A 57,671-nucleotide genomic window follows, 5' to 3' on the forward strand; every position below is an offset into this window, starting at 1 on the left:
GCGCCAGGTTGCTGGGCCGCCGTCAGGTAGTTTGGGGAGACTCACCTCCGGTCGCGAACCACGCGACCTTCGTCCCAGACCGGTGTTGTCGACTCATAGACTTCGCCGTCGGCCCCGAAGACGAGGAACCTGTCGAAGTCACGAGCGAACCAGCGGTCGTGAGTGACTGCCAATACCGTCCCATCGAACGATTGCAGCGCAGTCTGCAATGCCTCGGCGGAGACGAGGTCGAGGTTGTCGGTGGGTTCGTCGAGCAGCAGAAGGGTTGCGCCCGCGAGCTCGAGCAGCAGGATCTGAAAGCGCGCCTGCTGTCCGCCCGAGAGCGAATCGAAGGACTGTTCTGCAGCACCGGCCAGCTCGTAGCGGGCAAGTGCCCGCGAAGCCGGTTCTCGCGGCAGGCCTGCTCGATGTTCGTCCCCGCGGTGGAGGATGTCGAGCAGGGTCCGCCCGCGCAGATCCGGGCGGCCGTGCGTCTGCGCGAACCAGCCGGGGCGCACGCGGGCTCCGAGTCGCACTGTTCCGTCGTGGGCGACGGGTGCGATGTCGATGTCAGAGACCGGGCGGTGCTCGGGTTCGGGGTCGCTGCCGCCGGCTGCGAGCAGTCTCAGAAAGTGGGACTTTCCCGAACCGTTCGATCCGAGTACGGCGATCCGATCCCCGTAGTGGACTTCAAGGTCGAACGGCAGCATGAGGTCGGTGAGTTCGAGCTCATCGGCGACGATCGCGATCTTGCCCGTGCGTCCGCCGCGCAGACGCATTCCGAGGTTCTGCTCACGCGGAATGGCCTCGGGCGGGCCGGCGGTCTCGAAGCGCTCGAGACGAGTCTGCGCGGCTCGGTACCGCGAGGTCATGTCCGAGTTGTAGGCGGCCTTCTGCTTGTACATCTGCACCAGCGACCGCAGCTTCGCGTGCTCCTCGTCCCATCGCCTGCGCAGCTCCTCGAGCCGTTCGAACCGGTCCGACCGGGCTGCGTGGTAAGTGCCGAATCCGCCCGGATGCACCCATGCGGTGTTCCCCGCCGCAGAGAGCTCGACGGTGATGATCTGCGTGGCCGCCTGCGCGAGCAGCTCACGATCGTGGGACACGAAGAGGACGCTCTTGTCCGTGTCCTTGAGCTCGGCTTCGAGCCATCGCTTTCCCGGGACATCGAGGTAGTTGTCGGGCTCGTCGAGGATGAGGATGTCGTCGGGGCCGCGCAGGAGCGCTTCGAGCACGAGCTTCTTCTGCTCCCCTCCCGACAGGGTGGTGATCTTACGGTCCCGGCAGCGGTCGTACGACATTCCCAGCGCTGAGGTGGTGCAGGTGTCCCACAGCACCTCGGCATCGTATCCGCCCACGTCCGACCAATCGTTGATCGCCGTGGCGTAGTCCATCTGCACGGCCGTCGACTCGCTCTCGGGTCCGAGCAGCTTCTCTTCGGCCCGACGCAGATTCGCCGCCGCACGACGGATCGGCTTCGGAGCCAGTTCCTCGAGCGCCTCGGCGATGGTATCGGCGGAGATGAACTGACGCATCAATCCGATGCTGCCGGTATGCGAAACGGCCCCCTCATCAGGGACGAGCTCACCGGTGAGGATCCTCAGCACAGTGGTCTTGCCGGCACCGTTGGCACCGATGAGCGCGGATTTGGCCCCGCCCCCGACGCGAAACGACACCGATCCGAGCAGAGGCCTGCCGTCGGCGAGGGTGTAGGAGACATCGTTGATCTCGATATGGCCCATGTGGTCAACCTATCAACATCTCTTGCGATCGCAGATGTCTTCGAGCTACCTGACGGCGGGCCAGCAACCTGGCGCCAGGTTGCTGGGCCGCCGTCAGGTAGTAATTACGTGGTGATGAGGGAGGGTTCGGACTTGGCGACGACCTCGCGGCGGGCGACGCGGCGGGCCAGGCGGGACTCGCCCCACTTGATGAAGCCGACGCCGCCGAGGATGAAGACTCCGCCGAAGAGCTGGATCGGGGCGGGCATCTCGAAGAGGACCAACCAGGCGACGATGACGGAGAACGGGACCTCGACGAGGTTGACGAACGATCCGACCGTCGCCCCGACATAGCGCAGACCGAGGATCCCGGTGATGTAGGCGCCGACCGTGAAGACGACGATCATCGCCATCGGCACGACCCACGACATCGACACCCCGCCGAAGTCGACGTCCGCCGTCACCGCGTTCCACGGCATGATGCCGGCGAGCACGATGGCCGACATCGCCAGCGCCCCGATGCCCATGCCCAGACCGGTCAGCGCGACCGGTGGGATCGTGATCGTGTCCTTAGCGGAGACGAGGAAGTAGCTGGCCAGGCAGACCGCGGCGGCCATCGCCATGACCACGCCGAAGATGCTGATCGACGATCCGCGCAGGTTGAGCACGAGCAGGAGCCCGATCATGGAGACGACGACCCCGATGAATGTCACGGTCGCCGGCCGAGTCCGCGTCCGCGCCCAGATCCAGAAGACGATGAGCATCGGCGCGGTCATCTCCAGCAGCAGCGCCACGGCCACGGTGAGGTGTTCGACGGCGACGAAGTAGAACCCCTGGACGCCGGCCATCGAGACCAGGCCGTAGGTGACGACGGTGCGCCAGTGCGTGATCACTTCGCCCCAGCGTCCGCGCAGGGCGATGAGGGTGGGGATGAGCAGCAGGACCGCGGAGCCGGCCAAGCGGATGAGCACCACCGCGCCCGGCGTCCACCCGACCGCGTACATCGTCTTCGCGATCGGCCCCGACACTGCGAAGAAGAACGCGGAGGCAAGAGTGAGCAGGAACCCTGCGATGACGGTGCGATTCATTCCTGACCTCCTGATGTGGTGAAACGTTGAGTGGCGTACGAGGACAGACGTCCCCGAGGTGGTGGTGCGGTGTTGAGTTGGTGATGCGGTGCCGGATCATCCCCTCGCCGAGGCGGTCCGACGGCTGCCGGTTTCAGTATCGGCCCTGAAATTGAAATGGGTCAAGTGCATTTTGGTCCTTACATCCTGTGGCAGAATGTCATTCACCATGGCTTTCATCTACGACATTCGCGCGAACCTCACGATGCTCGTCGACCTCCTCAACACCTCCGGCGACATCACGGACGGCGGTGACGAACTGACGACAACCGCGAAACTCCGCGAATTCGCGGCCCGGCACGACTTCTCCGGACCTTTGACCGCCACCAGAAGCGACGTCGACGAGACCCTGGAACTGCGCCGCAGATTCGCCGCAGCACTGGATGCGAGCATCGACGCCGAGACCGACGACGAGGTCGAAGCGGGGACGATCGCGGTCGTCGATGAGATCAATCTCACACTGAGCGACTCGGGGTCAGTGCCGCAATTGGTCAAACACGACCACTGGGACTGGCACCTGCACGCGACCGGCGCTCAAGCCAGCCTGGCCGACCGAGTGGCCGCCGATGTCGCTCTGGTCCTCATCGACCTCATCCGCTCCGGCGATCTCGACCGGCTCGGCCGCTGCGCCGCCGAGGACTGCCGCGCCTATCTCGCCGACTTCAGCCGCAATCGCTCGAAGCGCTTCTGCGATACCGGCAGCTGCGCCACCCGCACTCATGTCGCAGCCTTCCGCGCCCGCCAGTCCGACGCCGACTCCCACATCTGACCCGAGGAGCCGCCCATGTCACTTCAGCCCTTGCGCATCACCGCCGGACGCAAGGTCGCCGCCGGCATTGCAGGCATCATCACCATGTCGGCCACGCTGACGTCGGGCTTCGCCATTGCGGTGCTGTCATTCCTTCCCGCGGATCCCGGAGGGCTGCTGAGCGAAAAAGTCGTCTTCAGCGCCCTCGCCGTCATCGTGGCCCTCGTCTCCGCCGCCATCAGCTTCCTGCTCGTACTCGCGGCCCTCGGCCGCTTCCGCACCGGCAGCAGCCTGTCCAGATTCTTCCGATACCAGCTGGCGGCACTCGGGGCCGGCGGCGGGCTCGGCCTCGGCTTCGTTCCCGCCATGACAGACGCGGCTCCGATCTGGTGGGTGGTTGCAATCGCCGCCGGCCTCGGACTCATCGCCGTCTGCCTGCTCACATTCCGTAAGGCCCGTTATCCGATTCTCGACCGCCCTCCCTACCCCAATGCAGCATTGGCCGAAGGCAGCGTTATCGACTACTGGTCCGGTTCCTCGGCAAGAGCACCGAGCCTGACCGTGGTTCACTTCGTCGATAACAAGGGCCGGGACCGCTGGGCCCGTCACCTCGTCCAGCAGGACCCGTCACTACGAGGCACTGTCGGCCAGGTGATCTATGACCGCCACCGCCCCGAGCGGGTTCGGCGCTTCGCCGTCACCCGGCAGCTCTTCGACCTCCGCCCGCCGCGCCCACGCTGAGCCGAACACCCATACTCAGCTGAACGCGCCCTCGCACATCCACCTCGGCGGGCAAATCTGAAAACAAACTGGTCACGACCACATTTTTCACTGAAATCAGGCCTTCATTCCTGAGAGCGAATACCCGATCCAGGACCCAAAAGGACTTTCCTGAGAGTTTTCCAGTGACGCATGTCACATTCGCATTCAGCTGACCTCCAGCCCACTCCCAGAAATGGGTCTCAGACTGGAGCCATGACTACAGCACAGAACGACACCGACATCGAAGCCACCCTGCTCGTTGTCGATGATGAGCCCAATATCCGCGAACTCCTGTCCACCAGTCTCCGCTTCGCCGGCTTCGACGTCGTCTCCGCCGCCAACGGCGCCGAGGCGCTGCGCCTCGCCGAGCAGACCGACGTCGATCTCCTCGTCCTCGACGTCATGCTCCCGGACATGGACGGCTTCACCGTCACCCGCCGTCTGCGCCAGATCGGGATGAACGCCCCCGTCGTGTTCCTCACCGCCCGTGACGACACCTCGGACAAGATCACCGGTCTGACCGTCGGCGGTGACGACTATGTGACGAAGCCCTTCAGCCTCGAAGAGGTCGTCGCCCGCATCCGCGCCGTCCTCCGCCGCACCCGCAATCTCGAGGACGAGGAGAACGCCGTCATCGTGGCGGGCGACCTCGAACTCGACGACGATACCCATGAGGTCCGCCGCTCCGGCATCCTCATCGACCTCTCCCCCACCGAGTTCAAGCTGCTGCGCTACCTCATGCTCAACACGAACCGCGTCCTGTCGAAGTCGCAGATCCTCGACCATGTGTGGGAATACGACTTCGGCGGAGACACCGGAATCGTCGAGTCCTATATCTCCTACCTGCGCCGCAAGATCGACGTCACCCCGGAGACGGATGCCGCCGGCCACCCCGTCGAGATGGAGTGGACACCGATGATCCAGACCAAGCGCGGGGTCGGCTACATGCTGCGCACACCGGAATCCAAGTAGTCGTCCATGCAAGGACGATAGATTACATACGTGGCAATAGAATCCCGTCCCTCCCGTCCCGGCTTCTGGGAAGAATGGTCTCTGACCACCAAGCTGCTGGCCATCATGATGCTGCTCATGCTGCTCGTCCTCACGGGGACGAGCGCTTGGGTGTTGGAGAACCTGCGCGACAGCCTCGTCCAGCGCACCGATGAACGACTCATCAGCGCCTCCGAGACCCTGGCGAAGCAGGCCTACCAAGATGTGTTCCAGAAGGCCGAACTCCAGTCCGGGGACGACGACGCCGAGGATGCGCCGTCGTCGACGACGATCGATTCGAATTCCTGGGATCAGCTCAAGAGCCTCCTGCCGGGCGGATTCTATGTGCAGTTCTACAACACGGACGGGGATCCGATCCGCGACCCCGTCGCCCCGGAGCCGCAGAACCATCCGATCCTGCCGAAGATCAACGAGAAGGAAGTCTATTCGCGCGGCGGCGAGCCATTCACCGTCGCCGGAACGAGTTCGCAGTGGCGGGCCCGGGCGATGAAGGTGAAGAACACCGACGTGCTCGTGTCCATCGCGGTGCCTTTCGACCGCGAAGTCGACAACATCAACGAGCGGGCCCGGAACACGATGATCGGCATCGGCCTGTTGGCCCTGGCGATGGTCGCCGGAGTCGGCTATTGGGCGATCAACAACACGTTCCGGCCGCTGCGCGATATCGAGAAGACCGCCTCCCGCATCGCCGCCGGAGACCTGTCCCAACGTGTGCCCAGCTATCCGCGCAACACCGAGCTCGGGCGGTTGTCGGCGGCACTGAATACGATGCTCGGACGCATCGAGGACTCTTTCGACGGGCAGACCCGCTCGGAGAAGCGCATCCGCCAGTTCGTCTCCGACGCCTCGCACGAGCTGCGCACGCCCCTGGTCACGATCCGCGGTTATGCGGAGCTGTACCGGCAGGGTGCGATCACGAAGTCCGAGGACGTCGCCAATGCGATGGAGCGGATGGAGTCCGAGGCCAAGCGCATGGGCGTCCTCGTCGACGATCTCGTCGTCCTGGCCAGGCTCGACGAGCAGCGTGCCGCCGAGATCGGTCCAGTCGATCTGCACAAGGTCGTCCGCGATGCCGCCGCCGATGCCGCGGCACAGGCCCCGGACCGCGATATCAGCTTCATCGGACTCGACGGTGAGGATGCCCAACCCGTGCCGATGATCCGCGGCTCCGAATCGAAGATCCGCCAAGTCATCGTCAACCTTGCCGGTAACGCCGTGCGCCACACTCCCGAGCATGCGGCGATCGAATTCGCCGTCGGCGTCGTCGGTCTCCCCGAGTCCGTCGACCCCGATTCCGCGGACACCGGCGAGATCCGCGAGGGCGGCGCCCGCGGCCAGAACGGTCGCAATGGTGCGAAGAACGGGGCGAAGGACAAACCCCGTGAACGCGGGTTCGTCACCGGAGGGGTCCGCATCTTCCGCCGAGGCGACTCCGCCGGACACGACCAAACCGACACCCAACCGACCCCCCGGACCGCCGCACAGTCCCCGACCAAGCCCGACCGTCAGGTGGGTCCCGAGAGTCCCGCCGCGAATGCGGAGCGGGGAGAGGGGCAGCACAACGGGCAGCTCAGGACACCGTCCGGATCGCAGTCGGCGCAACCCACCGGTCCTCAGAATTCCGGATCGCAGAGTGGGGCAGCGGACGATTCCCAGACTGCATCGCAGTCCGCATCGTCAGCCGGACCCCAGTCGGGACCTCAGTCCAAGGCTCCCGAGCCGGCGAACATCGTCCCCGATGTCACGGCGGCCGGATCGATCACGGTCGATGAGTCACTGCGAGGATTCCCCAACGGCAGGGTCCGCTTCGAGGTCAGGGACCACGGCGACGGTATCGACCCCGAGGTGGTTCCGCGCATCTTCGAGCGCTTCTACCGCCTCGACGTGTCCCGGACCAGGGACACCGGCGGATCCGGGCTCGGGCTGTCGATCGTCAAGGCGATCGTGGAGAACCACCATGGTGCGATCTCCGTGCACGAAACTCCGGGCGGCGGTGCGACGTTCCGCATCGACCTGCCCATCTCCGACAACGGCGAAACCACTGCGGACACGCGAAAGGATGAGCGATGAACGAGAACACCGACCCTCAGAATCCGGATGAGGTGTCCCGCAGCTCCCGATCGGATGATCAGACACCGCGTCCGTCTGAGAATCAGAGCAGCGGTCCCGCCGGCGGGGGACGTCGCAGCCCATCGGCCGGTGGCTACCGAGGGTCCGGAGCCGAGGTTCCGCGCACCTTCCCGTCCCAGCCCAACGGTCCTGCACGCGTCAGTCCACCGGTCGCACCGCCCGAGAGACGCCCCGACGTTCCGTCGACTCAGGCACAGAACCCTGTGGACGGTTCCCCTCACCGAGGCGGCTCTCCCTCCCAGCAGTCGTCCCCCTACCGGCCCGGCGGGCAGCAGGGTGGATTTGCCGGCGGAGGACAGGACGGACAGCCGGGTCAGCCAACCAGCCAACAGGGACGACCCCAGCAGCCGTCGCCGTATCAGCCGAACGTCCAGCCGAATCAGACTCAGCACCAATCTCCATACGGGCAGCCCCAGCAGAACGGTCCGCAGTCGTATCAGGGCCAGAACGCCAACGGACAGAACAGCACCGGCTCGTCTGCCACCGGCACCGGAGCCCCGGCAGGAGCCGGCGCAGCGGCAGGGGCCGGAGCAGCAGCTGCTGGCGCTGGTGCCTATCACGCCGGGGCGAACTCTCAGGGGACAGGTTCCGCCGACTATCCTGCCGCTCCTGGCCACCCGAACGGCCCCGGCAACCCGAACGGTCCTCAGAACCCGCAAGGTCCCGGGTACCCGAACGCTCCGGGCCAACAGCCTGGTTCCGGTCAGCAGGTCGCATCGAACCAACAGAACGCTCCCGGCCAGCCGACCGGCTCCAACGCCTACTCGGCGGCACCCGGCTCTGTCCCCTATTACTCGGAATTCTCGGCCGTCGGTTCCCAGCCCGGGCCCGGCGGACCCGGGAATCCCAACGGTCCCGGAGGCCCTGTCGGGCCGGACGGGTTCGGTCCGTACGGAGCTCAGCAGCCGCCTCGGCGAGAGAAGAAGGGACCCGGTTGGGGTGCGACGATCGCGATCGGACTGGTGGCAGCGCTCCTCGGTGGGGCTCTCGCTTTCGGCGGAAACTATGCGCTCTCGTCGCTGCAGAACGACGAACCGCGCAAGGTCGCCGAGGAGACGATCGAAACTCCTGATTGGACGCAGGTCGCGGAGAAGACCTCCGACAGCGTGATGTCGATCCAGGTCGGCACTCGAGGCCAGGTCCAGGGGCTCGGCTCGGGCGCGCTGTATGACGATCAGGGCCACGTCATCACGAACAACCACGTCGTCGCGCCGGCGGACACCCCCGACGGCGAGATCGCCGTGACCATGAAGAACGGTGAGACGACGGAGGCGAAGATCGTCGGACGCGATCCCTCGACAGATATCGCCGTCATCAAGCTCGAACAGGTGCCCGATGGTGTGAAACCGCTCGTCATCGGCGATTCGAAGAAGCTGACCGTGGGCGATCCAGTGATGGCCCTGGGCAACCCACTCGGCCTGGCCAACACCGTGACCACCGGCATCGTCTCCGCGCTCGACCGTCCGGTGTCGACGGAGAACATCGGCGACGATGCCTCCTCGCAGGAGAAGGAGATGACGATCACGAACGCCATCCAGACCGATGCGGCGATCAACCCCGGCAACTCGGGTGGACCGCTGGTCAATGGTGATGGCCAGTTCATCGGCGTGAACTCGGCGGCCGCATCGCTGAGCCAGGGCGAGGGAGGTCAGTCCGGGTCGATCGGCATCGGATTCGCGATCCCCGCGAACCAGGCCGTGATGATCGCCGATCAGCTCATCTCCTCCGGCAAGGCCCAGCATCCGTTCCTCGGCATCACTCTCACCGACGGGCACATCAACAGCGGCGGGATCAGCCGAGGCAGCGCCAAGGTGCAGTCCGTGGCCGGCGGATCCCCCGCGGCCAAGGCCGGAATCAAGGACGGAGACGACATCGTCGAAGTGGCCGGAACCAAGGTGAACAACGCCATCGCCCTGCGCGCCCTCGTCCGCGCCCAGCCGGTGAACACCCCGGTCGAGGTCACCGTGGTCCGCGGCGGAAAGGAACAGAAGCTCGACGTCACGCTCGTGCTGCAGTAGGCACGACGCCGAGGCGGTCCGCTGGCTCAGCGGTCAGCCGCCCGAACGTCCACCACTCAAGCGTCCGCACGTGGGGATCCGATCGTGACTCAGCCACCTGGAGGGTGTGGACAGCCGAACGCTGTCCACACCCTCTTTCCGTGCTCTTTCCCTCCTCTGTCGCGTCAGCCGACACTGATGTCGTCTCGCCCGACCGCGGCGGAACGTCTCTGACCAAGAGGAGTGATGATGAGTTTCGAAGTCGACGCCGAACGCGTCCAGTCCGCTGCCACAGCCGCCGCGAACACCTCCCGCAATCTCGTGTCCGAATCCGACACGATGATGCGCAATCTGCTCGCCCTCCAGGAATGCTGGCGCGGCAGTGCGGCCCAGAATTTCCAAGCCGTGGTCAACCAGTGGGAGCGTGCGCAGAAGCAGCTCATGGAATCGCTCGACTCCGTCCACGGAGCGCTCCACACCGCGGCCCGGCAGTACTCCGAAGTCGAGGCGGCGAACTCGCGTCTCTTCGCCCCCTGAGCCGATCGGATTCGAGCGCCGGGACCTCTGCCGCTCATCCCCGAGTTTCTGCGGCCGGGATCTGTTCGTTCTCGTAGTCGGCGTCTGGCAAACTATCAGCCTTTCTCAGTAGACTTGAGAGCGATAGTTCGCGGCGGTGTTGGCCAAGAATCTCCGGACCGGAGTGGATCGGGTTGGCAGCGTCGGGTCAAACCAATGCAGGAGTCGACTACGGATGAGTATCTTCCAACGGATCGCGACGATCTTCGGTGCCAAGGCCAACAAAGCTCTGGACAAGGCCGAAAACCCCAACGAAACCCTTGACTATTCGTACCAGAAGCAGCTGGAGCTGCTGCAGAAGGTCCGTCGTGGTGTTGCCGATGTCGCCACCAGCCGCAAGCGCCTCGAGCTGCAGATCAACCAGCTCGAACAGCAGCAGAACAAGCTCTCCGGTCAGGCCGAGAAAGCCATGCAGATCGGTCGCGAAGACCTCGCTCGCGAGGCCCTGACCCGCAAGTCGGGGCTGACCCAGCAGATCACCGACCTGCAGACCCAGCACGAAGGACTGCAGGGCGAGGAGCAGAAGCTCACTCTCGCCTCGCAGCGTCTCCAGGCCAAGGTCGACGCCTTCCGCACGAAGAAGGAGACGCTGAAGGCCACATACAACGCCGCCGACGCACAGACCAAGATCGGCGAGGCGTTCTCGGGCATCTCGGAAGAGCTCGGTGACGTCGGACTCGCCGTCCAGCGCGCCGAAGACAAGACCGCGTCGCTGCAGGCGCGGGCCGGTGCCGTCGATGAGCTCCTCGCTTCGGGTGCCCTCGACGACGTCACGGGAACCCAGAAGGACGACATCACCGCCCAGCTCGACTCCCTCTCCAGCGAGAACGACGTCGAGATGGAACTCCAGCGGATGCGTGACTCCCTGCCTGCCGGGTCCGAGAAGCAGGACCAGAAGTCGCTCGAAGGTGAGGATCAGCAATGATCATCCGCATCATGGGCGAAGGACAGTTCGACGTCAAGAACGTCGACCAGGACCTGCTCCAGAAGTACGACAACCAGGTCGAAGATGCCGTCAACGCCGGCAACGAGGAAGCCGCCCGCACCGCGCTGAGCGCCCTCCATGACTACGTCACGGCCAATGGGCAGCCCGTTGCCGATGACTACCTCGGATCCTCCGATGTCGTCATCCCCTTCGTCGACGCCACCTTGGCCGAGATCGCCGAACTGCTCACCGGCGAGGGTTTCATCCCGGACCCGGCCTGAAACCACAGAGCACCGAAATGCACCCGGCCCATTGTCTTCGACAGTGGGCCGGTTCTGCCACTGCCAGAGAGGAACCCCGATGAAGAATCGCTTCGTCAAAGACAACGGACTGACCATGCGGATGGGATGGACGATCTTCCTCAACGGCCTCATCTATGTCGTCCTCATCCTCGCGATCTGGTGGATCTTCGGACAGAACATTCCCGGAGTCATCATCGCCGTCCTCATCAGCGCCGGCGCGTTCTTCTTCCAGTGGTACTTCTCCGACAAGATCGCCATGCGTGCCATGGGCGGACGGGAGGTCTCCCCCGAGGAGGCTCCGGAGCTGCATACGATCGTCGACCGACTCTGCCAGCTGGCCGATTCGACGAAACCCCGCGTGGCCGTCTCGAACTCTCCGATCCCCAATGCCTTCGCCACCGGCCGCTCCCCTGAGCGCTCGGTGGTGTGCGTGACCCGTGGTCTGCTCGAGAAGCTCGACCGTGATGAGGTCGAGGTCGTGCTCGCCCATGAGCTCTCACACGTCGCCCACCGCGATGTCACGGTGATGACAGTTGCCGGCGTCACCGGTGTCGTCGCCGCGCTGATGATGCGCGCCGGTTACTACATGAGCTTCGGACGGTCGAACAACAATAACAACGGCATTCCGATCCAGCTCCTCTTCATCCTCGTCGGAGCCGTCGTCTACGGGCTCTCGTTCGTCCTCATCCGCGCCCTCTCCCGGTATCGCGAGTTGGCCGCCGACCGCGCAGCGGCCATCCTCACCGGTGCACCGTCCACACTGGCGTCGGCGCTGACGAAGCTCAGCGGAGACATGGCCAAGATCCCGGAGAAGGATCTGCGGTCGTCCGCCTCGGCGAACCACCTCGCTCTCATCCCCGCCATCAGCGGAAAGGCCGCCTTCGGCCAGCTCTTCTCCACTCACCCCTCACTCGAGAAGCGACTGGAGCAGCTGGCCCAGATCTCCGCCCAGCTCTCCCGCCCCGAGTGAGCACCAACTGCACCTTTTGAACTGCGCACCACCGATATAGGAGTTCCATGGGATTCTTCGACGCACTGCTCGGCCGGTCCAAACCGAAGCGGGCCAACCTCGACGACCTCTTCGCCCTGCCTCCGGCGGCACTGACTCTGCAGGCCGCGACCGGCTTCACCCCCACCGGTGTCGGGGCCGTCGCCTTCCGTCAGGTCGAGGGAGCCGCGTTCCAATCCGCCGAGTCCGAAAGCGTCGCCCTCATCGGCTCCGACCCGGCCGCCTCGGTGAGGCAGGAGAACGACGGGTTCGGGTTCACGTGGCAGGTCGTGGCCGATGAGAACGCCGAGGTGGTCAACCTCGTCACGAACATCCACGCCGTGAACTCCGCGCTGGTCAATCAGGGCTTCGACACGATGCTGCTGTGCACAACCGTGTACTTCGTCCATCCCGATGGGCGTCGAATGGCGTTGGTCTACCAGTACAAGCGCGGGACTTTCTATCCGTTCGTGCAGTTGGGACCGAAGCAGCGGGACAATCCCCTGGAGATCCAGGTCAAGGGCATCCTCTCGAACGAGCTGCCGTTCGAAGAGGACACGTCGAACTGGTCGGCGCTGTGGGACGCCCCGGGCATCAACGACACCCCGGGAGCTCCTGAACTGCAGTAGGCAGTTCAGACCGAACAGAGAACAGTTCAGCCGGAACAGAGAGCAATTCAGTCCGAACAGACAGATGGAGGGCGTCCCTGCAGGGACGCCCTCCACTCATATCTGAAGCTGTCAGCCTTCCTCAGCCGCCACCTCGATGACTTCGCCGAGAGCTTCGATGCGGTCGCCGGGACGGATCGTGGCACCGCGGCGGGTCTCGACCTCGCCGTTGACGCTGACCTCACCGTCGGCGATCATGTCCTTGGCCATGGCACCGTGTTCGGCGATTCCGTGGAGTTTGAGCAGCTGACCGAGTCTGATCGACTCGCCGCGGATCTCGATCGTGTCCATCAGAACATGTCTCCGAATCCGTCGAACAGGCCGCCGCCGTCACCGCCGTCGCCTCCGAAGAAGCCTCCGCCGTCACCGCCGCCCATGTCTCCGCCCATATCGCCACCGGCGTCGCCCATGTCGCCGCCGTAGGCGCCGTCCCAGCCGCCGCCCATTCCGCCGAACATCATGGCACCCATGAGGACGCCGGGCAGCAGGCCGGAGCCGGCGTAGGAGTTGAAGTAGCCGCGGTTGTATTCGGCGTAGGCCGGCCCGGCCTCCCAGTAGGCGCGACGGGTGTGTCCGTCACCGGTGACGACCTTGCGCACCAGCGGATCGGCTCCGACGGCGACGCGCTCGGCGTCGGCAGCGCACACGGGTACGGGGCGCAGCTGGCCGCCGGCCGGGGCCCAGTCGATGTCTTCGACCGAGGGGCCGTGCTGCGGGTTGAAGAAGCAGGGCGGACGACGCACCGGCAGGGGTTTGCCTTCGACCCGGGCGCGAACGCATTTGGCGGCATAGCGGCCGTCTTCGAGCGCCTCGGTGACGTGGCGGATGTCAGTGGGTTCGGAGACCTTCTCGAGTGTCTCCTTGGCGACGTCGTACGAGTCGAGCGCCTGCTTGTAGTCCTGCGCTCCGCCCGTATCGAGGTCGACGCCAGCGGTGATGACATCGAGTTCGGCGACTTCCTCACCGAATGCGGTGACGTCCTCTTCAGCGGTCTTCTTCACCTGCTGAAGTTCAGCGGCGTGCAATTCCTGCTGCCGCTTCTTCTCCTTGCGGTGACCGATGAAGAAAACGGCCCCGAGAACTACGAGCAGCAACAGAAATACTTCAGTCACGATCCATGCCTCCCAGGCTAGCTTTGTCCTCGAACAGTATGCCCGATGAAACTGGAAGACGTCTGAGCCTGTGCCCCACATCTGCTCAGTCCCCGGCCGTCGATGACGGTTCAGACCCAGGCGGTCGAAGACCGGTGCATGCAGGTCACGCGACGCCGTTGCGCGCGGGTCATCGAACACCGTCGCTCGCCCAGTGCGCCACCGCCTCAGACGGCCAGTGCGCCACCGCCTCAGACGAGGGCCACGAGACCTTTGACCAAGGCCGCGATCCCGCCTCCGAAAGCGAGGACGAGCATCCCGATCCGCGCTGCGCCCACGTCGATATGGCGGGAGAGCCAATCGCCTCCGGCGAGGCCCGCCACAAGGACGAGCCCAAGTCCGATCCAGACTCCGAGCTCCAGGTGAGGCCAGGTCCCTCCGTCGATGATCACCTTCATCACCACCGCTGAGGCGGTCCCGACGACGAGGAAAGGCTGCAGGGTGGCCGCGAACGACCGTTGTTCCCAGTTCGTCAGCACAGCGTAGGCGCTCACCGCCGGTCCCCCGGCTCCTGCCGCGGCAGACATCGCCCCGGAGAAGAGACCGGCCGTCAGGCGTGTGCCGATGTTCGCGGGGATCGTCCGCCCCAGCTTCCCCAAGGTCAGTGAACTGATGAGGGAGACGATGATGAGTGCGCCGATGAGGATCTGCAGCGGCGGGGTCGGCATCGATGACGACAGGAGTGCGCCGGGGATGGTACCGATCACCGCGCCCAAGGAAAGATGCCGGAAAGGCGGCCATTCCACCTCTGCGAAGGTACGGACGAAGACGGAGAATGAGGCGACGATTCCGCAGATGTTGACGAGGATGACGCCGCTGAACGGATCGAGGAGGAGGACGAGGAAGGGACCGCTGACCAGGCCGAATCCCATCCCGGTGACGCGTTGGGACAATGCGCCGAGGAACACGGCGAAGAGGATGAGCACGACAACGGGTTCCACTCGGTCGAGTTTAGTCCAGCCCGATTCCCGGCTGATCCTCAGTCTCACCGCTGATCGCGGGGTTAGAGTATTCACCATGAATGCCAGTCCCCTCTGGTCGCGGTTCAGCGCAGATCCCCGCTCGTATGGGCGGGTCCGGGCCTCTGATGCCGACCGCGCGGTCGTCAGTGATGTCCTCTCGGAGGGTTATGCTCTCGGTCAGCTCGACGTTGTGGAGTTCGATGAACGCACCGAGGCGGCTGCGAAGATCAAGACGCTCGGTGAAGTCCCAGCGCTGATCGAGGACCTCGTCCTCGCCGATCCGGCCGAGGTCGAGCCTGGCAAGCTCGATGATGCGGGCCGTGCGCAGGCACTGGCTCGCCTCGAGGCAGAGCGGGTGCCGATCACGCCGGAGCAGATCGATGCAGCGGCGCAGAAGTACTACCGAGATCGGGTGCGTCGTGCACTGCTCGGTGCTTTCGCAGGGCCGGTCGGGATCGTGCTGGCGATCTGGGCGATCTCGTCGATCGCTTCTGGAGGGTTCATCTTCTTCTGGCCGATCTTCGTCATCATTCCCACGCTGCTCGGCGGACTGGGACACATCGCGCGCAAGGATGAGATCATCCGCAACCGGAAGAAGGAGCTCACCCGCAGAGCCCGGGCCCAGCTCGGTGATGCTGAGGCCAAACGACAGCTCGAGGAGGGTGAGCCTCCCGAGCGGGATTTTGAAGCGGACTTCGGTACGGGCCTGCAGCCGCCGCATCCGTCTCATCCGCCGTACTCTCCCGGACAGATCTCACGACGGGAAGAGCGGGACCGGCGCCGGTCGCATCGCCGCCATAACCGCGACAATCCCTGGGACTGAGGTTACGTTCCGGGTCTGGCAGGGTCTGGGCCTCTTCGGGCCCGGAAACTCCGTTTCCTACTCAGACCGGGCACGTCCGGAACCGTCTCAGGCAGGGAACGTCCGGAACTGTCTCAGACTTGGAAGATCCGGATCTGTCCGAACTCCTGTGCTTTGTGCGTGGTGAACCACATCGTGTGCGAGAAGTGCCGCAGGTCGTCGCCGTCGGCCTCGGCCTGCCAGTATCCCCACGCGGCCGCGGCTTTGCCGTGGGTGATCGCTGCTTCGAGGTGGCCGACCTCGTGAGAATGGCCGGACAACTTCAACAGCGCTTCGACGACGGCTTCTCGGCCCGTGTGGGTTTCGACGTCGGAAGGGTGAACGACCTGGAGCACGCAATCGTCGGCGATCACCTCGTTGAGTGCTTCTCTGTCGCCGTTGAAGAGATTCTCCTCGAACGTTGCAACGAAGACGTTCTTCGGACTGTTTCCGCGGGCGTCGGTTCCGGTGAAGGTCATGGACCCAGCCTATGCGGGCCCGAGCGGTGTCACAACGGGTCGGCGGGCCGCCTCGGCGATGATGGTCGCCGACGCACGACGAGCGGACACTTCCGCGTGAACGATCTGACCGTCGGGCCGGGACCCGAGAGTCCGAGCACGAAATCGGCCGTGCCGGCACCCTTGCGGGCACCGGCACGGCCGATCGAACAAGCGGTGGCTATCAGAAGCCCATGCCGCCCATTCCACCCATTCCGTCCATACCGGCAGCTGCGTCTGCACCTGCGGCGGCCTTTTCGGGCTTGTCGGCGACGACCGACTCGGTGGTGAGGAACAGACCGGCGATCGAGGCGGCGTTCTGCAGGGCAGAGCGGGTCACCTTGACCGGGTCGTTGATGCCGGCGGCCAGCAGGTCCTCGTACTCACCGGTGGCGGCGTTGAGACCGAATCCGGCTTCGAGGTTGGCGACCTTGTCGGCAACCACACCGGCTTCGAGGCCGGCGTTCGTGGCGATCTGCTTCAGCGGGGCTTCGATGGCAACCTTGACGATGTTGGCACCGGTGGCCTCGTCTCCCTCGAGTGCGAGGTCGGCGAATGCGGCCTTGCCAGCCTGGATGAGCGAGACGCCGCCACCGGCGACGATTCCCTCTTCCACAGCAGCCTTGGCATTGCGCACGGCATCTTCGATGCGGTGCTTGGTTTCCTTGAGCTCAACCTCGGTGGCGGCTCCGGCCTTGATGACTGCAACACCGCCGGCCAGCTTGGCCAGACGCTCCTGCAGCTTCTCACGGTCGTAGTCGGAGTCCGAGTTCTCGATCTCGGCGCGGATCTGAGCGACCCGTCCGGCGATCTCCTCGGCGTCTCCGGCGCCCTCGACGATGGTGGTCTCGTCCTTGGTGATGACGACCTTGCGGGCGGTGCCCAGCAGATCGGTGGTCACGCTGTCGAGCTTGAGCCCGACTTCCTCGGACACGACCTGGCCACCGGTGAGGATGGCGATGTCGGCGAGCTGAGCCTTGCGACGGTCACCGAAGCCCGGAGCCTTGACGGCCACGGACTTGAAGGTGCCCTTGAGCTTGTTCAGCACCAGGACGGCCAGGGCCTCGCCCTCGACGTCTTCGGCGATGATGAACAGCGGCTTGTTGGACTGCTGGACCTTCTCGAGGACGGGCAACAGGTCCTTCACGTTCGAGATCTTGGAGTTGACGATGAGGATGTAGGGATCCTCAAGGACAGCTTCCTGGCGATCGGTGTCGGTGACGAAGTAACCGGAGATGTAGCCCTTGTCGAAGCGCATACCCTCGGTCAGTTCGAGCTCGAGTCCGAAGGTGTTGGACTCCTCGACGGTGACGACGCCTTCCTTGCCGACCTTGTCGATGGCCTCGGCGATCAGTTCACCGATTGCGGGATCTCCGGCGGAGATGCCAGCGGTAGCGGCGATCTGTTCCTTGGTCTCGATGTCGATGGCGTTGTTCAGCAGGACGTTCGTGACGGCCTCAACGGCCTTCTCGATACCGCGCTTGAGGCTGAGCGGATCAGCACCGGCTGCCACGTTGCGCAGACCTTCGCGGACGAGAGCCTGTGCGAGCACGGTAGCGGTGGTGGTTCCGTCGCCTGCGACGTCATCAGTCTTCTTGGCGACTTCCTTGACGAGCTCGGCGCCGATCTTCTCGTAGGGGTCCTCGAGTTCGATCTCCTTGGCAATGGAGACGCCATCGTTGGTGATGGTAGGTGCGCCCCACTGCTTTTCGAGCACGACATTGCGACCGCGGGGTCCAAGGGTCACCTTGACCGCGTCCGCAAGCTGGTTGAGGCCAGCTTCGAGTCCTCGACGAGCTTCTTCGTCGAATGCAATCATCTTTGCCATAGTGGCTTAGATCCTCCCTGATGGAGTGGAGTGGGAATCCAGAGCAGTCGTCAACGCCCGCGACGGCAGAGAGTGTGTCCGCATGTTCCATTCCACATATGGACCACGCTCTCGAGACGACTGGTGGGAACCCATCGGTTTTCACCAGTACTAGATTTAGCACTCTCCCCATGCGAGTGCAAATGTTTGTCGCCCGCCAAGATGGGCGAGGGCAGTTCAGATCCGCGAGTTGTCGGCGCGCGATGGAGGCGCAGCGGGCAGTTCGGCCCAGCGCGAAACGCTTGGCGCAGGCCCGATTGCCCACGATTTCGAACAGCCCAGTTTAGGGCGAGTAGCCCTGTTTTCAACATGGGCTGCTCAACTCACACTGGGCTGAATCGAAGTCCAAGCGCACGGGTGCACCCGACGCGGCCCCCGCGCCCCGCGGGCACTGAAAAGCGCCGAGCAGTTGCCTGCTCGGCGCTTCCCCCGTGCGATTGGTGCCGGTCGGCCCGAAGGCCGTTCCGACTCCCCGCCGCAGCGGATCAGAAAACTGTGCTGACAGCAGCCAGTCTCAGAGGAGGGTGACGGACTCCGCCTGAGGACCCTTTTGTCCTTCTCCAACTTCGAACTGAACCTGCTGGCCCTCTTCGAGAGAGCGGTAGCCGTCCATCTGGATTGCGCTCCAGTGAACGAACACGTCCTGGTTGTCGCCTTCAAGGGTGATGAATCCATAGCCCTTTTCAGCGTTGAACCACTTGACGGTACCTTGTGCCATTACTTCTCCATACAGTGCAGTGCCATTGAAATCCCGCATCGCAGCCGCGATCAGATGACCCCACCCGAGATACGGAAGCTAGTAAAACTCAACTGACCCCGCGACTTCTCTCATTGACCTCTAGAGAATAATCTCGGTGAAGCACGAATAGAACACAAGGTGCTGTGCTTGCCTAGCTGTTGCAACTCTACCGCAGGCGCGCATCCCACCTAGAGCGGTTCAACACTGTTATAGATTCGTTACCTAAGGGTTTCTGCCCTGTTCACAGCGGGGATCGCGGCAAATGAAATCAGACCATTCGGTCAGGAATTCGCCGAGGCGGCCCACCGTCCCATGACCCGACCGCAACCAAGGAGCCCCGCCGTCTCATGCCCTCATCGCCGAGGCGGCCGAGGCCGAACCGATCCCGCCGACTCAGTCGCGCTGCCGCGCCGCCGAATCGCTTCGGATCACTCCGAGTCCCCGCCTCCACTGGGTTCGGGTCCGCGATCGGCGATGTCCGAACAGATGACGACCGTGATGTCGGCTTCGAAGTCGGACGAGGCCTCCGTGGCGGAGACTCCCAGCGACTTGGCGACGAGCTTGGCCTGGGACGCGTTCTCCTCGCCGTTGTAGTACACGGTCGAATCAGAGAGATTCGTCGAGTAGTTGCCGACCTGCCCGAGCTTCCAGCCCTTCTCTTCGACAGCCTCGGAGAACTTCTTCGCTGCACCGGAGACGCCGGAGCCGTTGAGCACGTCGACGGTGATCGAATCGTCCGCGACGCTGACTTCGCTCTCACTCGGTGAGGGTTCGGCCGACGCCGATTCGGAGGCCGGAGGGTCGGCGATCTTCGACTCGGGGTTGCCCATCGAAGAGAAGATGATGTTGATGGCGGCCACGACCAGCAGGACAGCGACCAGGGCGAGGATGATGACCAGCGAGATGGCACCGATGTTCGACGACGCCGCGGACTCCTGTCGATGGGCACCGCTACGCCGGCCGGGCTCGATCTCGTCGAATTCGTCGGTCATGTCTACCTCGAGACGCGGGCTTGGGCGCGTTCGCTCTGCCGCGTGCTGCGGATTCGGCGAAGGCGCTTGACCAGCATGGGGTCGCTGGCCAGAGCTGCAGGGTTGTCGAGAAGCGAGTTGAGGATCTGGAAGTAGCTGGTGGCTGACATGTCGAAGCGCTCACGGATCGCGTGGTCCTTGGCGCCTCCGTATTTCCACCACCGCCGCTCGAACTCCAAAACGGCCACCTCGAGCTCGCTCAGTTCTGAGGTGTCGTCGTTCGGCGGCATAGAGGTTGTGCTCCTTCGAGAGGTGTCTGTGCTTCTATCCTATCGCCGGATCGGCGGTACCGAAATTTCCGGCGCGCCGCCGAGGCTGTGAGGTCGATCCCGACCGGGGCACGGCTCGTGGGACGGCAACTCGCACATGCCCGGCGGCGGCTGCGCGGGCAACTGCATCATCCCGCCGCACGGCACCGGATCGGTGACCGTGTCGACGGGGTGAAGGGAACGACCTGCGCCGAGGCGGGGCCGCCTCGGCGAACCGGGTGACCCGATCACGAGGATCGGATCGACCCCACATTCGACCGCAAGAGCAGGGCCGCCTCGGCGGGGAAAAGGATCAGCGGATGCGGATGTTGACCTGCTTGATCTGGGTGAATCCTTCGAGCATGCCTTCCAGCGATGCCTCTCGCCCGAATCCGGAGGTCTTCATGCCGCCGTAAGACTGGCCGGCCAGCTGGCCGCCGCCCTGGTTGACCTGAACCCAGCCGGATTCGATCCGGTTGGCCATGGTCAGGGCCGCGTCGACGTCCTTGGTGAAGACGAAGGCCGCGAGTCCGAAGTCGGAGTCGTTGGCCATGTCGATGACCTCGTCGATGTCCTTCCACGGGATGACCGAGAGGACGGGGCCGAAGATCTCTTCACGGCTGGTCTGCCAGTCGTTCTTCGCCTTCGAGAAGATCACGGGAGCGTGGTAGAAGCCGGGTTCGCCGACTTCCAGCGAATCGGAGCCGTCGTAGGCGATCTCGACGCCGTCCATCGACTTGCCCATCTCGATGTAGCTGGCGACCTGGTCGTACTGCTTCTCGTTGATGATGCAGCCGATGTCGGTGGACTCATCGCGGGGGTCGCCGACCTTCATCTTCGACACCGCGTCGACGAGCTTGGACAGGAAATCGTCGTAGATGTCCTCGTGGAGGAACAGACGCGACCCCATGGTGCACGACTGGCCCTGGCGGGCGAAGCGGGTCGACAGCAGCACCTGCTCGAGGGTGTCGTCGTCGTTCGAATCCGGGAAGATGATGTTCGGGGACTTGCCGCCGAGTTCCATCGACGAATGCGCGAGACGGCCACCGGCCACCTCGGCGACGTGACGGCCGACGCTCGTCGATCCGGTGAACGAGACCTTGTCGACGTCGGGGTGGACGTTGAGGGCCTCACCGATGACCGAGCCCTTGCCGGTGACGACGTTGAGCACACCGGCGGGCAGGATGTCGGCGATGATCTCGGCCATCTTGAGGATGGTCAGCGGTGCATCCTCGGCGCATTTTAGGACGATCGTGTTGCCGGCGGCGATCGCGGCGGGGGTCTTGAAGGCGGCGATCATCAGCGGCGAGTTCCACGGCAGAATGCCGGCGACGACACCCAGCGGCACACGCTTGGTGTACTGGAGCTGCTTGTCTCCGGCGGGCAGGGTGTTGCCCTTGACCTCACCGGCGACGCCGCCCATGTAGCGGAACAGGTCGGCCAGGGTGATCGTCTCCGGGCGAGCCTGGGTGCGGATCGCGTTGCCGGTGTCGAGAGCAGTCAGCTGGGCGAGTTCCTCCGAGGCGGCTTCGAGCGCATCGGCGCAGGCCAGAAGCTTCTTCTGGCGTTCCTTGAACGGCAGGGCCGCCCACTCGGGGAAGGCCTTCCGTGCGGCCTGGACGGCACGGTCGGCGTCGGCCTCTTTGCCGTTGGGCACCTTGGCGATGACGACGTTGCGGTCGATCGGGGTGATGACATCGGTGGTGTCGCCGTCAGCGGCATCGACCCATTCTCCGCCGATGAGCATCTTCCAGTTCTTGGCCTCTGGGAATTCCGACATTTCGGTCCTTTCGTTCAACGATGAACTCCTTAGGCCGAGCATAACGCGTGGCGCTGAACGGCAATACACCGGTTCGGTAGGCGATCGCGCACACCCGATCTGCGCTCCGTGCACATGCGCGCAGGTCGATTCCCACCCTCGCCGAGACGGTGCCGACGTTATCGTCCGCCTCTCCCGAGGCGGTGCCGGTGTTCGCAAAGCTCGCCCTTCCCGCGTCTGCGCGGTGAATGGAGGATTGTTGGGTCGATCCACGGTGATATCGGTGAGGAAACCACCGTGGATCGACCCAACAATGACGTCCGTGGCGTCTTCCCGCCCCCGCTTCCCTCCGCTGGCGACAGCACCGCCGTTCCTGCTCCGTCCATTCCTTGGCAGCTGACGCCACTGTCCCAGCGCGACCTCGTCCGCCGAGCATCGCTACACTCGTGCCCATGACGTCGACGCCCCCGCTGACAGAGATCATGTCCCCCGATTGGGCGAACGCCCTGACCGGAGTGGAAGAGCGCATCCACTCGATGGGCGACTTCCTCCGCGACGAGATCGCCGCCGGTCGCGCCTACCTGCCCTCCGGGGACTTCGTCTTCCGCGCCTTCGCCGAACCGCTGTCCGAGGTCAAGGTACTCATCGTCGGCCAGGACCCTTATCCGACGCCCGGCCACGCCATCGGCCTGTCATTCGCCGTCGACCCCGATGTCCGTCCCCTGCCGCGGTCGCTGGGCAACATCTACAAGGAACTCGAGTCCGACCTCGGGATTCCGCCGGCCGCGCACGGGGACCTGCGCGCCTGGTCACGCCAGGGAGTCATGCTGCTCAACCGCGCCCTCACCGTCTCCCCCGGCGAACCCGCCTCCCACCGCGGCAAAGGCTGGGAGGAGATCACGGAACGGGCAATCACCGCGCTGATCGAACGCGATCAGCCGCTTGTTGCGATCCTCTGGGGCCGCGACGCCCGGAACCTCGCTCCCCTGTTGACATCAGGAACCGCCGAGGTGGCCATCATCGAATCCGCGCATCCCTCACCTCTGTCGGCACGGCGGGGATTCCTCGGTTCCCGACCGTTCTCGCGCACGAATGAATTGCTCGCCCAGAAGGGCATCGACCCGATCGACTGGGCCCTGCCGGATCAGGTCTGAGTCCGGGACCCGATCTGAGCCCGGATCAGATCTGAATCGGACCGGTATCGGCCTCGTCCGAGGCGTCCGCTTCTCCGGTCTCGCCCGATTGAGCCTTCTCTACCCCGGCCCCGCTCGACTGAGCCTTCGGTCCTCCGGTCCCACTCGACTGGGTCTTCGCGCCACCGGGCTGCACCGGTTCGATGACAGAGGTCGACGTCTCGCCGCTGCGCACCTCTTCGACCTTCTCCTCAGCCGAGCTCTGACTCTTGAGGTTCTTCAGCGGCAGCGCCAGATAGCTGCCGAGCACAGCGCCGACAGCGAGCGCCGCATTCGCCAGGATCGCGGTGAACAGCGAGGACAGACCCACAGCGAAGGAGACGTTCTCCGATTCCGACGCGATCTGATAGACAGCGGTGAAGATCGACAGCCCCTGCAGCAGGGTGTAGATGCCGGGAATCATCAGCACGATCGCCGGCGCTCCCAGCCGCAGCGCCAGCGGCCGCGACAGGAAACCGGTGACGGTGGCCGCCAGCAGACTGGCAAGCACATTGTCGATGTCCAACAGCGTCAGCGACATCATCGTGATGTGCGAAGCGAGGCCGACGAGCGCCGCCGGCAGGATGAATCGGCGCCTGGCCGACATGGCCACCGCACCGGACATCGCCACCACGGACGCCGCGACCATCGACAAGATCGCCGTGACCACATGCGGGCTCGTCTTCGGCACGAGCACCTCGATGTGGCTGAGCCCGATGGCCTGACCGCACACGATTCCCAGGGCGATTCCGGAGACGATGCCGGCCAGGGTCATGAACACCCCGACCACCCGCCCGGCGGCGGTCAGCGGGAAGTTCGTCAGCGCATCCTGAACCGCCGAATACAGCGACTGCGTCGGCAGCAGCAGGACGATTCCGGCAGCCACGAGGTACTGCGGTGAGGCGATGATACCGACGTCGCCGGCGATGGTGGCGATGAGAGTCGCCGAGGCGGCCTGCAGCGCCGTGATGAAGAACGACGGCAGGTGGGTGCGTCCGAGCAGTTTGCCGAACTGGAAAACGACGATCGCCATCGTGATGCCCAGGGGAATCGCGATCGGGCCTCCCCCGAGCAGCAGGACGAGGGCACCGACCATGAAGCCCCAGGCACCAGTGGTGAACCATTCGGGGAACGGTCGCCGCTGCGTGCGTATCGCGTCGAGACGACTGCGTGCCTCATGGAATTCCAAACGCCCGTCGACGAGGTCGGTGACGAGCTTGTGCACAGAGGCGAGCTTCGCGAAATGCGTGGACTCACCGCGGTTGACCCGCATCACCGTCAGCAGACGTCCGTCCGAAGTCGAATAGTGCACGACGAGCGTGTTCGATGTCAGATCGACCTCGACGGTGGCCAGACCGCACGCGGTGCACGCGGCGATGACGGAGACCTCGACATCGCTCGTGCCGGCACCGGCGCGCATCATCATCGCCGCGATATCGGCGGCGAGGTCGAGGATCATCCGGGCTTCGTCTTCGCTCGGCTCGTTCGCCTGGACGGGCGCCTGGTACGGGGTGCCCTTGAGCGCGGTGACGATCGGCACCGGCTGCGTGTTCTCCGTCGTACCGGAGACGAGTTTGCCGACGGTACGCCGGGCGACCTTCTGGGCGATGCGCTGAGACGCACCGAGGTGGTCGGTGCGGGACTTCGACCGCCCGCCGCTGCGCTCGGCCTTCGCCGCCTTCGCCGCAGCGGCCTTGGCGAGATCTTCAGGCTGGGGTTCCGGTGAGGAGTCCCGCAGTTCGGCTAGCCGCTGCAGGCGGGTGCGTTCGAGCAGTTCGCGCAGGGCCTGGGATCCGGCCTCCGGGTTGCCGCCGGAGGTCGGGGCCGGGGACGAACCTCGGACAGGGCCCGGCTCGGCCGGATCCTCGACCCGAACCTCGGTGGTGGTGGCGTCTTCGAGTTCTCTGTCGCTCACGGCTCGCTGATGAGTGTCGGGCCGAGTGGGTCGGCGATGTACGCGGTTCCTGAGGCGGCGTCGTAGTCGAAGACGCGACGGCCGGAGACGAAGACGGTCTCGGCGCGGGAGTTCAGATCGAGCGGATCGCCGGACCAGATGACGATATCGGCGTCGCGGCCCACAGCCAGGGAACCGAGGCGGTCGTCGAGGCCGAAGATCGCGGCCGGGTTGATCGTCAGCGCTTCGATCGCGACGGTCGGGTCGAGTCCTTCCTTCACGGCCAGGGAGGCTTCGTGGATGAGGAAGTTGATCGGGATGACCGGATGGTCGGTGGTCAGCGCGATGCGCACTCCCGCCTCGGCGAGGGAGGCCGCGGTGGCCAGGGTGCGGTCGCGCAGTTCGACCTTCGATCGGGAGGTCATCAGGGGGCCGAGGATGACGTCGATGCCCTTGGCGGCGATGAAATCGGCGATCTTGTGGCCTTCGGTCCCGTGGTTGATGACGAGGCGGTAGCCGAATTCCTCGGACAGGCGGATGGCGGTGGCGATATCGTCGGCGCGGTGGCAGTGCTGGTCCCATGCGAGCTTGCCGTCGAGGACGTCGGCCAGGGTCTCCTTGACCAGGTCGCGGTCGAACGGGGTGCCATCGGCGTCGGCTTGCGCACGTTTGGCCTGGTAGTTCCGCGCTTCGACGAAGGCGTCGCGGATGATCTTGACGGTGCCCATCCTCGTTGATGGGGTGACCTTCTTCTCTCCGTATACGCGTTTCGGGTTCTCGCCGAGTGCGGACTTCACGGACAGATCCTGCGTCACGAGCATCTCGTCGACGATCCGACCCCAGGTCTTGAGGAAAGCGGTGCGACCGCCGATGGGATTGCCGGAACCGGGTTTGATGAGCGCCGAGGTGACACCCCCACGCAGGGCATCCTTGAATCCGAGATCGGTGGGATCGATGCTGTCGAGCGCGCGCAGGCCCGCCCCGTTGGGATCGGTCATCTCGTTCGTATCGTCACCGGACCAGCCTTCACCGTCCTCATGGACGCCGAGGTGGCCGTGGGCTTCGATGAAACCGGGCAGGACCCAGCGTCCACCGGCATCGATGACCTCGGTGTCCGCTGGGAGGGAGGACGTGTCGACGGAGCCGGGGGCCACCTCGGTGATGCGGCCGTCCCTGACCGTCAGCGTGCCGGTTTCGATCGCCTCGGCGCGGTTCCCGGAGGCATCGGCCACGGGCACGATCCGCGCGTTCGTGATGACGAAATCTGTGGCTGCGGGGACCGGGACTGACCGATACATTCTGCTCCTAGCGAGGGGGTCGGCGACGACGTCGGGCTGCGGTGTCGAGTCTACGCCACTCGATGATTCCACTCGGTGACCTCGGGGCCCTTCGCCGCGTTTGCGCACGACCTCCGCCAAGGCGAGTTCCCGCCCTCTTCCCCTCCCAATTACTACCTGACGGCGGCCCAGCAACCTCGCGCGAGGTTGCTGGGCCGCCGTCAGGTAGTTCTGGGGCGGACGGGTCCGTGTCAGTCCCGGCGTATAGTCTGGATGAATCGCACGAAGAGAGAAGGATCCCTGATGCTTGAGCCGATCACCTCATACGTCGCAATCGGAGACTCGTTCAGTGAGGGTCTGATGGATCCCGACCCACGGGTCGAGGATCGGTACCGCGGCTGGACCGACCGGCTCGCGCTCATGCTCACCGAATCGTCGGTGGGCAGCACGGACTTGTCCTATGCCAATCTGGCCATCCGAGGTCGTCTGCTCGACCGCATCGTCGATGACCAGGTGCCGCAGGTGCTCGAGATGAAGCCGGACCTCGTGAGCCTGTGCGCCGGCGGCAATGACTGCCTGCGTCCGAAGGCCGATATCGATGCCCTGGCCGCGAAGTTCGAACGCGCCGTGATCGCGATGCGTGAGGCCGGCATCGAGGTGCTCATGTGCAACGGCTTCGATACCGAGTTCAGCACCCCGCTCATCCGTGCGGTGCGTCCGCGCGTGGGAATCTACAACGCCCACCTGTGGTCGATCGCGCAGCGGCACGGCTGCCATATGGTCGACCTGTGGGGGCTGCGTTCGCTCTACGCCGCGGAGATGTGGGCCGACGACCGCATCCACCTGTCGACGAAGGGCCACCATCTCGTCGCCGAGCAGGCTCTGGCGACCCTGGAGAGCGGCCGCTCCCTGCCGGTGAAGGGCTTCGGCGTTCCCGCTCGTCCGACGCGGGCGATCCGCGAGGTGATGAGCGAGGAGTCGCGGTGGGCCCGTGAGTACCTGGCCCCGTGGGTCGGTCGCCGGCTGCGCGGGCAGTCCTCAGGCGACACTCTGGACCCGAAGCTGGCGGAGCTCACCCGCGTCCGCGACCTCGTCGAACGCTCGCGTGAGGTCGATCGCGCCCGGGAGAACGGTGAGACAGGCGCCGCCGGCGAAGCGGGCGCTGCCGACCGGACCGGCTCGGGCGAAACTCACACAGGTGGAACCGGTGAGGTGAACGCACCTCGGGGTACCGAAGGATGAGCGTCGAGTCCGTGCGCATTCCCGAACTCGCCGCCGCCGGGACCGACGTGGCTCCGTCCTTCCGGCACGCCTACGGGGACTCCCCCGAGCAGTTCGTCGAGGTCTATGGTGACCCGGCGACCGCCTCGGCGACGGTCATCTTCGTCCACGGAGGCTACTTCCGCCCCCGCACCGATCTGTCCCATGCCCGACCGTTGGCTCGGGCACTGGCCGAGTCGGGAGTGCTCGTCGCTTCCGTCGAGTACCGCAGACTCGGCGGGCAGCCGCTCCTGCTCGACGATGTCACCGCGGCCATCGAATCGGTGTGTGCCGAACTGCCGCGCTGGGGCGTGAGCGAACGAGCACAGGGCAATATCATCGTCTCGGGCCATTCGGCCGGTGGCTGCCTCGTCCTCGCCTGGGCTTCGCACCTGCCCGACGGGGGTCCGCGGATCCGTCTGCGTCCTCTGGCACCGGTGACCGATCTGCTGCGGGAAGTCGAGGACAACCTCGGCGATGGAGCAGTCCTCGACTATATGGGCGTACGGCCCGAGCACGATCTGGAAGCCTACCTGCGCCACGATCCGCGCTCACGGGCCGCCCTCATCCCGGCACGCGTCGACGTGCATTCGATCCACGGGGATGCCGATGCCACCGTCAACGTCGAATTCTCCCGTGTCTTCCCCGCCGCCCTGACCGAGCTGCCGGGCGCGAACCATGCCGATGTCATCGACCCAGACTCCCCGTTCTTCCCGCAGGTGAGGAACCTGCTGCTCGGCTGAAGGTGCTTCTCAGATCCCTTCGGGGCTGATTCCGGGGCCGTTCTCGATTCCGGTGCGGATGTCGAAGAGCTCGGGGAAGAACGTGAGATCGAGCGCCTTCTGCAGGAATCCGACTCCGCTCGAACCGCCCGTACCGCGTTTCATGCCGATGATCCGCAACACGGTGCGCATGTGTCGGTAGCGCCAGATCTGGAAGTTCTCCTCGAGATCGACGAGCTCTTCGCAGCTCTCGTATTCCTGCCAGTACTTCTGCGGGTTCTCGTAGATGATGCGGAAGACATCGGACAGTTCCTCATCGAAGGTATGGGCGACCGATTTGTCTCGGTCGAGGAGCCGCTGCGGCACCGGAAGACCGCGCCGGGCCAGGCAGGCGAGGAACTCGTCGTAGATGCTCGGTTCCTCGAGGTACTGCTCCAGGGCCGCACGCGCCTCGGGCTCACCGTCGAAGACCGGGAGCATGGCCCGATTCTTGTTGCCGAGCAGGAACTCCACGGCCCGGTACTGCCAGGACTGGAAGCCGGAAGCACGGCCGAGCTGATCGCGGAACCCGACATATTCGCTCGGCGTCAGCGTCGCGAGGACAGACCACTGCTCGGTCAGGGTCTTCTGGATGTGTTTGACGCGGGCGATGCGCTTGAGCGCGGTCTGCAGCTCATCGGCGGCGATGAGGCGCCGGGCGTCGAGGAGTTCGTGGATGACGAGCCGGAACCACAGCTCCGTGGTCTGGTGCTGGATGATGAAGAGCAGCTCGTCGTGGTGTTCGGGACTGCTGACTGGATGCTGGGCTCCGAGGAGCCGGTCGAGGTCGAGATACGACCCGTATGTCATCGACTCCCTGAGGTCGGTGTGGACCCCGGCTTCGAGGTCGCGTTCGTTCTTCTCGGCCGTCGTCCGAGCGTCGCTGCCCGGGTCATGGTTGGTGTCGGTCATGACCTCCAGCATAAGGGTCAGCCGGGTTGCCGCCTCTGCGGTTCGGCGACTTCCCGGACGTCATCGACCAGCTGCTTCCACTCCGGCGGCATCTGAGACTCGCCGAAGCGGACTCGCCCGTACCGGCTCTCGATGAGGTAGGCGAATCGGTCGGCCCCCGTCGTCTGCGGCGAATCATCCTTCTGCCCGCTGTCGGACCAGGGAAGTTCGGCGATGCGCGGACCGAGGTCATCGCGTCGGGTGCTTGCGTCGATGTCGACTTCCCAGACGAGCAGCATCCCGCCGATCCCGCCCGAGCGTTCCACGAGCAGATGCCCGAACCCATCGGCAGGCTGCTCGTTCACCAGCTGCTCCCCTGGTTTCCACGGGCCGAACCGGCGTGGGAGATGCCCACGGTTTCCCATCCGGACACGATCGCATCGTGAACGTCGGATCCGGCTCCGAACTGGTCGGCCGCCTCGGCGATGGTGAGCTCTGCGAACTCCGCGAATTCGGTGCGCTGCGTGATCTCGGCCCCTGTGAGGACGGAGTACCAGACCTGTCCGACGCTTTCCCAGGCCGGGCCGCCCACGGCGATGGCGGCGAGCGCGAAGGCCCGGTTCGGGATCCCGGAGTTGAGGTGGACCCCGCCGTTGTCGGAATCGGTGGTGACGAAGTCATCCATATGCGCAGGCTGCGGGTCCTTGCCGAGGACGTCGTCGTCATAAGCCGTGCCGGGTTCGATCATGGAGCGCAGGGCACGACCGGTCACCTCGGGGGTGAAGATTCCGGAGCCGATGAGCCAGTCGGCATCCTCGGCATTCTGCCCGGCGTCGTGCTGTTGGGTCAGGGCGCCGAAGACATCGGCGCAGTGCTCGTTGAGCGCTCCCGGCTGGCCGAAGTATTCGAGGTCGGCGGTGTGGCTGATGACGCCGTGCGAGAGTTCATGGCCGATGATCGACAGCGAGCCGGTGAACCCGGTGAACACTTCGTCGTCGCCGTCGCCGAAGACCATGAGGCGGCCGTCGAAGAAGGCGTTGTCGTAGTCCTTGCCGTAGTGGACGCTGGCCATGAGCGGCATTCCCGCGCCGTCGAGCGAATCGCGTCCGAACACCTCGGAGAACAGAGCATACGAAGCACCGAGCCCGTCATAGGCTTCGTTGACCGGCTCATCGTCGACGGGCTCTTCGCCCTCGGAGCGGACGAGTTCGCCGGGCAGCACCTCGGTGTTCTGAGCATCGTGGACGAGACGCTGCAGTCCTGCAGGAGCGGGTGCGGCGAGCGCGGATTCGTCTCTGCCGAGATCGGCCGGTGGGGTATAGCGCAGCCCGGCCAGGCGCAGGTTCCGGCAGCTCTCATCGGACATCCGGCAGCTTGCCGCGGCGGCCGCGGCCTTCGGGAATCGCTCGGTGCCGCGCTCGGCGATCGCATCGAGAAGGTAGGGCGGGACGACACTGTGAAATGGGACGACGCTCTGAGAGACCATGACTCCAGCGTGCCACTTTCAGCGACGAACCGATAGGGCCGCGTTACGTGCGACCTCGAACCGATAGGGAGCCCGGCATATCCGCACCGGACTCCGGCACATCTGCGCCGGGCTCCGGCGTTCAGCCCGATCGACCTGGCCGCGTCGAGGCCTCAGCCGATGACCTGAACACAATCCAAAGAAAGTATTGCAAAGATTTCTTTGCAGGCGTATCTTTGCATTATGAGCGAGGACACCGGACACGACGCCACTCACGAGATCACCCACCCCGACGGCGTCCGCGAGATCAGCACCTCGGCCCTCAAGGGCCTGGCCCATCCCCTGCGGATGGCGATCTACGACGCGCTGTCGACGCAGGGCCCGCAGACGGCGACGGGCCTGGCCAAGCGCCTCGGCGAATCATCCGGGGCAACGAGCTACCACCTGCGTCAGCTCGCTCGGCACCAGCTCATCCGCGAGGTCGAGGGCGAACGGAGCGGGCGAGAGAAGTGGTGGGAGAGGATTCCCGGGGCCATGAAGGTGCCGGGCCCCGAACGCGACCTCGACCCGTCGGCACGGACCGCCTCGTCCTACGTCAACCGAGAGTTCGTGCGCAATGCGCAGCGCAACTTCGAACACTTCATCGATGCCGCCTATGACGGCCAGCGGATGCCGAAGTCGTGGATCGAAGCCGCGGTCAGCGAGACGAGCAATCTGCGCCTGACCAAGGAACAGCTCGCCGAGATCGCCGCCGAGTACGAGAGAACCACCATGGCCTTCATCAACAAGTATCGCGGCCGCAATGATCCGGGCTCCCGCCCGGTGCAGATCCAGTTCTACGCCTTCCCCCTGACCGATGGAGAGGAAACCCCATCATGAGCACGCTCACCGCACCCATCCGCCCTCCCCTGAACGGCATCGGCACTGCCGACGGCAGGGCATCTCACCAGCGCCGCATCGTCGAACGCACCATCACCGTGACCAGGGAGTTCGTCGTCGACAGCGGCGAGGACACCCGCGCCAGGGCATCCGGCCTCGAGGGTCTGGTCCTGCGCCTGGCGCTGTGGCTCATTGAGCGTCGCCGCGTCCGGGCCCTGCACGTGCAGGTCGACTCCGCGGAGATGTCACGTCGGGTCGACCACGCCAAACAGAGGCACATCGACCGCTATCACGGTCTGCCGTTCTGACGAGGGCGCAGATCGGACCGGCACTCCCGTTCTGTTGCACGTGGTCGCGCGAACTCCTCCCCCGGCCCGCGCGAACTCCTCCCCCGGCCCGCGCGCACCCGTCAGCGGAGCACGATCACCGCACGACCGCCTCGGCGCCGGTCCTGCCGTTGTCATCGAGCGGAGGGAACACGACGAGGGTGATGACGATGATGACCATGAAGAATGTGGTGAGGAAAGTCGGGACCGGGATGATCGGGTCGAGGAGGACGAGCAGTGCGCAGGCCGGGACGACGGTGTTGACGACGGCATTGGCGTTGGCGCGGATGGCGACCACCCATACCCCGAGGACGAACACCACGATCGGCACTGAGACCGTGAACGTCGCCAGCACCGGATTCAGAGCGCTGGCACCGAGCTGGGAATCGGCCTCCACGCCGACCCCGGCCGAGAACGCACCGGCGGCGGCGAAGATGAAGTAGTGGCCGTAGCCGTATCTGAGCGATCCGCCGAGGCTGCCGATCGCCCGGTGATGCGGCGGCCAGAAGTAGATCCACCACATCGCCGCAGTGACGATGAGGCAGAGGACGCCCAGTGAGATCAGCGGGACGATATCCTCGACTTCGCCCAACGCGTCGAAGACGGTGTTCGCCGAGGCCAGGAGGCTCTCGCCGAGGACGATGATCGTGAAGCAGCCATAGCGTTCGGTGATGTGGTGCGGGTGCCACGGAGTCTTGCCGCGGGCTTCGGCGATGACCGGCACAGCCACCTCGGCGAGGATGAGCACCACGAGGCCCACGGACCGGATCATGGAGTCGTCGATGGCCAGCCACATCACCCACAGGATCTGGGCCAGGCCGATACCGGCCGCGTAGATGATCGTCGTCCACCGTGCGGCCCCGGCACCGCGAGAGGCCCGCAGCCATTGGGAGATCATGATGATGCGCATGAGCACGTAGCCGCCGATGAGCAGCCGGTAGTCCTCGTTCTCGAAGACGGGGCCGATGCCGGCGGCGAGGATGAGGACCCCGCCCATCTGCACGATCGTGAGCACTCGGTAGAGCCAGTCGTCGGTGTCGAAGGAGGTCGCGAACCACGTGAAGTTCATCCACGCCCACCAGATCCCGAAGAACACGACCAGGTAGTTGACCACCCCATCGCCGAGGCGGCCCTCCGTGATCGTGTCATGCAGGTGTGAGGACGCGATCGAGACGGCGATGACGAAGACGAGGTCGAAGAAGAGTTCGAGCGTGCTGGCTGCCCGCCCCTCTTCACCCGGATCGCGCGGACGCATCGGACTGAGGCGGAACCGTGGTGCGGCTGAGTGCTGTGCGGTCATGGGATCCTCACCGGTCGGATTGAGTGCTCGCACATTCTATGGCCGTCCGGCCGACTCCGGCACCCCGCTGCGCTGGCCGAACACCCGCCGAACCGGCCCGCCCGGTTTTCCGCATACCCGCAGCCGCTCTCACCTCGGACTCCGCGAACGCCTCGGCCCCGCCTCAACTAAACTTGCCACGTGCTCAAACCCATCCTGTGGCCGGTGCTCGTGCCGTTCGCCCTCTTCGCCGTCGGCCTGGGTGCGATCATGCCGATCCTCGTGCTCGGGGCGCTCTCGCTGGGCTCGACGCAGGCGTTTGCCGCAGCCATCGTCGGCATCATGGGGGCCGTGTCGCTCATGGCCACGGTGCCGGCCGGGATCCTCATCGACCGCCTCGGCGATTTCCGGGCCATGTTCGTGGCCACGTGCGCGGCGATCATCGTGCTCGGTTCCATCGTCACCGCCTTCATCTGGGATTCGCCGTATTCGCTGCTCGTCTACACGGTCGCGCTCATGGTCTTCGGCCCGGTCTCCGATGTGTGGAGCCTGGCCAGACAGGCCGTCGTCGCCGAGGTGATGCCGCCGGCCGACCTCGCGAAGGCGATGACTGCGCTCGGCGGCACGCAGCGGGTCGGCAACCTCGTCGGGCCGATGATCGGCGCCGGCCTCATGCTCGTCTTCCCGATTTGGTCCGTGTTCGTCTTCTCCGGCCTCACCGCCGTCGCCGCGATCGCGATCATGACCCTGCCGATCGCCCAGATCCCCGGCTTCGACGACTATCCCCACCGCCCCGAGGCGGCCCCGACTTCATGTGCGGACGATCCCTCACCCACCGAGGCGGCCCACCCCACCGAGGCGAACGATCCGGCACACGGTGACGTAGCCCCTCCTCGGCGGAGGAAGAAGGATCGCCGGCCGCCGCTGGACGTGCGGTGGAAATCGGTCATCCTCACCGGCGTCACGATCATCGCGCTGGCGGCCGCCCGCGCCGCCCAGCCGGTCGTCGTCCAGCTGTGGGGCGTCGAGATCGGTCTGCACAAGTCGTCGATCTCGCTGATCATAGCCTTCGGCGCCGGACTCGAACTCATCGTCATGTTCCTCGGCGCGTACATCAAGGATCATCTCGGCCGGGTCGCAACGCTCGTCGCGTGTCTGTCCATCTTCGGCACCGGGTTCGTCATCATGGTCGCGAAACCGGATCTCGCCGGGATGGTCATCGCCGCCGCGGTCATGGCCTTCGGCAACGGCCTCGGCGCGGGTGTGAACATGACGATCGGAGCGGACCTCTCCCCCGCGGTCGGACGGCCGCGGTTCCTCGGCATCTGGGCGATCTTCAACAACGGCGGCAAGCTCGGCGGGCCGACGCTGCTGTCCCTCATCATCACCGTGACCACCCTGCGCTTCGGGGTGCTCTTCCCGGGACTGCTCGCCTTCCTCGGTGCAGTGTGGATCCTCATCTGGGCCCGTCAGGTAGGCCTGCCCGGAAGGCGGAGGCGCCTCGATCCGCCGCGCACGGACTGACTCGACGGACTAGGCTGGAGATGACCGAATCGACGATGTTCGGCTGACAGCCCGAAGCTGAAGGCCCACAGCGGCCGGCCCACAGCTGAGAGTCCGAACAGGATCAGGAGAGTCATCGATGGAAGCATTGGACGTCGGCGGATATGTGCTGGTGAGCCTCGCCGCACTCGTCTTCCTCTTCCTCCAGTCATGGTTCGCCGCCACCGTGGTCCGTCGCGTCGTCGGCGTCCCCACCGGCTGGCCACGCACTCTGGCCGTCGGTCTCGTCATGAGCGCCGTCGTGGCCGTGACCGTCCAGTACCTCTACCGGGCCGGCACCGGGCAGAACGTCGACGGGCTCGACGTCTCCCCCGGAGTGGCGGTGCTGTTCATGGTGCTCGCCCTCGGTTGGATCTTCGCTCTGGGCGTCGGTGCCCTCGTCATGCTCGAAGCGGCCTTCCCGACCGGGTCCCTGCCGAGCCCTCAGTCGCTGTTCTTCGGGTGGAAATCCCGTCGTCGCCGCGGCCGCCGCTACGCCCAGGTCGTGTCCATCGCCGTGCGGCACGGGCTCGGCTCACAGCTGCGCGGCTTCGGAGGGGATTCGCCTGGTCGCGACGTCAAGACCGCGCGAGCGCTCAAGGAATCCCTCGCCGAGGCGGGGGTGACCTTCGTCAAGCTAGGACAGATGCTCTCCACCCGCAGAGACATCCTCCCGCCGGTGTTCGTCCGTGAGCTCGAAACCCTCCAGACCCAGGTCACGCCCGAGCCCTGGTCGGTCATCGAACCGGCCATCGCCGAGCGGCTCGGTCGACCGATCGGAGAGGTTTTCGCACGGATCGGCTCCACGCCGCTGGCGGCCGCCTCGGTGGCACAGGTCCATGAGGCGACCCTGCTCGACGGCACGGAAGTCATCGTCAAGGTGCAGCGGCCGAAGGCGCTCAATCAGGTCACTCAGGATCTCGACATCATCCTGCGGTTGGCGGGTTGGCTGAACAAAACCACAACCTGGGGCAGGGATCTGGGTGTGCAGTCACTGGCCGCAGGTTTCGCGAACACGCTCGAGGAGGAACTCGACTATCGGATCGAGCTGGACAATATGGCCAGCATCGAGAACTCCCTCAAACGGTCGGGGAAGTTCGACGTCACAGTTCCACACGGCTACCCGGGCCTCAGCGGCGAACGCCTGCTGGTCATGGATCGGCTGCCCGGACAGCCGGTCTCACGGGCGGGGGCGCTGCTGACCGGGCTCAGTCATGCCGAGCGGTCCCGGTTGGCGACCACACTGTTGGGTGCCACGCTCGAGCAGATCATCGGTGATGGGATCTTCCACGCCGATCTGCATGCCGGCAATATCTTCATCACTCCCGAGGGGAAGCTGGGGCTGCTCGACTTCGGTGCGGTCGGCCGACTCGATCCGGGCACACAGACCTCACTGGGACTCATGCTCTACTCGATCGACCAGAACGACAGCGCCGGGGCCACCGACGCCCTCTTCGAACTCCTCGGACGTCCCGACGGGCTCAACGATCGGGAGGTCGAACGAGCCGTCGGCGAACTCCTGCTGCGCTACGGCGGCGGCACCCGTGCGGCGCAGGGTCAGAAGCTCTTCGACGACCTGTTCAATCTCGTGCTCGCGCACCGGTTCTCCGTGCCGGCGCCGATCAGCGCCGCATTCCGGGCGATGGCCTCCGTGGAGGGTGCGCTGCTGACGATCGATCCGCACTTCGATGTCGTCGCCGTGTCCCGGCAGGAGGGCAACAGGCTCGTGCGGTCGAAGCTCAAGGGCACGAAGATCACCGATGAGCTGCAGCGTCGGGCCCTGCAGCTGATGCCGATGATCGACCGCATGCCGCGCCGGATCAACAAGATCACCGAGGACCTCGAACACGGCCGGTTCTCGATGAACATGCGCGTGCTCGAGAATCCCTCCGACCGCAGCTTCCTCACCAGTCTGTTTCAGCAGCTCATCGTCGCCGTCCTCGCCGGAGCCGCCGTGGTGGGAGCGATCATGCTCATCACCAGCGATGAGGGTCCGCTGCTGACGAAGGACATCCACCTGTACTCGTTCTTCGGCTTCGTGCTGCTCTTCGGCGGCTTCGTGCTGAGCATGCGCTCCCTCATGCTCGTGTTCCGACGCGACGGCCAGACCTAGCCGGTCGCCCGGCGGCTCGCCTCCGCCACTCGACCGCAGCGCTCGGCCACTCGCCTCCGCTGCCTCGTTCAAGGCTGAGCGCACTTTTCGCGCCATGTACGAATCGATAGCCGCGCTCCGTCTTGAACGAGAGATGTTTGCGCTTGAACGAGAAGCTTGTGCTTGAACGAGCGCGGCCAAGGCCCGTCGCCCGCAGCAGCGCAGATCCCAGCCACGGCACGGCCCGGGTATGAAGAAGCCCCGCGTTCCGCTAGTTCTAGCGGTTCGCGGGGCTTTCCCGAGTGGAGCCCCCTGTCAGACTCGAACTGACGACCTTCGCTTTACAAGAGCGGTGCTCTACCAACTGAGCTAAGGAGGCGTGGTGCGCACCGAGCGTGCGCGCCTACACGATAGTAGTCCATGGCCGGGTCCGGCCACAAAACCGCGGGGACGACGAAGGCCGGGCCCCACCTCGGCGGGGTCCGGCCTTCATTCGTGCACTGCCGGACCGAGCGCTGCCCCGGACGATGTCCGGTCCAGCCTCGGACAGGAACCGATCAGGTCCTCAGGGACTCAGCCCTTGAACTCTCCGGTGGCCTTGAGGATCTCGGTGGCCAGAGCCTGCGAGTCGCTGGTCTTGTCGGTGCGCTTGCCGTTGATGAGCACCCACGGGGTGGCTTCGACACCGTCGTCCAGAGCGGTCTGGCTCGACTGTTCGACGAACTTGTCGAAGGTGCGGTCCGTGACGCAGGACTTCACGGTCTGCTCGGGATCGGCCTTGAGCTTCTTCGAGGTGTCGACGCCGGCGTCCTCGGCCACCTTGAGCAGCTCCTCATCGGTGCGGCCCTCGCTGCCTTCCTCCGGCTGCTGAGCGTAGAGTGCGTCGAACAGGTCCATGGCGACCTCGGGCTGGCTGTCGACGACACAGGCGGCGAGGTTGGCGGCGCGGGTGGAGTACTCGTTGCCGCTGGACATGCGGTCGAGGAACGACACCGGCTTGTAGTTGACGACGATCGACCCCTCATTGGCGAGCTTACGCAGCATACTCGCATTGCCTTCCTCGAAGGCCTTGCACCCGGGGCACTGGAAGTCGAGGTAGACGGTGACCGTGGCGGCACCCTTCTTCGCACCCTCCTCGGTCGGAGCCGGCAGATCCGATTCCTCGCCTTCGGGCATCTTCAGCGGCTGCACGAGCGTGTTGTCCTTGCCCACGGTGATTCCGTCGGAGACATAGTTCGAGGGGCTGACAGCGGGCTTGCTCTGCTGGAATACGAGCACACCGACCACGGCGAGCACGGCGACGACGACCACTGCGATCCCGGTGTACAGGATCGTCTTCGCCGTCTTCTCCTTCTTCGCCTGATTCGCCGCGATCTGGCGGGCGTTCTCGCGTGCGCGGTTCCGCTTGTCGTCCGCGGAGTTGTTCTTCGCCATTGTTCCTCACGTTGGATCGTCTGACATCGGTGCGGCCTGAGGCCCGAACGGTGCGGGACGGCTTCCGCGACCCGACGGCACCACTGTACCGAAACAGGTGCTGCGCCGACTCCCAGAAACATTCAAGGTTCAACTACAACGTTCAACTACCTCGGGCTCTTCCGGCTATCAGTACGGATCGAATCGCGCGATCACACGGTTGAACAGTGCCCAGGTGCCCACGTGCCCAGGCGCACGACCGCCCAGGCGCCCTGGCGCACGATCACCCAGGTGCACTCTCACATTCCCGCCCGCGCCGGACCAACCCGCCCACGACCGGCCAACCGACCCGCACCAGACCGAACAGTCAGTCCGACCTGCTCACACCGGTCCGGGCAGGTAGTCGAAGGGGTTGATCGTCAGCGGCCACCAGGACATGGCCGCCCCCGACTGGATGACCATGACGGCGAGGATGACGAGCAGCGCGATCACCGCCAAGGCGATGAGGCGGCCGAGCTGATTTCGAGTGGCTCCAGAGACGAGCAGACGTGAGCCGAAGCGCAGGCTCGAGGCTCCCGGCCCGACCCACAGCACCAGCGAACCCGCGGCGCCGGCCGCCCACACCGACCATTGTTCGGACGACCCGCTGGGCACGATCCCGGCGATGTCGAGCCGGGTGAGCACGAGCGCGGCGGCGGCCGCGATCGCCGGCAGGATGAGCGAGGCCACCGAGGTCAGGATCGAGGCCAGCACGGCCCCCGGCGCCGAGGCGAGCGCTCGGAAGAATCCGCCCGAATCCGTTCCGCGGTCGAACCGGTACCGCTGGACCTTCCGGTCCAGACGTGTGCCGGTGCGGGCGAGCACCGACCAGATCAGCGCAACGACGCTGACGACCAGCGGGCCGAGCGGCATGACGGCGACGGCCAGGGCGACGAGTCCGAAGACGACCCAGCCGCCCGACTGCACTCGTCGGTACCCCATCGGCGTCCACGGCTGACCGCCGGGCTGCATCTGCTGACCGCCCTGCTGCGTCGGCTGGCCGCCGGGCCCCACGTGCTGGCCGCCGGGACCGGACTGGTCTCCCCACTGTCCCTGGGCAACCTGGCCATGCTGTCCGCCGGGACCGTTCGGTCCGACGAGGTTCTGTCCGTGACCGGGTTGGACGAAGCCGGAACGGCCGAGGTCAGCACCTGCCATCGGGGAGCCCGGGCCCGCTTGGATGCCGCCGTTGGGGTTGCTGATCGGCGGTGCGGTCGCCTGGTGCGGCGGCTGCCCGTGCATCTGCCCGGGACCGTAGCCCGCTCCCTGGTTGGACCCGACACCATGACCGGACCCGGCATGATTGGTCGGTCGGCTGGATCCGGGGTACTGCGGCTGCCCGCTGCCGGAAGGGCCGGCTCCCGGGTACCCCGTGCCCGCAAAGTCTCCCCGCTGACCACCCTGACCAGCAGAGCCGCCGTACCCGGCCGCACCCCCGAGCGCTGCCCCCGCGGCCCCGGCACCGCCAAGACCGGCACCACCAAGACCGGCACCGCCGTGACCGCTGCCGCCGTCGTCGACGGCAGGCATGACCGCGGTGCCGCTCGATGTCCGCTGCGGGCCACCCGAGCTGGCCCCGCCGCTGGGACCGGAACCGAGCTGCGGCATCCGCCCGGACTCGATGTCGACGAGAGCGTCGAGGATCATCTGCCCCGACGGACGACGTTCGGGTTTCGGGTCGAGGCAGGCGGAGATGAGCGGAGCGAAGTTCTTCGGCGCCCCGTCGAGGTCGAATTTGCCCATGGCCACACGACCGAGCACGGCTTCCAAGGGTCCGGAGCCATAGGGGTTGCGGCCGGTGGCGGCGAACGCCATGGTCGCGGCCCATCCCCACCAGTCGGTCTTCTCACTCGACGTCTTGCCGTCGGCGATCTCCGGGGAGAGATAGCCGGGGGTGCCCATGACCAGCCCGGTGGCGGTCACGCGCACTTCGTCGGCGACCTGGGCGATGCCGAAGTCGATGACCATCGGCTCACCGTCCATGATCATCACATTGGCGGGTTTGAGGTCGCGGTGGATGACGCCGGCATCGTGGACGGCGTTGAGAGCGTCGAGGAGGGCGTGGCCGAAGTGGACGAGCTCATCCTCGGCGAAGGGGCCGTTGTCGCGGACATCATCGGACAGGGTCTGCCCGTCGACGAATTCGGTGATGATGAACGGCTGCGCGGAATCGAGTTCGGCGTCGAGCACCTCGGCGATGCGGGGATGGCGGATCCGGCGCAGGGTGCGGGTTTCGCGGGCCAGACGCTTCCTGGCGGTCTCGTCATTGGCGATATGCGGATGGAGGACCTTGACCGCGACCGGGTTGTTTCCGCCGTCGACACCGAGGTAGACGACACCCATGCCGCCCGAGCCGAGCTCCTCGATGAGGCGGTAGCCTCCCAGTTCCTGATCCATCACCTGGCCAAGCCTAGTCGAGCGAGTACAGTTCATTCCAAGGACCGACACAGGAGGAGGCGCAGATGAGCACCGTCGACTCTGCCGAGCCCAGCACCGAGATCCCCTACGGCGACAGCGATTTCGTCGTCGTGGCAAACCGCCTGCCCGTCGACCGCGATCCTGACGACGAGAATCGCGGATGGCGCACCTCACCTGGGGGTTTGGTCACTGCAGTGGCTCCAGTGATGAAGGCCCAGGAGGGGGCGTGGATCGGGTGGACGGGCGTCGCCGACGAGGATTTCGAACCCTTCACCATCGACGGCATGCACCTGACCCCGGTGACTCTGACAAGTGAGGATGTCCTCAGGTACTACGAAGGGTTTTCCAACGCCACACTGTGGCCGCTCTATCACGATGTCATCGTCCCTCCCGAGTACCACCGCACCTGGTGGGACGCGTATGTGCGGGTCAATGAGCGCTTCGCGGCCAAGGTCGCCGAGGTGGCTGCGCAGTCCGCGACCGTGTGGGTTCACGATTATCAGCTCCAGTTGGTTCCGCAGATGGTCCGACGTCTGCGCCCTGACCTCGCGATCGGGTTCTTCAACCACATTCCCTTCCCGCCCTACGAGCTCTTCGCTCAGCTGCCGTGGCGCGACGAGATCCTCCGCGGGCTCCTCGGCGCCGACCTCATCGGGTTCCAACGGCCGGCGGACGCAGCGAACTTCCGCCGTGCCGTCCGCGGGCGTCTGGGATACGCGACGAAGGGGTCGACCGTCTCGGTTCCGCCGGGTGACTTCCTCCCGGCCCACCTCGTCCGCGCCGAGCCGTTCCCGATCTCGATCGACACCCCTTATCTCGAGGAGCTCGCCCGCGATCCGAAGATCGTCGAGAGGGCGAAACAGATCCGCGAGGAGGTCGGCAATCCTCGGGTGGTCATGCTCGGCGTCGATCGGATGGACTATACGAAGGGCATCCGCCACCGGCTCAAGGCGTTCGGGGAGCTGCTCGCCGAGGGCCGACTCGATGTCGAGGATGTCGTGCTCATTCAGATCGCGACACCATCGCGGGAGCGGCTCGAGCAGTACAAGATCATCCGCCACGACGTCGAACTGGCCGTCGGGCGGATCAACGGTGAGCAGGTCGATGTCGGATCGATTCCCGTGCGCTACCTCCACCATTCCTATCCGCGCGACGAGATGACAGCGTTCTTCCTCGCCGCCGATGTCATGCTTGTGACCGCTCTGCGGGACGGAATGAATCTCGTTGCCAAGGAATATGTGGCGTGCCGAAGGCGAGACGACGGAGCCCTCGTGCTCTCCGAATTCACCGGGGCTGCCGAACAGCTCAAGGGCGCGGTGATGGTCAATCCCCACGACATCGCCGACCTCAAGGCGGGCATCCTCGAAGCCGTGCAGATGGACGAGAGGACTCGCACCCGCCGGATGAAGCAGATGCGCAAGAGGGTCGCCACGGACACCGTGAGCCGGTGGTCGAAGAACTTCCTCGCCGAACTCGAGCACATCAAGGACAATCCCGAGGTCATCGTCCCCGAACGGCCCGTGGTGCAGAAGAACCGGACCGCACCGCCGCCGGATGTGCCGGCGGCCCCATCAGATCGCGCCGACAGACCCGATGATGCCGAGTGGACAGACGATATCTCCACCGCCCGCTAGGAGAAGAACAGTGACATCGAAGCCGACCGTGCTCGGTCCTGCCCCCTCCGCCCCCGCCGAGGTGGCCCTGCGCGATCTCGCCACCGCCGATTCGTTGCTGCTGGCCCTGGATTTCGATGGGGTGCTCGCACCTCTTCAGGACGATCCCTCGACGTCCCGGATGGTCCCCGAATCGGCCTCGGCCATCGCGGCGCTTGCCGGTCTGCCGCGCACTCGGGTGGCGCTGGTGTCCGGACGCGATATCGCCACCCTGCGACGCCTGTCCGAGGCGCCGGACTCGGCGTGGCTGATCGGTTCGCACGGCGCAGAGGCCGAGCTCGGCACCGACGCTGATCGCAATCCCGACACCGCAATGGGCCGGTCCCCCGAGCTCGCTCCGGCCGAGGCGGAGATGCTCGCCGCCATCGACACTCACCTCGACGCGTTCGAACACACTCTTCCGGGCGCTGATGAACGCCCCGGTTCGGCCGCGGCGACCACAGGTGCGGCCGCGACGACGGGTTCGGCCGCAACGATTGGCGCGAGCGACTCGGGCCATGCCGACGGCCCCTCGGATTTCCTCATCGAGCGCAAACCCTATTCGCGGACGGTCCACACTCGCGGACTCGCCCCCGAGGCCGCCGCGGCCCTCCATGAACACGCCCTCGACGTGGTCGAGGAGTTCCCGGACATCCGTGTCATCGAAGGCCACGACATCACCGAACTCGCCGTCAAACAGGCGACGAAAGGCGACGGCATCCGGCTGCTCGCCCGTGCCGGCGAACCGACGGCAATGGGCTACCTCGGCGACGATGTCACCGATGAGGACGCCTTCGCGGCCCTCGACGGACTCACGGACTCCCGCGCTCTGAACGCTGGTCTCACCGTCAAAGTCGGGTCCGCCCCGACTCGCGCTTCATGGCGGATCGCCGATCCTGCAGCCGTGGCCGAACTGCTCGGCCGCCTCGTTGCCGAACGCACGGAATTCCTCCGCACCGTCCACGACTGAGGTCGAGCCGCCTCGCCGAGGATGATCCGGTTCGCGACCGGCATCGGACCGCCTCGGCGCACTCCGGTCGATCCGACTCACCGTTCGGATCCACATCACGGCAGGACCGCCTCGGCGAGGATGATTGTGATCGAAACCCGAGATCAGCGGCGCTGCGGGGGCACGGCGCTGGCCCGGAGGACGAGGTCCGGGTCGACCGTGTAGTCGACATGTACGCGCGCGTCACCGGCGGCGATCATCGCGCGGATCTCGTCGATCGCCGACTGCGCCACGGTCGCCCAGTCGTAGACGACCTGCGACAGGGGCGGTTGGACGACATCGGCGTCGGGGACGTCGCCGACCGTGAGCAGGGACAGGTCCCTGGGAACGTCGAGTCGCAGCCGTTGGGCGGCCTCGAGCATGCCGAAGGACAGGGACGGGGCGCAGGCGATGACGGCGGTGCAGCGCAGGTCGAGCAGCTCCTCGGCGGCTGCGACTCCGGCCATGGCTCCGCCGGCAGCCTCGACGACGGGGGCCTGATCACGGGTGGCGGGAATGTGGAGGATCCCTGCCATCGATCTGCGGAAGCCGGCGATGCGGGCCGGGGCAGCCGAATCGCGCAGCACGGCGAGCCCGATGCGTTTGTGGCCGAGGTGGACCAGGTGGGCCACGGCGGTCTCGATTCCTCCTGTCGCGTCGAGGTAGATGCGCGAGATCCCGTCGTCGTGGCGGGCATTCGAAATGCGGATGAGCGGCAGCCCACGTTCGGCGAGCATCCCCGCAAGCACACCAGCGGCACCGCCGCCGACGACGACGGCTCCGGAGATCGTGGGCCCGCCGTGTTCACTGCCGAGGATCGTCTCGAGGAGGGCCTCATTTCGTTCGGCGATGGCCTCGATGTGGACGACGGCGATGCCGAGTCCGAACATCCGGTTCGTCAGGATCTCCGCAAGCCGCGAATACGGGTCCACGTTGCCTGCTGACACTGCGGGTTTGATGAGCGCGATGAGCGACGAGCCGGCACCCGATCCAGCCCCAGCACCGGATCCTTCCCGTGTGCCGGATTCGGCGTACGGAGTCTGGCCGGCAGCGCCGAGGATCGCCAGAGCCTGCCGCACCTTCGCCGACGAGGCGGCCGACACCGATTCGGGATCGCGCAGAGCTCGTGAGGCGGTGGCTTTCGAGACTCCGGCAGTACCGGCGATCTCGGCGAGACGGACGTGCCGGTGCTCGGGCAGGTGTTCGCTCATTGGCGGGCCGCCGTCGTCGAGGTTCGGGCGACGAGTCGAGGACGGAACACCGGAGGCACCGAAGGCAGACCCGTCGTCGAGATCCGCAGGGTCTGCAGCGTCGCATCGATGAGGGCATTCGACAGCCCCTCGACGTCGAGGCCGAGCACCGTGGCCGGCGGGCCCGTGAACTTCATCGTCGGGGAATCGCCGAATCCGACGACCGACATGTCCCGCGGCACCTGCAGATGCCGGTTCCGCAGACCGTGGAGGGCTCCGTGCAGCTGCAGCGCGGACTGGACGATCACCGCTGTGCAGGTCGCATCCTTGAGTTCGAGCACCGCACGCGATCCGCCGGAGAACGACTTCGGCACCCGTGAGATCCAGTCCTCGAGGTTGAGCCCGAGATTTCTGGCCGGATGTTCGGCGAGGAAGCGGCGGATGAGTTGGACGGCCAGTTCACCGCTGTCGTTGCAGATCAGCCCGATCCTCCGATGGCCGATAGCCCGCAGATGCTCGAAGGCCGTGGTCATCCCACCGCCGAGGTCGAGGCGCGCGGCGATGACCTCCGTACCGGCTTCGGAGACCTCCTCGGTGGCGGACTGTTCGGCGACGCGGATGCAGGGGATCTCCGTATTCAGACTCGTCATCGTCGTGGTCACCAGGGCCACTGCGCCCGCCTCGATTGCGGTCTGCAGCGGTTCCGGGTCGGTTTCGACGAGCGGGCGGGTGACGAGGAGCTCATGATCTTGCAGGGCCTTGGCCACGCGGGTGCAGACCTGGACCTGCCAATGTTCGGGATTGCCGGGAGCGCTGACGGCCACGAGCCGCCTCGGCGCATCATGGAGCAGGGTCGAGCGCGAATAGCCGAGCTCGCTCATCGCCTCCAGCACCTTCGCCCGGGTCGACTCGGCGACGGCACCGCGGCGACCGAGCACCCGGGAGACCGTGGCCAGAGAGACTCCGGCCCTGGCGGCGACCTCGTCCAACGTGACCTTCATACGAATCAGTCTACTTTCGCGCCGCGGTCTGCGTCGGCGCATCGGGCGGGGTGGACGCCGCGGTATGCGTCGGCGCACAGCCATCGTGCTGAGAATCACTCTACGCTTTGTCGAATTCACAGAGCACCCCAACCATCCACCCCTTAGGATGAGAGTGACTGAGCATCCCTGCCGGGTCACCGACGACCAGCTGCTCACGGAGTTATTCAGAAGTTTTAGGAGGACTTATGTCAACGGTGTCGTTGAATGGCCTCAGTCATGTCTACGAGAACACGACGTCCGAATCCGTCCACCCGTTCAATCTCTTCGTCGATGACGGAGAGTTCCTCGTCCTCTACGGACCCAGCGGGTCGGGCAAGTCGACGATCCTGCGAATGCTGCACGGACTTGAGACCCCGAAGTCCGGCACGATCCTCATCGACGGCGCGGATATCACCCACGCGGCCGTCAACGACCGCGATGTCACCCTGGCCCTGGAGAGCTACGCGCTCTACCCGCATATGAGCGTGCGCGACAATCTCGGCTTTGCGCTGCGCGTCGACGGCCTGCCCGCCGACGAGATCACCGAACGCGTCGAATCCGTGATGGACAAGATCGGGCTGAGCGACATCCTCGATTCGGTTCCCGGAGACCTCACCCAGCTGCAGCGCCAGACCGTGGCCCTGGCGCGTGCCGTGGTGCGCCGACCCAAGGTGCTCATCATGGACGAGCCCGTGGTCAATCTCGTCCCCGAGCAGCAGGCTGAGACCCTTGCTCTCATCAAGCAGCTGCAGCAGGAATTCGGGCTGACGACGATCTACGCCACTTCCGATCTCGAGGATGCGAAGGTCCTCGGCGACCGGATCGCCTTCCTCGATCGCGGACGGCTCATCGGCGTGGAGACACCCGACCTCGCCGAGGCGCTCGTGGCCTCGGTGTCCGACACGGACTCCTGAGCCGTGCCGGGAACCCTGCCCCCGCCGGACCCGTCAGCACAGGCCTCACCGTCGGCGACGACGCCGATCGACGCAACCGCATCGGTCGACGCAGCCGCATCTGTCGGCGTCGCGGCATCGGTCGGCGCTGCGGCTCCCTCACCGGAGATCCACACTGTCCGGAACGCCGATCATGCGGCCCTGGCCGAGCTCCCCTGGCACCTGCCCCTGGCCGAGTGGCCGGAGAAGCTCCTCGGCGGTCTGCCCCGCGGAATCTCCCGCCACGTCGTACGCTATGTCGAGATCGGAGACGAAGTCCTCGCGATCAAGGAGACCGACGATGCGCAGGCCACGCGTGAGTTCGACATCCTCGGTGCGCTCGGCAACCTCGACGTCCCCCTCGTCGAGGCCCGCGCCGTCGTCGGAGGGCGCAGGACCGCATCGGGCCAGGCACTCAAGGGCGCTCTCATCACCGCCTATCTCGAGTTCTCTCTGCCCTACCGTGCACTGTTTTCCCGTGACCTGGCCGAGGACACCGGCGGCCGCCTCGTCGACGCTCTGGCTGTTCTGCTCGTCCGCCTCCACCTCGTCGGCTTCTACTGGGGAGACGTGTCCCTGTCGAACACGCTCTTCCGCCGCGATGCCGATGCCTACGCCGCCTATGTCGTCGACGCCGAGACCGGCGAGCTGCACGACCAGCTCTCCGACGGGCAGCGGAACATGGACCTGCGGATCGCGCGGATGAACATCGCCGGGGACTTCCTCGACCTGCAGGCCGCGGGACTCGTCGCTCCCGAGACCGATCCGCTGGCGGCCGGTGAACGGCTCTGCGAGTCGTACAACGCGCTGTGGGCGGAGCTGACCCGGGTCGAGGAATTCAGCGTCAACGAACGCTGGCGCATCGACGAACGCATCCGCCGCCTCAACGACCTGGGCTTCGACCTCGGCGAACTGACCGTGACGACGGATCTCGACGGCATCAGCCTCCTCGTGTCCCCGAAGGTCGTCGAACCCAACCACCACTCACGGCGTCTGCTGCGCCTGACCGGGATCGGCGCGAACGAAAACCAGGCCCGAGCGATGCTCAACGACCTCGATTCGTTCCGTTCGGCTCCCGAGATCGCCGAATTCGACGAACTCGACGAATCCCAAGCCGCCCGCCGCTGGCTCGACGAGGTGTACAAACCCCTCATCCAGGCGATCCCGGAGAACCTCACCCGCAAGCTCGAACCCGGGCAGATCTTCTACGAATTCGCCGAGCACCGCCGCACCATGGCGCGCGCCCGTCAGCGCGACATCCCCACGATGGAGGCCATCGCCTACTTCATCGTCGACTACCTGGCGAACCTCCCCGACGAGATCCGCTACGTCGACAGCAAGAAATTCTGACCCCCTCCCCGAGGCGGTCCTGACCTCAGCCGATGTTCCACAAGGTGAAACGGGAACGGCGGGACCGCCTCGGCGGGCATACCTTTGAAGTCCACGGAGCGACATCGGTGTCGCTCCGGAACCGAACCCCGCCCGGAAGGATTCCCGATGTCGACGAACGAGCCGATGCCCACGAACGAGAACAACCCGTCGATCCCGTCCCTGTTCGACCTCAGCGGGCGCACGGCCGTCGTCGTCGGGGCCGGCTCCGGACTGGGACAGGCCAGCGCGATCGGGCTCGCCGATGCGGGGGCGCACGTCGTCGTCGCCGACCTCAACCTCGCCGGCGCCGAGGAGACCGCCGCCCTCATCGCCGCTCGCGGGAGCGGGTCAGCCGCCCACTCCACGGCGCAGGGTACGGCATCGGACGGATCGGCCGCGCCGGGAACGGACGGAACGGCCACGGCTGCAGCCGTCGATATCACGGACACGGCCTCCGTCGATGCCCTCGTGGACGCCTGGGCCGATGCCGAGATCCTCGTCATCACACCGGGAGCGAACGTGCGCAAACGCCTCGTCGACACCACCGATGACGAGTTCGACCGGGTCATCGACATCAACCTCAAGGGCACGTACCGGCTGATGCGCGGTTTCGGCCGTGAGATGGGTGAGCGGGGTCGCGGATCGATCGTCACCTACGCCTCATTCCGGGCGCTGGCCATCGAACCCGGCCAGGGAATCTATGCGGCAGCGAAAGCCGGTGTCGTCCAACTGACGAAGACAATGGCCAGCGAGCTCGGAGGCAAGGGCGTGCGCGTCAATGCGATCCTGCCCGGCCCCTTCGACACTCCCCTGACCCAGCAGATCAAGGCCGACGGCAAGTGGTGGGACGCGTATGCGGACAAGACCGCCCTGGGCCGCTGGGGTCGCCTGCACGAGATCGCCGGTCCCGTTCTGTTCCTCGCCTCGGACGCCTCGAGCTATGTCACCGGGCACTCGCAGCTCGTCGACGGCGGCTGGATGGCGCAGGACGGCCGGTTCACCCCCGACGTGTGAGATCCGCGACGCTGCCGGGCGGAGTGACCAGTGACCACGCGGGGGTCCGGCGAGACAATATTCATGATTATGCAAGAATATTCAAATGACCGTTTCGCACACTCCGCCCACCCCGCCGGCGCACACTCCCACAGGAGTGCTGCGGCAGCTGGGGCGACGCAAGTCGATCAGCGCCATGACCGCCGAGGCCCACACCGATGCGCAGACCGCGCAGCAGGGTGGGCTGCGGCGGACCTTCGGCGTCTTCCAGCTGACGATGATCAGCGTCGGCGCCACTTTGGGCACGGGAATCCTCGTCATCCTCGGCGAAGCCGTCCCTGTGGCCGGCCCCGCAGTGTGGCTCGCTTTCGTCCTCGCCGGAATCACCGCGCTGCTGTCGGCGGTCAGCTATGCCGAGATGGCCGGAATGGTGCCGGTGTCCGGGTCGAGCTACTCGTATTCCTACGCCACCCTGGGTGAGGGCGTCGCCTGGGTCTGCGGCTGGTGCCTCGTCCTCGAATACGCGGTCTCGGTCGCGGCGGTCGCTGTCGGCGCCGCCGACTACGTCAACGAGACCCTGCGCGTCTTCGGCCTCGAGCTGCCCGCATCGCTGACCGCGGGGCCCGGAGTGGCGGACTATCCCGGCGGCGTCATTAATGTCTCTGCCCTCATCGTCGTGGCCTTGGCGACCGTACTGCTGATGCGCGGCGCCCGCGAATCCGGTGTCGTCAACACCATTCTCGTGTTCGTCAAGATCGGCATCCTCGTCTTCTTCGCCATCGTCGCGTTCACCGCGTTCAAGGCCGGCAACTTCGCGCCGATGCTGCCGATGGGTGCCGCCGGAGTCACTGCGGCCGCATCCAGCGTGTTCTTCTCCTATATCGGCTTCGATGCTGCGTCCACGGCCGGTGAGGAAGCGAAGAATCCGCGCCGGGATCTGCCGCGGGCGATCATCTTCTCGATGCTCATCGTCACCTCGATGTATGTCCTCGTCGCCGTCGCAGCGATCGGTGCACGGCAGTGGCAGTGGTTCGACGGCGCTCACGCCCCGCTGGTCCAGATCGTCGAGGAGATCACCGGGTCGAATATCGCGGTGCTGCTTTTCGCGGTGGCCGCGGTGCTCGCGATCTTCTCCGTCGTCATCACCGTGCTCTACGGTCAGTCGCGGATCCTGCTGACGATGGCCAGGGACGGAATGGTGCCGAAGATCTTCGGCCGCGTCTCCCAGCGCACCGGCACTCCGTTGGTCGGCACTCTCATCGTCGGCGGCCTCGTGGCCATCACGGCGGCGTTCATTCCGCTCGGCGAACTCGCCGACGCCACGAGCATCGGCACCCTGTTCGCGTTCTGCCTCGTCAACATCGCCGTCATCTACCTGCGGTTCAAACGCCCCGACCTCGAGCGCTCATTCAAGGTTCCGTTCGGGCCGGTCGTGCCCGCGCTGGGAGCCGTGGCGTGTGCGTTCCTCATGGTCAACCTCGGCGGGCGGACATGGATCGTCTTCGGAGCGTGGATGGCCGTCGGCGCGATCGTCTACTTCACCTACAGCCGCCGCCACTCAAGAGTCGGGGCATTGGACGAGCAGACCTACCGCACCTCCCTCTAATTGCTACCTGACGGCGGCCCAGCAACCTCGCGCGAGGTTGCTGGGCCGCCGTCAGGTAGTAAGAGGGGTCAGGGGCGGCGGGCTCTTGCCACCTCGTAGAGGGACACGGCAGCGGCGATGCCCGCATTGAGCGACTCGGTGGTCGCGGCTATCGGGATCGACACGATCTGATCGCACTTCTCCGCGATGAGCCGCGACAGCCCCTTGCCTTCGGAACCGACGACGATGCACAGCGGGTCGCGGGTGAAGGTCAGCTCGGGCAGCTCGACGTCACCGTCCATGTCGAGGCCGACGACGAAGACATTCTGCTTCTTCAGCTCGTCGATCGCCCTGGCCAGGTTGACCACCTGTGCCACGCGGATTCGCGATGCGGCGCCGGCCGAGGTCTTCCAGGCCGCGGCCGTCATCGAGGCGGCGCGACGTTCGGGGATGATCACTCCGTGACCGCCGAAGGCCGCCGTCGACCGGACGATGGCACCGAGGTTGCGCGGATCCGTGATCCCGTCGAGGGCCACGAGCAGCGGCGTTTCGGCGCGTTCGGCCGCGAACTCGAGCAGATCGGAGGGATCGGCGTAGTCGTAGGGCGGGACCTGCAGGGCGATGCCCTGGTGTATCGCGTCATCGGTGAGCCGGTCGAGGTCGGGCTTGCTCGCTTCGAGCATCGAGATGCCGCGCTGAGTCGCGAGAGTGATGGACTCGCGGACCCGATCGTCGGAGTCGATGCGTCCGGAGACGTACATCGCGGTGGCCGGAACGCCCTCGCGCAGAGCTTCGAGGACCGAATTGCGCCCGGCGACCATATTCGGTCCGAGTTCCTTCTTCTTCCGCTTCGCCTGCGCCGAGGCGTTCGAGCTCTTGCGCTGCTGCGCGGCCTTGTGCGCCTTATGGTAGACGCGGTCCTCGGCTTTCGGCGTCGGTCCCTTGCCGCGCAGGCCGCGCTTGTTCTTACCGCCCGACCCCTTGGTCGGACCCTTCTTCGAACCGCCGGAGCGGGGATTGGAAGCCATCTGATTCCTTCAAATACGTTGGGGCCGCGAGCTCGTGCCCGTGGCCGAAATTCGTCGCCCTCAGCCCTCGCCGAGGTGGTAGCGGTAGCCGTCGGACGTGTCCTCGATGACGACGCCGGCCGCGGCCAGTTCGTCCCGCAGAGCATCCGCGGTGGCGAAGTCCTTCTCCGCTTTCGCCTCGGCCCGTCGCTCGGCCATGGTGGCCACGAGGGAGTCGAGCGCCGACTCCGCCTTGGCATCGGCCGCCGAACCGGCCCAGACCTCAGCGCTGGGATTGACACCGAGGATGTCCAGCATGAGCTCCACCTCGGCGACGATCCGCGTCAGGCCTTCCCGGTTACCGCCGGAGTCGAGGAGCTTCGCCCCTTCGCTCACAGAGGCGAAGACCACGGACAGGGCACGAGGCACACCGAGGTCGTCGTCGAGGGCGGCGGCGAATTCGGCGGGCACGTCGACGCTGCGTGAACCGTAGGCGTCGCTGACGTCCGGCAGCGCCGGCGCGTCCGCACCGAGCGTCTGGCGGGCGCGCTGGAGGAAGTTCTGCAGCCGTTCGAGCGAGGCCGCGGAGCGTTCCATCGCCTCGTTCGAGAAGTCGAGGATCGACCGGTAGCTGGCACCGGTGAGGAAGTAGCGCACGGCCAGCGGGCTGAACGTGTCGAACAGGTCGGAGGCGAAGACCGAATTGCCCAGAGACTTCGACATCTTGTCCCCGCCCACGTTGAGCAGGCCGGAATGCATCCAGATGTTCGCGAACTGGTCCCCGGCGGCACGGGACTGCGCCAGCTCGTTCTCATGATGCGGGAAACGCAGGTCGAGTCCGCCGCCGTGGATGTCGAAGTTCGACCCCAGGTACTTCGTCGACATGGCCGAGCACTCGATGTGCCAACCCGGTCGGCCCCGACCCCACGGTGAGGGCCAGGAGGCGGTGATCGGCTCGGAGTCCTTGTGCGCCTTCCACAGGGCGAAGTCTCGGGCGTCCTTCTTCCCGCGCAGCTCAGCGCCCTCCGACAGTTCCATGTCGTCGAGTCTCTGGTTCGTCAGTGCCCCGTAGTCGCTCCACGAGGCGGCGTCGAAGTAGACATCGGCGCTGCCGTCGAGCGCGGGGTAGGCATGACCGGCTTCGATGAGGCGGGAGATGAGTTCGATCATCTCCGTGATGTGCCCGGTTGCGCGCGGTTCGCTGCTCGGCGGCAGAACGTCGAGCGCGTCGTAGGCTGCGGTGAAGGCGCGTTCGTACTTGTACGCGTGAGCGAACCACTCCCGCCCCTCTTCGACGGACTTCGACAGGATCTTGTCGTCGATGTCGGTGACGTTGCGGATCACGGTCACCCGGTAGCCGCTGTAGAGCAGCCAGCGGCGCAGCGTGTCGAACACCGAGGCCGACCGCAGGTGGCCGATGTGCGGCTCGCCCTGCACCGTGGCGCCACAGACGTAGATACCGACCTGACCGTCGTTGACGGGGCGCAGTTCTTCGGTCGTGCGGCTGGCGGTGTTATAGAGCGAGATAGTCACGCCCACAAGTCTACCGGGCCTGGCTGATTTCCCCGTTTCCCGATATTCGATACACGACTGTTACGCGGCTCACGTGATGCGTGGCACATCACTCAGCAAGTTCCCAGTAAAGTGGACGCAAGAAATGAAGACCGAGGCGAGAGACCTTCTCGCATAGCGGACTTCGAACGAGCCCGACCGTCTCACGGACGAGACTGCGTGGGCTGACTCGGTCACGAATCCCCGGGACCGCCACAGAAAGGACACCATGTCTCTCAAGACATCACCCCAGAGGGAGGTCTTCGCCACCCGCGGCGCGTTCATCTTCGCTGCCATCGGTTCGGCCGTCGGCCTCGGCAACATCTGGCGCTTCCCCTATGTCACCTACGACAACGGCGGCGGCGCCTTCATCATCCCCTACCTCGTCGCACTCCTGACAGCGGGCATCCCGCTGCTGTTCTTCGACTACGCCATGGGGCACCGTTCACGCGGCTCGGCGCCGCTCTCGTTCCGCATGGCGTCGAAGGTCGCCGAACCCATCGGCTGGTTCCAGACCGGAGTAGCCTTCGTCATCGGCATCTACTACGCAGCCATCATCGGCTGGGCCGGCTGCTACATGTTCTTCTCCCTCAACCAGGCCTGGGGAGACGATGCGGCCACCTTCTTCCAGTCCGACTTCCTCAACCTCTCCGACCCGGGAATCTCGATGGAGTTCGTGCCCGCGGTGCTCATCCCGATCATCATCGTCTGGATCATCACCCTGGGCATTCTGCTTCTGGGTGTGCAGAACGGCATCGCCGGATTCTCGAAGATCTTCATTCCGCTGCTGGTGATTCTGTTCCTCGCACTCGTCGTCAGGGCACTGTTCCTGCCCGGCGCAGCCGAGGGCCTCAACGCCCTCTTCACGCCCGACTTCGCAGCTCTGACTGATCCGAATGTGTGGATCGCGGCATACGGGCAGATCTTCTTCTCACTGTCCATCGGCTTCGGCATCATGATCACCTACGCCTCGTACTTGAAGAAGAAGACGAACCTCACCGGCTCCGGCCTCGTCGTCGGCTTCTCGAACTCCGCGTTCGAGATCCTCGCCGGCGTCGGTGTCTTCGCCGCTCTCGGATTCATGGCAGCAGCACAGGGCACTCAGGTCTCCGAGGTCGCGGACTCCGGCATCGGCCTGGCGTTCATGGCCTTCCCCACACTCATCTCCGAGATGCCCGGCGGCGGACTGTTCGGCTTCGCGTTCTTCGCCTGCCTCGTCTTCGCCGGCCTGACCTCGCTCGTCTCGATCGTCCAAGTGCCGATCCAGGCGCTGCGTGAGAAGTTCAGGTTGGGGAACAAGGCATCGATCATCCTGGTCGGCGGTGTGATGGCAATCATCTCGATCCTGCTCCTGCCCACCGTCACCGGACTCTACGTGCTCGACACGATCGATGCCTGGGCCAACAACATCGGCATCGTCGGCGGCGCCGTCGTCGGCCTCATTGTGATCGGATGGGCGCTGCGGAAGCTGCCGGTCCTGCGCGATCACCTCAACGCGATCTCGAGCTTCAAGGTCGGCTGGTTCTGGATGATCATCCTCGGCGGAGTGACCACGCTGGTGCTCGCCTATATGCTCATCCATCAGATCATCACCTACGCCACCGAGGGATACGAGGACTACCCGACCCTGATCACCGGGGTTATGGGCTGGGGCATGATCGGCCTGCTCGTCGTGGCAGCGATCGTCCTCACGCTCATCAAGTGGCCGAAGCAGACGATCGACGAGGCGGAGGCGGCGATCGCCGATTCCGCAGCCGAAGAGAATCTCCGCAACGAAACCAAGGGAGCCTGAAATGGGTACCTCAGCAATCATCATGATGGTCATCGCCATGGTCACCGTATGGGGCGGACTCGGCGCCGCGATCATGCACCTGCGCAAGCACCCCGACGAGGAGTGAGCACCGCGCCCACTCCGACGGCATGAGACGACGAAGGCGGTCCGATCCCCGATGACAGGGATCGGACCGCCTTCCTCGTGCTCATGTGTATTTCCCTCGCCGAGGCGGCCGGGCCGTGGTCACGGCCGCCTCGGCGAGGCCGGCGTGACCTTGCGGTCATCCCGGCGACGGTGCCGCGGTTACGCTTCGGCCACCTCGGCGGGCCGGTTGAGTCGACTGTGCTTCCGCGAATAGGCGAAATACACGACGAGGCCGATGACCAGCCACACGAGGAAGCGGATCCACGTGTCCATGTTGAGATTGAGCATGAGATAGAAGCAGACGATCGCGGAGACGATCGGCAGCACCGGGACGAACGGAACCTTGAACGGGCGCTCGAGCTCGGGACGGGTCCGACGCAGCACGATGACACCGATCGAAACAAGCACGAAGGCCGAGAGCGTGCCGATGTTGACGAGCTCGGCGAGCGTCGACAGGGGCACGAACGCGGCGATGACCGCGATGATCACGCCGGTGATGATCGTGAACCGGTACGGAGTGCCGAACTTCGGGTTGGTCTTCGCCAGCCACTGCGGCAGCAGGCCATCGCGAGCCATGGAGAAGCCGACGCGCGTCTGCCCCATGAAGAGGATCATGCACACGACGATGAGGCCGATGCAGGCTCCGATCGCAATGAGGTTGCCCATCAGGGGAAGACCCGCATTGACGAACGCGGTCGCCAGCGGGGCACCGTCTTCGGGGTCGATGTCCTTGTAGTTCTGCATACCGGTGATCACCAGGGAGACGGCGATGTAGAGTCCGGTGACGATAGCCAGGGAGCCGAAGATGCCGATAGGCAGGTTTCGCTGCGGATTCTTCGTCTCCTCTGCTGTGGTGGCAACGACGTCGAAGCCGATGAACGCGAAGAACACCATGGCTGCTGCTGCGAAGATGCCTCCGATGCCGAAGACGCTCGGGTCGAGTCCGAAGAGCCCTTGAACGACAGGCAGGTGCATCATCGATCCGCCGGTGTCGGCAGGCTCTTCCGCCGGCGGGATGAACGGCACCCAGTTCGAGACCTTGACGAAGAAGAGCCCGACGATGATGACGGCGAGGACGACGAGGACCTTGAGGAAGGTGACGATGATGTTGATCCGGCTCGACAGCTTGATGCCGGTGACCAGAACGATCGTCAGACCCAGTACAAGCAGCCCCGCGGGCAGGTTGATCCAGCCGCCCTCGGCCGTGGCGATGGCATCGGGGATGGCGAACGGCGTGCTCTCGAGGACTACCGCGAGGTACTGACTGAATGAGGTCGCGAGCGCTGCCGACCCGACGGTGAATTCGAGGATGAGATCCCAACCGATGATCCAAGCCAACAGTTCGCCCATGGTCGCGAAGGTGAACGTGTAGGCGCTGCCGGCAACCGGCACCGTCGATGCGAATTCGGCGTAGCACAGCGCCGCAAGGCCACAGGCGACGCCGGCGATGAGGAAGGACAGCGCGATGCCCGGCCCGGCGTTCGTCGCGGCGGCGTGCCCGGTGAGGACGAAGATGCCGGCGCCGATGCAGACGCCCACGCCGAAGATGACGAGGTCGAGTGCGCCGAGGTTCTTCTTCAGCTGATGTTCGGGGTCTTGAGTGTCACGGATGCTCTGCTCGATGGACTTCGTGCGTTTCCATTCGCCTGCCATGACTCCTCCTTTGCAGTATGGCAGTGAGAACCGCACCGCCGAAGGTGACGCGGATCACTGGGATTGAGTTTACCGGTCAATGATAAACCACAATGTGAGACGTATTCACCACTCTGGCCGTCGCCTCGGATCGCGGCTCCGCCCACCGCCTGCGATCCCCGTTCCGCCAGGGACGAACCGCCGGACGCAACAGCGCCGACTTCCGCTCCGCATGCCCCTCAGAGTGCACGAGACCGACGACCGATCGAGGCTGCCCGACGGACGGTTCCGCCCTCTCTGAACCATGTCAGCGCACGTAAGTGCACTGATTTCCGGACCGACCTGGTCGACGTCAGCGTGCTTGGTTAGGGTGGGGGCTGTGAGCACCCCATTCCGGGGTAGGCTCAGTCCACTTCGGGTGTTCCCATCCGCGGACACCCGTCACCGAAGACATTTAGGAGACGCAATGCCACAGACCGTCAAGGGCGTCATCTCCCGCAGCAAGGGAGCCCCGGTCGAACTCACCGACATCGTCATCCCGGATCCGGGCCCGGGCGAGGTCGTCGTCGATGTGAAGTCGTGCGGCGTCTGCCACACGGACTTCCACTACCGCGAGGGCGGGATCAGCGACGACTACCCGTTCCTGCTCGGCCACGAGTCCGCCGGAGTCGTCTCCGAGATCGGCGAAGGAGTCACCGAGGTCGCGGTCGGGGATTTCGTCATCCTCAACTGGCGCGCCATCTGCGGCGACTGCCGTGCCTGCAAGCGCGGCGAACCCTGGTACTGCTTCGACACCCACAATGCCTCACAGAAGATGACCCTGCCCGACGGCACCGAGCTCGAAGCCGCTCTGGGCATCGGATCCTTCGCCGAGAAGACACTCGTCGCCGCGGGTCAGTGCACGAAGGTGCCCGAAGCGGACCCGGCAGTCGTGGGGCTGCTCGGCTGCGGAATGATGGCCGGTATCGGGGCTGCCATCAATACTGGTGAGGTCACCCGCGGCAAGACCGTCGCCGTGATCGGCGCCGGCGGTGTCGGCTGCGCGGCGATCGCCGGTTCGGCTCTGGCCGGGGCGAACACGATCATCGCCCTC

The 57,671-nt window shown here is 65.6% G+C and carries 51 protein-coding genes and 1 tRNA gene (1 of these 52 running past the window's edge); 27 read left to right on the forward strand and 25 right to left on the reverse strand.

Going from position 1 to position 57,671, the window contains the following annotated elements:
- Positions 1-41 precede the first annotated feature (41 nt).
- On the reverse strand, positions 42-1,721 hold the full coding sequence (locus HIM68_RS08610) for an ABC-F family ATP-binding cassette domain-containing protein (protein WP_137211322.1): 1,680 nt from the start codon (positions 1,719-1,721) through the stop codon (positions 42-44).
- A 104-nt stretch (positions 1,722-1,825) separates the two neighbouring features.
- On the reverse strand, positions 1,826-2,788 hold the full coding sequence (locus HIM68_RS08615; protein ID WP_172171463.1) for a DMT family transporter: 963 nt from the start codon (positions 2,786-2,788) through the stop codon (positions 1,826-1,828).
- Positions 2,789-2,984: 196 nt separating this feature from the next.
- Here HIM68_RS08615 and HIM68_RS08620 point away from each other — a divergent pair, with 196 nt between their 5' ends.
- From HIM68_RS08620 to HIM68_RS08665, 10 genes are all read left to right on the forward strand, one after another.
- On the forward strand, positions 2,985-3,596 hold the full coding sequence (locus tag HIM68_RS08620) for a CGNR zinc finger domain-containing protein (protein ID WP_253903865.1): 612 nt from the start codon (positions 2,985-2,987) through the stop codon (positions 3,594-3,596).
- Positions 3,597-3,611: 15 nt separating this feature from the next.
- Positions 3,612-4,316, forward strand: coding sequence for a hypothetical protein (locus tag HIM68_RS08625; protein WP_172171465.1), 705 nt, complete (start codon positions 3,612-3,614; stop codon positions 4,314-4,316).
- A gap of 234 nt (positions 4,317-4,550) precedes the next feature.
- A complete protein-coding gene (locus tag HIM68_RS08630; RefSeq protein WP_039208507.1) occupies positions 4,551-5,309 on the forward strand; it encodes a response regulator transcription factor in 759 nt (252 codons plus the stop codon).
- Positions 5,310-5,339: 30 nt separating this feature from the next.
- Positions 5,340-7,418 carry an ATP-binding protein gene (locus HIM68_RS08635; RefSeq protein WP_367647482.1) on the forward strand — a complete coding sequence of 693 codons (2,079 nt, stop codon included), beginning with the start codon at positions 5,340-5,342 and terminating at the stop codon, positions 7,416-7,418.
- The gene (locus HIM68_RS08640; protein WP_172171467.1) at positions 7,415-9,496 is read left to right on the forward strand and encodes a S1C family serine protease; all 2,082 of its coding nucleotides are present in this window, start codon (positions 7,415-7,417) and stop codon (positions 9,494-9,496) included. The genes HIM68_RS08635 and HIM68_RS08640 overlap by 4 nt, the downstream gene beginning before the upstream one ends.
- 228 nt (positions 9,497-9,724) lie before the next feature.
- Positions 9,725-10,012: a WXG100 family type VII secretion target gene (locus HIM68_RS08645; protein WP_172171469.1), complete on the forward strand. Its 288-nt coding sequence runs from the start codon at positions 9,725-9,727 to the stop codon at positions 10,010-10,012.
- A gap of 214 nt (positions 10,013-10,226) precedes the next feature.
- On the forward strand, positions 10,227-10,976 hold the full coding sequence (locus tag HIM68_RS08650; RefSeq protein WP_101543641.1) for a PspA/IM30 family protein: 750 nt from the start codon (positions 10,227-10,229) through the stop codon (positions 10,974-10,976).
- Positions 10,973-11,257 carry a hypothetical protein gene (locus HIM68_RS08655; protein ID WP_139468159.1) on the forward strand — a complete coding sequence of 95 codons (285 nt, stop codon included), beginning with the start codon at positions 10,973-10,975 and terminating at the stop codon, positions 11,255-11,257. The genes HIM68_RS08650 and HIM68_RS08655 overlap by 4 nt, the downstream gene beginning before the upstream one ends.
- A gap of 79 nt (positions 11,258-11,336) precedes the next feature.
- Positions 11,337-12,248 carry a zinc metalloprotease HtpX gene (htpX, locus tag HIM68_RS08660; RefSeq protein ID WP_101543644.1) on the forward strand — a complete coding sequence of 304 codons (912 nt, stop codon included), beginning with the start codon at positions 11,337-11,339 and terminating at the stop codon, positions 12,246-12,248.
- Between the two features lie 47 nt (positions 12,249-12,295).
- A complete protein-coding gene (locus tag HIM68_RS08665; protein WP_139468158.1) occupies positions 12,296-12,895 on the forward strand; it encodes a hypothetical protein in 600 nt (199 codons plus the stop codon).
- 111 nt (positions 12,896-13,006) lie between these two features.
- Here the strand turns inward: HIM68_RS08665 and HIM68_RS08670 are convergent, their stop codons facing one another.
- The 3 genes from HIM68_RS08670 to HIM68_RS08680 all read right to left on the reverse strand — a co-directional run bounded on the left by HIM68_RS08670 (position 13,007) and on the right by HIM68_RS08680 (position 15,026).
- Positions 13,007-13,225, reverse strand: a complete 219-nt coding sequence (locus tag HIM68_RS08670) for an RNA-binding S4 domain-containing protein (protein WP_025780455.1) — start codon at positions 13,223-13,225, stop codon at positions 13,007-13,009.
- A complete protein-coding gene (locus HIM68_RS08675; RefSeq protein WP_139908947.1) occupies positions 13,225-14,046 on the reverse strand; it encodes a hypothetical protein in 822 nt (273 codons plus the stop codon). Before HIM68_RS08675 ends, HIM68_RS08670 begins: the two co-directional genes overlap by 1 nt.
- 230 nt (positions 14,047-14,276) lie before the next feature.
- Positions 14,277-15,026, reverse strand: coding sequence for a sulfite exporter TauE/SafE family protein (locus HIM68_RS08680; RefSeq protein WP_172171471.1), 750 nt, complete (start codon positions 15,024-15,026; stop codon positions 14,277-14,279).
- A 76-nt stretch (positions 15,027-15,102) separates the two neighbouring features.
- Here HIM68_RS08680 and HIM68_RS08685 point away from each other — a divergent pair, with 76 nt between their 5' ends.
- Complete coding sequence (locus HIM68_RS08685) at positions 15,103-15,870, forward strand: DUF1707 domain-containing protein (protein WP_172171473.1); 768 nt, start codon at positions 15,103-15,105, stop codon at positions 15,868-15,870.
- Positions 15,871-15,983: 113 nt separating this feature from the next.
- Here the strand turns inward: HIM68_RS08685 and HIM68_RS08690 are convergent, their stop codons facing one another.
- The 6 genes from HIM68_RS08690 to HIM68_RS08715 form a co-directional block, all read right to left on the reverse strand.
- The gene (locus HIM68_RS08690; protein WP_172171475.1) at positions 15,984-16,367 is read right to left on the reverse strand and encodes a DUF4440 domain-containing protein; all 384 of its coding nucleotides are present in this window, start codon (positions 16,365-16,367) and stop codon (positions 15,984-15,986) included.
- A 202-nt stretch (positions 16,368-16,569) separates the two neighbouring features.
- Positions 16,570-18,213, reverse strand: a complete 1,644-nt coding sequence (gene groL / locus HIM68_RS08695) for a chaperonin GroEL (RefSeq protein ID WP_039208485.1) — start codon at positions 18,211-18,213, stop codon at positions 16,570-16,572.
- A 553-nt stretch (positions 18,214-18,766) separates the two neighbouring features.
- Positions 18,767-18,970 (reverse strand): cold-shock protein, encoded by a 204-nt coding sequence (locus HIM68_RS08700; RefSeq protein ID WP_025780447.1) that lies wholly within the window; start codon positions 18,968-18,970, stop codon positions 18,767-18,769.
- 449 nt (positions 18,971-19,419) lie between these two features.
- Positions 19,420-19,983 carry a LytR C-terminal domain-containing protein gene (locus HIM68_RS08705; RefSeq protein WP_172171477.1) on the reverse strand — a complete coding sequence of 188 codons (564 nt, stop codon included), beginning with the start codon at positions 19,981-19,983 and terminating at the stop codon, positions 19,420-19,422.
- Positions 19,984-19,985: 2 nt separating this feature from the next.
- Positions 19,986-20,252 (reverse strand): DUF3263 domain-containing protein, encoded by a 267-nt coding sequence (locus HIM68_RS08710; RefSeq protein WP_025780444.1) that lies wholly within the window; start codon positions 20,250-20,252, stop codon positions 19,986-19,988.
- Between the two features lie 331 nt (positions 20,253-20,583).
- The gene (locus HIM68_RS08715) at positions 20,584-22,050 is read right to left on the reverse strand and encodes an aldehyde dehydrogenase family protein (RefSeq protein WP_139468152.1); all 1,467 of its coding nucleotides are present in this window, start codon (positions 22,048-22,050) and stop codon (positions 20,584-20,586) included.
- Positions 22,051-22,481: 431 nt separating this feature from the next.
- On the opposite strand from HIM68_RS08715, the gene HIM68_RS08720 reads away from it, so the two are divergent.
- The gene (locus HIM68_RS08720) at positions 22,482-23,183 is read left to right on the forward strand and encodes a uracil-DNA glycosylase (RefSeq protein WP_172171479.1); all 702 of its coding nucleotides are present in this window, start codon (positions 22,482-22,484) and stop codon (positions 23,181-23,183) included.
- A 25-nt stretch (positions 23,184-23,208) separates the two neighbouring features.
- On the opposite strand, the gene HIM68_RS08725 is transcribed toward HIM68_RS08720, so the two are convergent.
- Positions 23,209-25,116 carry a threonine/serine exporter family protein gene (locus tag HIM68_RS08725; protein WP_172171481.1) on the reverse strand — a complete coding sequence of 636 codons (1,908 nt, stop codon included), beginning with the start codon at positions 25,114-25,116 and terminating at the stop codon, positions 23,209-23,211.
- Entirely contained in the window at positions 25,113-26,393 is a 1,281-nt protein-coding gene (locus HIM68_RS08730; protein ID WP_172171483.1) for an amidohydrolase, read from the reverse strand. Before HIM68_RS08730 ends, HIM68_RS08725 begins: the two co-directional genes overlap by 4 nt.
- A gap of 282 nt (positions 26,394-26,675) precedes the next feature.
- On the opposite strand from HIM68_RS08730, the gene HIM68_RS08735 reads away from it, so the two are divergent.
- Together HIM68_RS08735 and HIM68_RS08740 are read left to right on the forward strand one after the other, a co-directional pair.
- Entirely contained in the window at positions 26,676-27,614 is a 939-nt protein-coding gene (locus HIM68_RS08735; RefSeq protein WP_139468148.1) for an SGNH/GDSL hydrolase family protein, read from the forward strand.
- Entirely contained in the window at positions 27,611-28,375 is a 765-nt protein-coding gene (locus HIM68_RS08740; RefSeq protein ID WP_172171485.1) for an alpha/beta hydrolase, read from the forward strand. Before HIM68_RS08735 ends, HIM68_RS08740 begins: the two co-directional genes overlap by 4 nt.
- Positions 28,376-28,384: 9 nt before the next feature.
- On the opposite strand, the gene HIM68_RS08745 is transcribed toward HIM68_RS08740, so the two are convergent.
- The 3 genes from HIM68_RS08745 to HIM68_RS08755 are packed head-to-tail and all read right to left on the reverse strand — an operon-like array spanning position 28,385 to position 30,770.
- The gene (locus HIM68_RS08745) at positions 28,385-29,305 is read right to left on the reverse strand and encodes a tryptophan 2,3-dioxygenase (RefSeq protein ID WP_172171487.1); all 921 of its coding nucleotides are present in this window, start codon (positions 29,303-29,305) and stop codon (positions 28,385-28,387) included.
- 17 nt (positions 29,306-29,322) lie between these two features.
- Positions 29,323-29,649 carry a protealysin inhibitor emfourin gene (locus HIM68_RS08750; protein WP_172171489.1) on the reverse strand — a complete coding sequence of 109 codons (327 nt, stop codon included), beginning with the start codon at positions 29,647-29,649 and terminating at the stop codon, positions 29,323-29,325.
- Positions 29,646-30,770, reverse strand: a complete 1,125-nt coding sequence (locus HIM68_RS08755; RefSeq protein ID WP_172171491.1) for a M4 family metallopeptidase — start codon at positions 30,768-30,770, stop codon at positions 29,646-29,648. Before HIM68_RS08755 ends, HIM68_RS08750 begins: the two co-directional genes overlap by 4 nt.
- A 222-nt stretch (positions 30,771-30,992) precedes the next feature.
- Between HIM68_RS08755 and HIM68_RS08760 the strand changes: the two genes are divergently transcribed.
- Positions 30,993-31,628, forward strand: coding sequence for a transcriptional regulator (locus tag HIM68_RS08760; RefSeq protein WP_172171493.1), 636 nt, complete (start codon positions 30,993-30,995; stop codon positions 31,626-31,628).
- The gene (locus HIM68_RS08765; protein WP_172171495.1) at positions 31,625-31,936 is read left to right on the forward strand and encodes a hypothetical protein; all 312 of its coding nucleotides are present in this window, start codon (positions 31,625-31,627) and stop codon (positions 31,934-31,936) included. Before HIM68_RS08760 ends, HIM68_RS08765 begins: the two co-directional genes overlap by 4 nt.
- A gap of 115 nt (positions 31,937-32,051) precedes the next feature.
- On the opposite strand, the gene HIM68_RS08770 is transcribed toward HIM68_RS08765, so the two are convergent.
- Positions 32,052-33,254 (reverse strand): low temperature requirement protein A, encoded by a 1,203-nt coding sequence (locus HIM68_RS08770; protein WP_216657047.1) that lies wholly within the window; start codon positions 33,252-33,254, stop codon positions 32,052-32,054.
- 180 nt (positions 33,255-33,434) lie between these two features.
- On the opposite strand from HIM68_RS08770, the gene HIM68_RS08775 reads away from it, so the two are divergent.
- Positions 33,435-34,757 carry an MFS transporter gene (locus HIM68_RS08775; protein ID WP_172171497.1) on the forward strand — a complete coding sequence of 441 codons (1,323 nt, stop codon included), beginning with the start codon at positions 33,435-33,437 and terminating at the stop codon, positions 34,755-34,757.
- 118 nt (positions 34,758-34,875) lie between these two features.
- Positions 34,876-36,888: an AarF/ABC1/UbiB kinase family protein gene (locus HIM68_RS08780; RefSeq protein ID WP_172171499.1), complete on the forward strand. Its 2,013-nt coding sequence runs from the start codon at positions 34,876-34,878 to the stop codon at positions 36,886-36,888.
- A gap of 282 nt (positions 36,889-37,170) precedes the next feature.
- Here HIM68_RS08780 and HIM68_RS08785 read toward each other — a convergent pair.
- The 3 genes from HIM68_RS08785 to HIM68_RS08795 form a co-directional block, all read right to left on the reverse strand.
- A tRNA-Thr gene (locus HIM68_RS08785) sits at positions 37,171-37,246 on the reverse strand.
- 194 nt (positions 37,247-37,440) lie between these two features.
- On the reverse strand, positions 37,441-38,301 hold the full coding sequence (locus tag HIM68_RS08790) for a thioredoxin domain-containing protein (protein ID WP_172171501.1): 861 nt from the start codon (positions 38,299-38,301) through the stop codon (positions 37,441-37,443).
- A 360-nt stretch (positions 38,302-38,661) separates the two neighbouring features.
- The gene (locus HIM68_RS08795; protein WP_172172101.1) at positions 38,662-40,716 is read right to left on the reverse strand and encodes a serine/threonine-protein kinase; all 2,055 of its coding nucleotides are present in this window, start codon (positions 40,714-40,716) and stop codon (positions 38,662-38,664) included.
- A 65-nt stretch (positions 40,717-40,781) separates the two neighbouring features.
- On the opposite strand from HIM68_RS08795, the gene HIM68_RS08800 reads away from it, so the two are divergent.
- Positions 40,782-42,371, forward strand: a complete 1,590-nt coding sequence (locus HIM68_RS08800) for a trehalose-6-phosphate synthase (RefSeq protein ID WP_139468138.1) — start codon at positions 40,782-40,784, stop codon at positions 42,369-42,371.
- Positions 42,372-42,381: 10 nt separating this feature from the next.
- Positions 42,382-43,359, forward strand: a complete 978-nt coding sequence (locus tag HIM68_RS08805) for a trehalose-phosphatase (RefSeq protein WP_172171503.1) — start codon at positions 42,382-42,384, stop codon at positions 43,357-43,359.
- Between the two features lie 143 nt (positions 43,360-43,502).
- Here HIM68_RS08805 and HIM68_RS08810 read toward each other — a convergent pair whose 3' ends face one another.
- Together HIM68_RS08810 and HIM68_RS08815 are read right to left on the reverse strand one after the other, a co-directional pair.
- Entirely contained in the window at positions 43,503-44,588 is a 1,086-nt protein-coding gene (locus tag HIM68_RS08810; protein ID WP_139909074.1) for a LacI family DNA-binding transcriptional regulator, read from the reverse strand.
- Positions 44,585-45,568 (reverse strand): LacI family DNA-binding transcriptional regulator, encoded by a 984-nt coding sequence (locus tag HIM68_RS08815; protein WP_172171505.1) that lies wholly within the window; start codon positions 45,566-45,568, stop codon positions 44,585-44,587. Before HIM68_RS08815 ends, HIM68_RS08810 begins: the two co-directional genes overlap by 4 nt.
- Positions 45,569-45,795: 227 nt before the next feature.
- On the opposite strand from HIM68_RS08815, the gene HIM68_RS08820 reads away from it, so the two are divergent.
- The 4 genes from HIM68_RS08820 to HIM68_RS08835 all read left to right on the forward strand — a co-directional run bounded on the left by HIM68_RS08820 (position 45,796) and on the right by HIM68_RS08835 (position 50,491).
- On the forward strand, positions 45,796-46,503 hold the full coding sequence (locus HIM68_RS08820; RefSeq protein ID WP_229663984.1) for an ABC transporter ATP-binding protein: 708 nt from the start codon (positions 45,796-45,798) through the stop codon (positions 46,501-46,503).
- 3 nt (positions 46,504-46,506) lie between these two features.
- On the forward strand, positions 46,507-47,871 hold the full coding sequence (locus HIM68_RS08825) for a DUF4032 domain-containing protein (RefSeq protein ID WP_367647483.1): 1,365 nt from the start codon (positions 46,507-46,509) through the stop codon (positions 47,869-47,871).
- 147 nt (positions 47,872-48,018) lie between these two features.
- Positions 48,019-48,906 carry an SDR family NAD(P)-dependent oxidoreductase gene (locus HIM68_RS08830; protein WP_253903866.1) on the forward strand — a complete coding sequence of 296 codons (888 nt, stop codon included), beginning with the start codon at positions 48,019-48,021 and terminating at the stop codon, positions 48,904-48,906.
- An 85-nt stretch (positions 48,907-48,991) separates the two neighbouring features.
- Positions 48,992-50,491, forward strand: a complete 1,500-nt coding sequence (locus tag HIM68_RS08835; protein WP_172171507.1) for an amino acid permease — start codon at positions 48,992-48,994, stop codon at positions 50,489-50,491.
- Between the two features lie 68 nt (positions 50,492-50,559).
- On the opposite strand, the gene rlmB is transcribed toward HIM68_RS08835, so the two are convergent.
- Positions 50,560-51,498 (reverse strand): 23S rRNA (guanosine(2251)-2'-O)-methyltransferase RlmB, encoded by a 939-nt coding sequence (gene rlmB / locus HIM68_RS08840; RefSeq protein WP_139468133.1) that lies wholly within the window; start codon positions 51,496-51,498, stop codon positions 50,560-50,562.
- Between the two features lie 60 nt (positions 51,499-51,558).
- Positions 51,559-53,010, reverse strand: a complete 1,452-nt coding sequence (gene cysS, locus HIM68_RS08845; RefSeq protein WP_172171509.1) for a cysteine--tRNA ligase — start codon at positions 53,008-53,010, stop codon at positions 51,559-51,561.
- Between the two features lie 247 nt (positions 53,011-53,257).
- Between cysS and HIM68_RS08850 the strand changes: the two genes are divergently transcribed.
- Positions 53,258-54,820 (forward strand): sodium-dependent transporter, encoded by a 1,563-nt coding sequence (locus HIM68_RS08850; RefSeq protein WP_139909077.1) that lies wholly within the window; start codon positions 53,258-53,260, stop codon positions 54,818-54,820.
- 1 nt (position 54,821) lies between these two features.
- A complete protein-coding gene (locus HIM68_RS08855) occupies positions 54,822-54,926 on the forward strand; it encodes a methionine/alanine import family NSS transporter small subunit (protein WP_139468130.1) in 105 nt (34 codons plus the stop codon).
- 179 nt (positions 54,927-55,105) lie between these two features.
- Here the strand turns inward: HIM68_RS08855 and HIM68_RS08860 are convergent, their stop codons facing one another.
- Positions 55,106-56,599: an amino acid permease gene (locus tag HIM68_RS08860; RefSeq protein ID WP_139468129.1), complete on the reverse strand. Its 1,494-nt coding sequence runs from the start codon at positions 56,597-56,599 to the stop codon at positions 55,106-55,108.
- A 445-nt stretch (positions 56,600-57,044) separates the two neighbouring features.
- Between HIM68_RS08860 and HIM68_RS08865 the strand changes: the two genes are divergently transcribed.
- Positions 57,045-57,671: the 5' portion of an S-(hydroxymethyl)mycothiol dehydrogenase gene (locus HIM68_RS08865; protein WP_172171511.1), read on the forward strand. The gene runs 465 nt beyond the window's last position; the window shows 627 of its 1,092 coding nt (coding positions 1-627); its start codon is at positions 57,045-57,047; its stop codon lies off the right edge, out of view.

This window comes from Brevibacterium sp. CT2-23B (assembly GCF_013168765.1).
Classification (GTDB): Bacteria; Actinomycetota; Actinomycetes; order Actinomycetales; family Brevibacteriaceae; genus Brevibacterium; species Brevibacterium sediminis.

Bases quoted from the DNA above. Each gene is read 5' to 3' on its own strand.
- HIM68_RS08610 (WP_137211322.1), bottom strand. From the start codon at position 1,721: ATGGGCCATATCGAGATCAACGATGTCTCCTACACCCTCGCCGACGGC.
- HIM68_RS08615 (WP_172171463.1), bottom strand. From the start codon at position 2,788: ATGAATCGCACCGTCATCGCAGGGTTCCTGCTCACTCTTGCCTCCGCG.
- HIM68_RS08620 (WP_253903865.1), top strand. From the start codon at position 2,985: ATGTCATTCACCATGGCTTTCATCTACGACATTCGCGCGAACCTCACG.
- HIM68_RS08625 (WP_172171465.1), top strand. From the start codon at position 3,612: ATGTCACTTCAGCCCTTGCGCATCACCGCCGGACGCAAGGTCGCCGCC.
- HIM68_RS08630 (WP_039208507.1), top strand. From the start codon at position 4,551: ATGACTACAGCACAGAACGACACCGACATCGAAGCCACCCTGCTCGTT.
- HIM68_RS08640 (WP_172171467.1), top strand. From the start codon at position 7,415: ATGAACGAGAACACCGACCCTCAGAATCCGGATGAGGTGTCCCGCAGC.
- HIM68_RS08645 (WP_172171469.1), top strand. From the start codon at position 9,725: ATGAGTTTCGAAGTCGACGCCGAACGCGTCCAGTCCGCTGCCACAGCC.
- HIM68_RS08650 (WP_101543641.1), top strand. From the start codon at position 10,227: ATGAGTATCTTCCAACGGATCGCGACGATCTTCGGTGCCAAGGCCAAC.
- HIM68_RS08655 (WP_139468159.1), top strand. From the start codon at position 10,973: ATGATCATCCGCATCATGGGCGAAGGACAGTTCGACGTCAAGAACGTC.
- htpX (WP_101543644.1), top strand. From the start codon at position 11,337: ATGAAGAATCGCTTCGTCAAAGACAACGGACTGACCATGCGGATGGGA.
- HIM68_RS08665 (WP_139468158.1), top strand. From the start codon at position 12,296: ATGGGATTCTTCGACGCACTGCTCGGCCGGTCCAAACCGAAGCGGGCC.
- HIM68_RS08670 (WP_025780455.1), bottom strand. From the start codon at position 13,225: ATGGACACGATCGAGATCCGCGGCGAGTCGATCAGACTCGGTCAGCTG.
- HIM68_RS08685 (WP_172171473.1), top strand. From the start codon at position 15,103: ATGAATGCCAGTCCCCTCTGGTCGCGGTTCAGCGCAGATCCCCGCTCG.
- HIM68_RS08690 (WP_172171475.1), bottom strand. From the start codon at position 16,367: ATGACCTTCACCGGAACCGACGCCCGCGGAAACAGTCCGAAGAACGTC.
- groL (WP_039208485.1), bottom strand. From the start codon at position 18,213: ATGGCAAAGATGATTGCATTCGACGAAGAAGCTCGTCGAGGACTCGAA.
- HIM68_RS08700 (WP_025780447.1), bottom strand. From the start codon at position 18,970: ATGGCACAAGGTACCGTCAAGTGGTTCAACGCTGAAAAGGGCTATGGA.
- HIM68_RS08705 (WP_172171477.1), bottom strand. From the start codon at position 19,983: ATGACCGACGAATTCGACGAGATCGAGCCCGGCCGGCGTAGCGGTGCC.
- HIM68_RS08710 (WP_025780444.1), bottom strand. From the start codon at position 20,252: ATGCCGCCGAACGACGACACCTCAGAACTGAGCGAGCTCGAGGTGGCC.
- HIM68_RS08715 (WP_139468152.1), bottom strand. From the start codon at position 22,050: ATGTCGGAATTCCCAGAGGCCAAGAACTGGAAGATGCTCATCGGCGGA.
- HIM68_RS08720 (WP_172171479.1), top strand. From the start codon at position 22,482: ATGACGTCGACGCCCCCGCTGACAGAGATCATGTCCCCCGATTGGGCG.
- HIM68_RS08730 (WP_172171483.1), bottom strand. From the start codon at position 26,393: ATGTATCGGTCAGTCCCGGTCCCCGCAGCCACAGATTTCGTCATCACG.
- HIM68_RS08735 (WP_139468148.1), top strand. From the start codon at position 26,676: ATGCTTGAGCCGATCACCTCATACGTCGCAATCGGAGACTCGTTCAGT.
- HIM68_RS08740 (WP_172171485.1), top strand. From the start codon at position 27,611: ATGAGCGTCGAGTCCGTGCGCATTCCCGAACTCGCCGCCGCCGGGACC.
- HIM68_RS08745 (WP_172171487.1), bottom strand. From the start codon at position 29,305: ATGACCGACACCAACCATGACCCGGGCAGCGACGCTCGGACGACGGCC.
- HIM68_RS08755 (WP_172171491.1), bottom strand. From the start codon at position 30,770: ATGGTCTCTCAGAGCGTCGTCCCATTTCACAGTGTCGTCCCGCCCTAC.
- HIM68_RS08760 (WP_172171493.1), top strand. From the start codon at position 30,993: ATGAGCGAGGACACCGGACACGACGCCACTCACGAGATCACCCACCCC.
- HIM68_RS08765 (WP_172171495.1), top strand. From the start codon at position 31,625: ATGAGCACGCTCACCGCACCCATCCGCCCTCCCCTGAACGGCATCGGC.
- HIM68_RS08770 (WP_216657047.1), bottom strand. From the start codon at position 33,254: ATGACCGCACAGCACTCAGCCGCACCACGGTTCCGCCTCAGTCCGATG.
- HIM68_RS08780 (WP_172171499.1), top strand. From the start codon at position 34,876: ATGGAAGCATTGGACGTCGGCGGATATGTGCTGGTGAGCCTCGCCGCA.
- HIM68_RS08790 (WP_172171501.1), bottom strand. From the start codon at position 38,301: ATGGCGAAGAACAACTCCGCGGACGACAAGCGGAACCGCGCACGCGAG.
- HIM68_RS08795 (WP_172172101.1), bottom strand. From the start codon at position 40,716: ATGGATCAGGAACTGGGAGGCTACCGCCTCATCGAGGAGCTCGGCTCG.
- HIM68_RS08800 (WP_139468138.1), top strand. From the start codon at position 40,782: ATGAGCACCGTCGACTCTGCCGAGCCCAGCACCGAGATCCCCTACGGC.
- HIM68_RS08810 (WP_139909074.1), bottom strand. From the start codon at position 44,588: ATGAGCGAACACCTGCCCGAGCACCGGCACGTCCGTCTCGCCGAGATC.
- HIM68_RS08815 (WP_172171505.1), bottom strand. From the start codon at position 45,568: ATGAAGGTCACGTTGGACGAGGTCGCCGCCAGGGCCGGAGTCTCTCTG.
- HIM68_RS08820 (WP_229663984.1), top strand. From the start codon at position 45,796: ATGTCAACGGTGTCGTTGAATGGCCTCAGTCATGTCTACGAGAACACG.
- HIM68_RS08830 (WP_253903866.1), top strand. From the start codon at position 48,019: ATGTCGACGAACGAGCCGATGCCCACGAACGAGAACAACCCGTCGATC.
- HIM68_RS08835 (WP_172171507.1), top strand. From the start codon at position 48,992: ATGACCGTTTCGCACACTCCGCCCACCCCGCCGGCGCACACTCCCACA.
- rlmB (WP_139468133.1), bottom strand. From the start codon at position 51,498: ATGGCTTCCAATCCCCGCTCCGGCGGTTCGAAGAAGGGTCCGACCAAG.
- HIM68_RS08850 (WP_139909077.1), top strand. From the start codon at position 53,258: ATGTCTCTCAAGACATCACCCCAGAGGGAGGTCTTCGCCACCCGCGGC.
- HIM68_RS08855 (WP_139468130.1), top strand. From the start codon at position 54,822: ATGGGTACCTCAGCAATCATCATGATGGTCATCGCCATGGTCACCGTA.
- HIM68_RS08860 (WP_139468129.1), bottom strand. From the start codon at position 56,599: ATGGCAGGCGAATGGAAACGCACGAAGTCCATCGAGCAGAGCATCCGT.